Source organism: Streptomyces sp. NPDC054834, assembly GCF_053611185.1.
Genome location: NZ_JBSGZV010000006.1, coordinates 1 through 57,329 on the forward strand (window position 1 = coordinate 1; position 57,329 = coordinate 57,329).

Annotated in this window: 48 protein-coding genes, 3 tRNA genes and 1 pseudogene; 25 read left to right on the plus strand and 27 right to left on the minus strand. The window is 72.0% G+C overall.

From position 1 onward, the window contains the following. Positions 1–44 precede the first annotated feature (44 nt). Positions 45–135, minus strand: a tRNA-Ser gene (locus tag ACWGJM_RS10375). Between the two features lie 182 nt (positions 136–317). Here ACWGJM_RS10375 and ACWGJM_RS10380 point away from each other — a divergent pair. Both ACWGJM_RS10380 and ACWGJM_RS10385 read left to right on the plus strand, forming a co-directional pair. Then, positions 318–875: an SSI family serine proteinase inhibitor gene (locus ACWGJM_RS10380; protein WP_453411248.1), complete on the plus strand. Its 558-nt coding sequence runs from the start codon at positions 318–320 to the stop codon at positions 873–875. A 261-nt stretch (positions 876–1,136) separates the two neighbouring features. Next, on the plus strand, positions 1,137–5,621 hold the full coding sequence (locus tag ACWGJM_RS10385; RefSeq protein ID WP_453411249.1) for a PAS domain-containing protein: 4,485 nt from the start codon (positions 1,137–1,139) through the stop codon (positions 5,619–5,621). 84 nt (positions 5,622–5,705) lie between these two features. On the opposite strand, the gene ACWGJM_RS10390 is transcribed toward ACWGJM_RS10385, so the two are convergent. After that, positions 5,706–6,287 (minus strand): TetR family transcriptional regulator, encoded by a 582-nt coding sequence (locus ACWGJM_RS10390; RefSeq protein ID WP_453411250.1) that lies wholly within the window; start codon positions 6,285–6,287, stop codon positions 5,706–5,708. A gap of 124 nt (positions 6,288–6,411) precedes the next feature. Here ACWGJM_RS10390 and ACWGJM_RS10395 point away from each other — a divergent pair, with 124 nt between their 5' ends. Both ACWGJM_RS10395 and ACWGJM_RS10400 read left to right on the plus strand, forming a co-directional pair. Further along, positions 6,412–7,617 (plus strand): MFS transporter, encoded by a 1,206-nt coding sequence (locus tag ACWGJM_RS10395; RefSeq protein WP_453411251.1) that lies wholly within the window; start codon positions 6,412–6,414, stop codon positions 7,615–7,617. A gap of 133 nt (positions 7,618–7,750) precedes the next feature. Further along, positions 7,751–9,205 (plus strand): VCBS repeat-containing protein, encoded by a 1,455-nt coding sequence (locus tag ACWGJM_RS10400; protein ID WP_453411252.1) that lies wholly within the window; start codon positions 7,751–7,753, stop codon positions 9,203–9,205. A 93-nt stretch (positions 9,206–9,298) separates the two neighbouring features. Here the strand turns inward: ACWGJM_RS10400 and ACWGJM_RS10405 are convergent, their stop codons facing one another. From ACWGJM_RS10405 to ACWGJM_RS10440, 8 genes and pseudogenes are all read right to left on the minus strand, one after another. Beyond that, a complete protein-coding gene (locus ACWGJM_RS10405) occupies positions 9,299–10,975 on the minus strand; it encodes a long-chain fatty acid--CoA ligase (RefSeq protein ID WP_453411253.1) in 1,677 nt (558 codons plus the stop codon). A gap of 88 nt (positions 10,976–11,063) precedes the next feature. Further along, entirely contained in the window at positions 11,064–11,621 is a 558-nt protein-coding gene (locus ACWGJM_RS10410) for a SigE family RNA polymerase sigma factor (RefSeq protein ID WP_453411254.1), read from the minus strand. A 147-nt stretch (positions 11,622–11,768) separates the two neighbouring features. Further along, a complete protein-coding gene (locus ACWGJM_RS10415) occupies positions 11,769–12,935 on the minus strand; it encodes a lipid-transfer protein (RefSeq protein WP_453411255.1) in 1,167 nt (388 codons plus the stop codon). Then, a complete protein-coding gene (locus ACWGJM_RS10420; RefSeq protein WP_453411492.1) occupies positions 12,932–13,327 on the minus strand; it encodes a MaoC family dehydratase in 396 nt (131 codons plus the stop codon). The genes ACWGJM_RS10415 and ACWGJM_RS10420 overlap by 4 nt, the downstream gene beginning before the upstream one ends. 36 nt (positions 13,328–13,363) lie before the next feature. After that, positions 13,364–13,923 (minus strand): annotated as a pseudogene (locus tag ACWGJM_RS10425) (hypothetical protein). A 1-nt stretch (position 13,924) separates the two neighbouring features. Beyond that, positions 13,925–14,935 (minus strand): bifunctional MaoC family dehydratase N-terminal/OB-fold nucleic acid binding domain-containing protein, encoded by a 1,011-nt coding sequence (locus ACWGJM_RS10430; RefSeq protein WP_453411256.1) that lies wholly within the window; start codon positions 14,933–14,935, stop codon positions 13,925–13,927. Then, positions 14,932–15,507, minus strand: a complete 576-nt coding sequence (locus tag ACWGJM_RS10435; RefSeq protein ID WP_453411257.1) for an acyl-CoA dehydrogenase family protein — start codon at positions 15,505–15,507, stop codon at positions 14,932–14,934. The genes ACWGJM_RS10430 and ACWGJM_RS10435 overlap by 4 nt, the downstream gene beginning before the upstream one ends. A 186-nt stretch (positions 15,508–15,693) precedes the next feature. Then, positions 15,694–15,987 carry a hypothetical protein gene (locus ACWGJM_RS10440; protein WP_453411493.1) on the minus strand — a complete coding sequence of 98 codons (294 nt, stop codon included), beginning with the start codon at positions 15,985–15,987 and terminating at the stop codon, positions 15,694–15,696. A 308-nt stretch (positions 15,988–16,295) separates the two neighbouring features. Between ACWGJM_RS10440 and ACWGJM_RS10445 the strand changes: the two genes are divergently transcribed. Next, the gene (locus ACWGJM_RS10445) at positions 16,296–17,204 is read left to right on the plus strand and encodes a bifunctional DNA primase/polymerase (protein WP_453411258.1); all 909 of its coding nucleotides are present in this window, start codon (positions 16,296–16,298) and stop codon (positions 17,202–17,204) included. A gap of 21 nt (positions 17,205–17,225) precedes the next feature. Here ACWGJM_RS10445 and ACWGJM_RS10450 read toward each other — a convergent pair. Continuing rightward, positions 17,226–17,312 (minus strand) — tRNA-Ser (locus ACWGJM_RS10450). Positions 17,313–17,375: 63 nt separating this feature from the next. Further along, positions 17,376–18,869, minus strand: a complete 1,494-nt coding sequence (locus ACWGJM_RS10455) for a S1C family serine protease (RefSeq protein WP_453411259.1) — start codon at positions 18,867–18,869, stop codon at positions 17,376–17,378. Positions 18,870–19,138: 269 nt separating this feature from the next. Between ACWGJM_RS10455 and ACWGJM_RS10460 the strand changes: the two genes are divergently transcribed. From ACWGJM_RS10460 to ACWGJM_RS10470, 3 genes are all read left to right on the plus strand, one after another. Beyond that, positions 19,139–19,975: a glycerophosphodiester phosphodiesterase gene (locus ACWGJM_RS10460; protein WP_453411260.1), complete on the plus strand. Its 837-nt coding sequence runs from the start codon at positions 19,139–19,141 to the stop codon at positions 19,973–19,975. 162 nt (positions 19,976–20,137) lie between these two features. Continuing rightward, the gene (locus ACWGJM_RS10465; RefSeq protein ID WP_453411261.1) at positions 20,138–20,779 is read left to right on the plus strand and encodes an ATP-binding protein; all 642 of its coding nucleotides are present in this window, start codon (positions 20,138–20,140) and stop codon (positions 20,777–20,779) included. A 432-nt stretch (positions 20,780–21,211) separates the two neighbouring features. After that, complete coding sequence (locus ACWGJM_RS10470; protein ID WP_453411262.1) at positions 21,212–22,201, plus strand: DUF5926 family protein; 990 nt, start codon at positions 21,212–21,214, stop codon at positions 22,199–22,201. A gap of 244 nt (positions 22,202–22,445) precedes the next feature. Here ACWGJM_RS10470 and ACWGJM_RS10475 read toward each other — a convergent pair whose 3' ends face one another. Both ACWGJM_RS10475 and ACWGJM_RS10480 read right to left on the minus strand, forming a co-directional pair. Continuing rightward, positions 22,446–23,021 carry a hypothetical protein gene (locus tag ACWGJM_RS10475; protein WP_453411263.1) on the minus strand — a complete coding sequence of 192 codons (576 nt, stop codon included), beginning with the start codon at positions 23,019–23,021 and terminating at the stop codon, positions 22,446–22,448. Positions 23,022–23,077: 56 nt separating this feature from the next. Next, on the minus strand, positions 23,078–23,743 hold the full coding sequence (locus tag ACWGJM_RS10480) for a bifunctional DNA primase/polymerase (RefSeq protein ID WP_453411264.1): 666 nt from the start codon (positions 23,741–23,743) through the stop codon (positions 23,078–23,080). Between the two features lie 495 nt (positions 23,744–24,238). Here ACWGJM_RS10480 and ACWGJM_RS10485 point away from each other — a divergent pair, with 495 nt between their 5' ends. The 3 genes from ACWGJM_RS10485 to pdxR all read left to right on the plus strand — a co-directional run bounded on the left by ACWGJM_RS10485 (position 24,239) and on the right by pdxR (position 28,858). Further along, the gene (locus ACWGJM_RS10485; protein ID WP_453411494.1) at positions 24,239–25,789 is read left to right on the plus strand and encodes a PP2C family protein-serine/threonine phosphatase; all 1,551 of its coding nucleotides are present in this window, start codon (positions 24,239–24,241) and stop codon (positions 25,787–25,789) included. A gap of 123 nt (positions 25,790–25,912) precedes the next feature. Beyond that, on the plus strand, positions 25,913–27,430 hold the full coding sequence (locus ACWGJM_RS10490) for an aminopeptidase P family protein (protein ID WP_453411265.1): 1,518 nt from the start codon (positions 25,913–25,915) through the stop codon (positions 27,428–27,430). Positions 27,431–27,496: 66 nt separating this feature from the next. Beyond that, positions 27,497–28,858 carry a MocR-like pyridoxine biosynthesis transcription factor PdxR gene (pdxR, locus tag ACWGJM_RS10495; protein WP_453411266.1) on the plus strand — a complete coding sequence of 454 codons (1,362 nt, stop codon included), beginning with the start codon at positions 27,497–27,499 and terminating at the stop codon, positions 28,856–28,858. 18 nt (positions 28,859–28,876) lie between these two features. On the opposite strand, the gene ACWGJM_RS10500 is transcribed toward pdxR, so the two are convergent. From ACWGJM_RS10500 to ACWGJM_RS10515, 4 genes are all read right to left on the minus strand, one after another. Beyond that, on the minus strand, positions 28,877–29,440 hold the full coding sequence (locus ACWGJM_RS10500) for a GNAT family N-acetyltransferase (protein ID WP_453411267.1): 564 nt from the start codon (positions 29,438–29,440) through the stop codon (positions 28,877–28,879). A 62-nt stretch (positions 29,441–29,502) separates the two neighbouring features. Continuing rightward, a complete protein-coding gene (locus ACWGJM_RS10505) occupies positions 29,503–30,318 on the minus strand; it encodes a triphosphoribosyl-dephospho-CoA synthase (protein WP_453411268.1) in 816 nt (271 codons plus the stop codon). 9 nt (positions 30,319–30,327) lie between these two features. Beyond that, positions 30,328–31,278 carry an intradiol ring-cleavage dioxygenase gene (locus tag ACWGJM_RS10510; RefSeq protein ID WP_453411269.1) on the minus strand — a complete coding sequence of 317 codons (951 nt, stop codon included), beginning with the start codon at positions 31,276–31,278 and terminating at the stop codon, positions 30,328–30,330. A gap of 173 nt (positions 31,279–31,451) precedes the next feature. After that, the gene (locus ACWGJM_RS10515) at positions 31,452–31,898 is read right to left on the minus strand and encodes an ATP-binding protein (RefSeq protein ID WP_453411270.1); all 447 of its coding nucleotides are present in this window, start codon (positions 31,896–31,898) and stop codon (positions 31,452–31,454) included. Between the two features lie 200 nt (positions 31,899–32,098). On the opposite strand from ACWGJM_RS10515, the gene ACWGJM_RS10520 reads away from it, so the two are divergent. The 9 genes from ACWGJM_RS10520 to ACWGJM_RS10560 all read left to right on the plus strand — a co-directional run bounded on the left by ACWGJM_RS10520 (position 32,099) and on the right by ACWGJM_RS10560 (position 41,961). Further along, positions 32,099–32,986: a hypothetical protein gene (locus tag ACWGJM_RS10520; protein ID WP_453411271.1), complete on the plus strand. Its 888-nt coding sequence runs from the start codon at positions 32,099–32,101 to the stop codon at positions 32,984–32,986. Positions 32,987–33,140: 154 nt separating this feature from the next. Next, complete coding sequence (locus ACWGJM_RS10525; protein ID WP_453411495.1) at positions 33,141–33,878, plus strand: YcnI family copper-binding membrane protein; 738 nt, start codon at positions 33,141–33,143, stop codon at positions 33,876–33,878. 91 nt (positions 33,879–33,969) lie between these two features. Then, positions 33,970–34,623: an SCO family protein gene (locus ACWGJM_RS10530; RefSeq protein WP_453411272.1), complete on the plus strand. Its 654-nt coding sequence runs from the start codon at positions 33,970–33,972 to the stop codon at positions 34,621–34,623. Beyond that, positions 34,620–35,078, plus strand: coding sequence for a copper chaperone PCu(A)C (locus ACWGJM_RS10535; RefSeq protein WP_453411273.1), 459 nt, complete (start codon positions 34,620–34,622; stop codon positions 35,076–35,078). The genes ACWGJM_RS10530 and ACWGJM_RS10535 overlap by 4 nt, the downstream gene beginning before the upstream one ends. 13 nt (positions 35,079–35,091) lie before the next feature. Next, positions 35,092–37,059, plus strand: coding sequence for a copper resistance CopC/CopD family protein (locus tag ACWGJM_RS10540; RefSeq protein WP_453411274.1), 1,968 nt, complete (start codon positions 35,092–35,094; stop codon positions 37,057–37,059). Positions 37,060–37,067: 8 nt separating this feature from the next. Further along, complete coding sequence (efeB, locus tag ACWGJM_RS10545; protein WP_453411275.1) at positions 37,068–38,363, plus strand: iron uptake transporter deferrochelatase/peroxidase subunit; 1,296 nt, start codon at positions 37,068–37,070, stop codon at positions 38,361–38,363. A 79-nt stretch (positions 38,364–38,442) separates the two neighbouring features. Beyond that, the gene (gene pheA / locus ACWGJM_RS10550) at positions 38,443–39,375 is read left to right on the plus strand and encodes a prephenate dehydratase (protein WP_453411276.1); all 933 of its coding nucleotides are present in this window, start codon (positions 38,443–38,445) and stop codon (positions 39,373–39,375) included. A 508-nt stretch (positions 39,376–39,883) separates the two neighbouring features. After that, positions 39,884–41,161: a serine--tRNA ligase gene (gene serS / locus ACWGJM_RS10555; RefSeq protein ID WP_453411277.1), complete on the plus strand. Its 1,278-nt coding sequence runs from the start codon at positions 39,884–39,886 to the stop codon at positions 41,159–41,161. Next, a complete protein-coding gene (locus tag ACWGJM_RS10560) occupies positions 41,158–41,961 on the plus strand; it encodes an HAD family hydrolase (RefSeq protein WP_453411278.1) in 804 nt (267 codons plus the stop codon). Before serS ends, ACWGJM_RS10560 begins: the two co-directional genes overlap by 4 nt. 19 nt (positions 41,962–41,980) lie before the next feature. Here the strand turns inward: ACWGJM_RS10560 and ACWGJM_RS10565 are convergent. From ACWGJM_RS10565 to ACWGJM_RS10590, 6 genes are all read right to left on the minus strand, one after another. Continuing rightward, positions 41,981–42,086, minus strand: a tRNA-OTHER gene (locus ACWGJM_RS10565). Between the two features lie 267 nt (positions 42,087–42,353). Next, positions 42,354–42,572, minus strand: coding sequence for an SGM_3592 family protein (locus ACWGJM_RS10570; RefSeq protein ID WP_453411279.1), 219 nt, complete (start codon positions 42,570–42,572; stop codon positions 42,354–42,356). A gap of 80 nt (positions 42,573–42,652) precedes the next feature. Continuing rightward, positions 42,653–43,372 (minus strand): ABC transporter permease, encoded by a 720-nt coding sequence (locus tag ACWGJM_RS10575; RefSeq protein ID WP_361799023.1) that lies wholly within the window; start codon positions 43,370–43,372, stop codon positions 42,653–42,655. A 10-nt stretch (positions 43,373–43,382) separates the two neighbouring features. Then, on the minus strand, positions 43,383–44,294 hold the full coding sequence (locus ACWGJM_RS10580; protein WP_453411280.1) for an ABC transporter ATP-binding protein: 912 nt from the start codon (positions 44,292–44,294) through the stop codon (positions 43,383–43,385). After that, complete coding sequence (locus tag ACWGJM_RS10585; RefSeq protein ID WP_453411281.1) at positions 44,294–45,199, minus strand: ABC transporter permease; 906 nt, start codon at positions 45,197–45,199, stop codon at positions 44,294–44,296. Before ACWGJM_RS10585 ends, ACWGJM_RS10580 begins: the two co-directional genes overlap by 1 nt. After that, the gene (locus ACWGJM_RS10590) at positions 45,189–46,154 is read right to left on the minus strand and encodes an ABC transporter ATP-binding protein (RefSeq protein WP_453411496.1); all 966 of its coding nucleotides are present in this window, start codon (positions 46,152–46,154) and stop codon (positions 45,189–45,191) included. Before ACWGJM_RS10590 ends, ACWGJM_RS10585 begins: the two co-directional genes overlap by 11 nt. A 214-nt stretch (positions 46,155–46,368) precedes the next feature. Between ACWGJM_RS10590 and ACWGJM_RS10595 the strand changes: the two genes are divergently transcribed. The 5 genes from ACWGJM_RS10595 (at position 46,369) to ACWGJM_RS10615 (ending at position 51,217) form a co-directional block, all read left to right on the plus strand. Beyond that, on the plus strand, positions 46,369–48,126 hold the full coding sequence (locus tag ACWGJM_RS10595) for an SDR family oxidoreductase (protein ID WP_453411282.1): 1,758 nt from the start codon (positions 46,369–46,371) through the stop codon (positions 48,124–48,126). A gap of 158 nt (positions 48,127–48,284) precedes the next feature. Further along, a complete protein-coding gene (locus ACWGJM_RS10600) occupies positions 48,285–48,833 on the plus strand; it encodes an RNA 2'-phosphotransferase (protein WP_453411283.1) in 549 nt (182 codons plus the stop codon). 12 nt (positions 48,834–48,845) lie between these two features. Continuing rightward, positions 48,846–49,304 (plus strand): hypothetical protein, encoded by a 459-nt coding sequence (locus ACWGJM_RS10605; RefSeq protein ID WP_453411284.1) that lies wholly within the window; start codon positions 48,846–48,848, stop codon positions 49,302–49,304. A 42-nt stretch (positions 49,305–49,346) separates the two neighbouring features. Next, positions 49,347–50,258: an LLM class flavin-dependent oxidoreductase gene (locus tag ACWGJM_RS10610; RefSeq protein ID WP_453411285.1), complete on the plus strand. Its 912-nt coding sequence runs from the start codon at positions 49,347–49,349 to the stop codon at positions 50,256–50,258. Between the two features lie 71 nt (positions 50,259–50,329). Next, positions 50,330–51,217, plus strand: coding sequence for an HAD hydrolase family protein (locus tag ACWGJM_RS10615; protein WP_453411286.1), 888 nt, complete (start codon positions 50,330–50,332; stop codon positions 51,215–51,217). 19 nt (positions 51,218–51,236) lie between these two features. On the opposite strand, the gene cydD is transcribed toward ACWGJM_RS10615, so the two are convergent. From cydD to ACWGJM_RS10630, 3 genes are read right to left on the minus strand one after another with little or no spacing between them, the layout of a single operon-like run. Continuing rightward, the gene (cydD, locus tag ACWGJM_RS10620) at positions 51,237–54,743 is read right to left on the minus strand and encodes a thiol reductant ABC exporter subunit CydD (RefSeq protein WP_453411287.1); all 3,507 of its coding nucleotides are present in this window, start codon (positions 54,741–54,743) and stop codon (positions 51,237–51,239) included. A 12-nt stretch (positions 54,744–54,755) separates the two neighbouring features. Next, entirely contained in the window at positions 54,756–55,760 is a 1,005-nt protein-coding gene (gene cydB / locus ACWGJM_RS10625) for a cytochrome d ubiquinol oxidase subunit II (protein ID WP_453411288.1), read from the minus strand. A 27-nt stretch (positions 55,761–55,787) separates the two neighbouring features. After that, positions 55,788–57,296, minus strand: coding sequence for a cytochrome ubiquinol oxidase subunit I (locus ACWGJM_RS10630; RefSeq protein WP_453411289.1), 1,509 nt, complete (start codon positions 57,294–57,296; stop codon positions 55,788–55,790). Between the last annotated feature and the right edge of the window lie 33 nt (positions 57,297–57,329).

The window sequence follows — 57,329 nt, forward strand, 5'->3', positions numbered from 1 at the left end:
CCGAAGCCCCGGTCCGTGTGGACCGGGGCTTCGGTGATCAGGTGCGGAGGCGGAGGGATTTGAACCCTCGATGGGCTTTAAGGCCCAAACCGCATTAGCAGTGCGGCGCCATAGACCGGACTAGGCGACGCCTCCAGCACAACCGCTCACGCGAGCGCGCGAGTGGTGCGTGCAGATGATGACACAGTCGAGCGTGCTGTCACCAATCGGCTCCCACGGTACTAGGCAGGCGGGCCGCAGGGCAAAGCCCTTCCGTGTCGGCGAGCCGGTCGGGGCCGGGAGCGCAACGTCCGGGCGGCCGGAGCGTTGGGCAGGACATGTTGCTGGTCATCTCGCGGGCGGTCGTTGCAGGCGTGGCAGGCGTGGCGGGCCGGGTGCCCGTCGCCGCCGTGGCCGTCACCGCCGCCGCCACCGCCACCGCCCTCTCCGCCGTCGCCGCCGCGCCCGCTCTCGCCGCCGCGCCCGCCGCCGCACGCACCGGCGTCTCGGTGCCCCCGCCCGTACGCCCCGAGGACCGGGCCGCCGCCACCGGCGATCACCTCACCGTCACCGTCCGGCACGCGGGCGGTGGCCGGGACGGCCGGTACCAGCTGTCCTGTCATCCGGGGGCCGGCAGTCACCCGGATGTGGGTGGTGCCTGCCGGACGCTGGACCGGAACACACGGTGGGGGCGGGACACCTTCGCGCCGGTCGCGCCGGGCCAGATGTGCACGATGCTGTACGGGGGCCCGGCCACCGCCCATGTGACGGGGGTCTGGGCCGGGCGACCGGTCGACGCGACGTACGACCGGAGCAACGGGTGCGAGATCGACCGGTGGGACCGGCTCGTTCCCCTTCTGCCCGACCTGCGGGGCCTGCGCGGCCTGCGCGGGTAGCGACCGTCCACAGGCTTTTCGTGGCGGAATCCCCGGTCCCGTAAAGGTCCTGCGAAAGTCTCGCGGCCCAAAGCCCGAGGCAGAGCGGAGGCCGGGGCGTGCGGTCACACGTTCCCCGTCACTTCGTCGTGCGACCTCCCTCTCATCCGGCGTCGCGAGCGCAACCACTGCCCTTAGACTCCCTCGCGTGACACGCTGCGGGCCGGTTGGCAAGATGGCCCGAGCGGTCGGCAAGGTGCGGTAACAGGGAGGAAGCGTTTCGTGAGCAGCAGGCCATCCCGAGGCGCTGCTCGCCTCGCAGCCATACTGGACGCGCTGCCCGACGCGTTGGTGCTGGTCAACGCCAATGGGACCGTCGTCAACGCCAACACCATCGCCCTGGAGGCCTTCGAGACTCCGGGGACGGCTCTGGTGGGGCGGGGGCTGCTCGATCTGCTGCCGGAGTTCGACTCCAAGCTCATCCCCGGCTCCATGCGGCGGCCCGACCACATGGACCCGCAGGGCCGGACCAAGCCCACGCGGATGATCGCCCGGCGGACCGACGGGACCGAGTTCCCGGTCGAGGTCACCAGCGCGAATCTGGAGAACGGGCAGCAGGCCTACGACGGTTACGGATACACCGGCGACGAGCTGCTGATGCTCGTCGTACGCGATCTGTCCGGCACCGTCGACACCGAGGCGGAGCTGGCCCGCTCACAGCGGCAGACCGAGATGATCCTGCGGGCCGCTGCGGAAGGTGTCGTGGGCACGGACACGGACGGGCGGATCGTGCTCGTCAATCCGGCCGCCGCGCAGATACTGGGCTACCGGGCCAGCGAGCTCGGCGGCAAGGAGCTGCACACCCTCGTGCTGCACTCCCGTGCCGACGGTTCGCCCTTCCCGTACGACGAGTCGCCGCTCGCCGACACCCTGCGCTCCGGGCGCAAGCACCGGGTGCGCGGGCAGGTGCTGTGGTCCAAGTCCGGGGACGAGGTGTCGGTCGATCTGACCACCGCGCCCGTGCGCGACGGCGACCAGCTGGTCGGCGCCGTGATGACCTTCACCGACCGGCGGCCCTTCGACGCGCTCGCCGAGGAGAAGGCGGCCCTGGAGCAGGCGCACGCCCAGGAGCTGGAGAGACTCTCCGAGGAGCACGCCTCCGACCTGACCGCTCTGCGTCAGGAGCACGTCACCCGGATCGAGGAGCTGGAAGAGCGGCACGCCGAGGAACTGGCGGCCGGCGAGGAGCGGTACGCCGCGCTCGGCGAGCGGGAGAAGGACCGCTACGAGGCCCTGGCGGGGCGGCACGAGCAGCTGCTCACGCTGCTCGCGCGCTCCCTGCGCGGGCCGCTGGACGAGCTGCGCCGGGAACTGGCCGCGCTCGCCGCGGACGACGCCGGGCAGCTGTGGCCCGAGGCCAACCAGGTGCTGCACCACCTCTCCGCCGGCTACTCCCGCATCACCCAGCTGATCGACAACGTCCTCGGCTACCAGCGGCTCGACGCGGGCACGGAGGACGTCGCCCGTACGAAGGTGATGCTGGACTCGGTCGTCGCCGCCGGCGTCGACGGGGCCGTCGAGCTCATCGGGCCGGGCCGGGTGCAGTTCGCCGTGCACGCGCCGCCCATCGAGGCCGAGGTCGACCCGCAGCGGCTCGCGACCGCGCTCGCGCACCTCGTCGCGGACGTCGCCGGCGTCGACGCGACCGGCAACGCGCCCGTCTCGACGGGCGGTTACATGGACAACACCGTCGTCGTGGCCGCCGCGCAGCGCGGTGAGGTCGTACGGATCGAGGTGCGCGGGCCGTACTCCGGGGGAGACCCGGTGCACGAGCCGATCGTCCGCGGGATCGTACGGGCACACGGTGGTGTGCTTCAGACGCACGAGGTGCCGGGGATGAGCGGCAGTGCGTATGTACTCGAGGTGCCGATCGGCGGCGGGGCGGGGGCCGTCCCGGCACCCGCTCGGGCGCCGGGTGCCGAGGTGGCGCTGGTGGGCGGTTCGGCCGCCGACGAGGAGGCCGTCGTCGAGCACGGCTCCGGTGGCGGGAGGCGGCGGGCCCGGCGGTCCTCCACCGACGCCTTCCTGGAGAGCGAGGATCCGGGCGAGTCCGATGGTGACGGGACGGGGGCGCCCGCGCCGACCGGGCGGCGCCGCAGGCGTGCCCTCGAGGCGTCGGCGCAGCCGGCGGCGGAGGGTGCGGAGGTGTCCAGCGGCACCGGGCGGCGGCGGGGACGGCCCGCCGAGGACGCCGGTGGCGCAGCCGGTGCCGGTGGTGCCGGTGGTGCCGGTGGCGACCAGGGTGTCGCCGAGGGGGCCGTCGTGATGGCGGCCGAGCATGCCGCGGGGGCCGCGGCGTCGAACACGGGACTCGGCGGGACCGTGCCGCCGCAGGGCGTGCCCGCGCCCGGCGGACGACGTGCCCGGCGTGACGACGGGGACCGGCAGGCTCTGCCGCCCGCGCTGCCCGCGGCCGGTGCCCAGCCGGGCCCCGAAGCCGTCCCGGCGGCCGAGGCCGCACAGCCGACCGGGCGCCGTCGCCGTGCGCTGGCCGCCGCGGCCGAGCGTGCAGCCGCGCAGGAGACGGGCGCCCGTACGGTCTTCGCCCTGCCGCCCGCCGAGGCGGACCGCCAGGCCGAGGGGCCGGACGGGCAGGGGCAGGCGCACGCGCAGGCGCAGGGATTGGTACCGGTTCCGGGGCAGGCACAGGCCCTGGGGCAGGCGCATGTCCCGGGGCAGGTACAGGTCCCGGGGCAAGTGCAGGCTCCGGCCGTGGAGCAGGCGGAGGCTGCCGGGCAGGCGCTCGGCGCGGGTGCACCGGTGCCGAGTGCGGGTGCGCCGGTGCCGGGTGCGGGTGCGCCGGTGCCGGGTGCGGGTGCGCCGGTGCCGGGCGACGAAGGCCGGCACGACGCCGTCGCGCACGACCAGTCCGAGGACCACACCCCGCCCCAGCCGCATCCCACCAGCGCGCCGACGGGCCGCCGCCGGCGGGCCGTGGTCCCGCCGCAGCAGTCGGCGGCGGCCACCGGCACGCCCGCGCCGGGTGCCGTCGTACCCGCGCAGGGCGCTCCCGGCCAGGGCACGGCTCCGGCGCCGGGAACCTCGGTGCGGATTGCCCCCAGCCAGCCGGTCGCGGTTCCGGCCGGGCTGGGTCGGACGGTCCCGCCACAGGCCACCCCGGGTGAGCTCCCCGCAGCCGCTCAGGCCACTCCCGCTCAGGCCGCCGCCGTGTCGCTCCCGGCGCAGAACAGCGGGCCGCTGCCCGCCGCCCAGCCGCTGCCCGCGGAGGCCGTTCCCGGCCAGGCCGCCGCAGGTCAGGCACCCGCAGGTCAGCCCGCCGGCCAGGCACCCGAGACCCCGGCCACCCCTGCTCCGGCCCCCGCGGCCCAGCCGGCTCCGGCTCCGACTCCGGCCGCGGACGTCGCCGTACCGCCCAACGGAACGGCCGCCCCCGCCGCCGTGACCCCGAACGGCACCGGCACCCCGGCCCCCGGCACCCCCCTCCCCCCGGAGCACGCCGCCGCGCCGGCCCGGGCCGCCCAGCCGTTGCCGGCCGAGGCGGGTGGCGTGCCCGCCGACGTGCACTCGACGCAGGGCCAGGGCTTCAGCGTGCGGACGCTGGGGCAGGGCGTGCCGTTCAGCAGGCAGGCCGCACAGGTGCAGCAGCCGACGGCCACGCCGCCCCCGCACCAGCCGGGCGGTTCCGGGCGGCGCCGCAAGCTGGGCACGCCGCCCGACCCGGCCGCGCGTCCGGACCAGCGTCCTGAACAGGGTGCCCGTCCGCATCCGGCCGCCGAGCAGACGCCGGTACAGCCGGTCGCACAGCCCGTCGCGCAGGCCATCGCACAGCCGGTGGCGCAGCCTGTCCCCCAGCCTTCTCTGGCCGGGCAGTCGCGGCTCTCCCCGGCCACCGAGGGTGCCGGACGGTCGTACGCCATAGGCGCCCCGGACGAGAACGCCGCCGAGGGGCCCGAGCCGCTGGACGGTCCGGGCGGGGCGATCGAGGTCGCGGACTCCCCGCGTCCGCAGCCGATGGACGACGAGCTGCCGCCGGAGCCGCTGGACAACCCGCGCCGGCTGCTGGTGTGGCCCGCGCCGGACGTCACCACGCAGCAGGCGCTCAGCGACCGCGGCTACCGGCCGGTGATCGTGCACTCGCGCGAGGAGGTCGACGCGCAGATCGCGGCCTTCCCCGCTGCGCTGTTCGTGGATCCGCTGACCGGGCCGATCACCCGTACCGCGCTTCAGTCGCTGCGGCAGGCGGCGGTCGCCGCCGAGGTGCCGGTGCTGGTCACGGCCGGGCTCGGGCAGGCGACACGCGAGGCGGCGTACGGTGCCGATCCCGCGGTCCTGCTGAAGGCGCTCGCGCCGCGCGACAGCGAGCAGCATCCGCCGCGTGTCCTCCTCATCGAGGAGCACGCGGAGATCGCCCTCGCCCTGACCGCGACGCTGGAGCGGCGCGGGATGCAGGTCGCGCGAGCCGCGAGTGACGCGGACGCGGTGACGCTGGCGGGGCAGCTCAGGCCGAACCTGGTCGTGATGGACCTGATGCAGGTGCATCGGCGCCGGGCCGGGATCGTGGACTGGCTGCGCACGAACGGGCAGCTCAACCGCACCCCGCTGGTCGTCTACACCGCCGCCGTCGACCAGGCCGACCTGCCACGGCTGGCCTCGGGGGAGACGGTGCTGTTCCTGGCGGAGCGCTCCACCAGCGGCGAGGTCCAGACCCGGATCGTGGACCTGCTGGCCCGCATCGGCACCAACTGAGGCTGTCCGGTCCTTGAGGCCCGTTCGGCCTTGAGGCCCGTCCGGTCTTGAGACTCGTTCGGGCTTGAGGCCCGTCCGGTCTGCCTAACGGGCCACCAGCCTGCGGGCCGCCTCCTTGATGGAGGCCCGCAGGCGCTCGCGGTCGCTGTCCTCGGGGCCGGCGAGGATGCGGCGCATCTGCGGGACGACGGCCATCCAGTTGGTGAGCGCGGTCAGCAGGATCAGCAGGTCGCCGGCCGGGATGGCGTCGGTGACGACGCCCCGGGCCTGGCCGTCCTCGAGCGTGGCGACCTTGCGGGCGTAGTGCTCCTGGCGGGCGGTCTCGTCGGGCAGCTCGGCGGTGCCGTACTCGATGCCCTCCCAGAAGAGCAGGCGCAGCAGTTCGGGGTGGGCCGCGTGGTAGTCGAGGAGGCGGTCGACCCAGCCCTCGATGTCGTCCGCGTCGACGGGGACGGCGGCGGCGAGGTCGACCATGCAGGTGCCGAGGACCTGTGAGAACAGCTCCGCCTTGTTGCCGAAGTAGGCGTAGATCAGCTGTTTGTTGGCCTTGGCCTCGGACGCGATGCGGTCGATGCGGGCCCCGGCGATGCCGTGCCGGGCGAACTCGGCGACCGCCGCCTGGAAGATCCGCGCCCTGGTGGCCTCGGGGTCCCTCACTGCTGCCATGCACTCAGAGTACCGGCCTTGTAACCAACTATTTGGTTGACAGGGAATTCCGCGGCCGGGCACGCTGTTCCCGCTTCCAACCAACCAGTTAGTTGTAAGTCCGCTCTAAGGAGTACCTCCGGTCATGCCGTCAGCGACCACCAACCAAGAGGCACAGGAGATCCGGGTCCCCGCCCGCGAGCAGGCAGACTCCGGCCGCCTCCTGCTCGTCCTCATCGCCGTCTGCACCGCCGTCACGGCCGCCAACATCTATCTCGCGGCCCCGCTGCTCCCCCTCATCGCCCACGACTTCGGCACGGTCCCCCCGGCCGTGACCTGGATCGCCTCGGTCGCACAGCTCGGCTACGCGGCCGGGCTGCTCTTCTTCGCCCCGCTCGGCGACCGCGTCGACCGGCGCCCGCTGGTCGCCCTCCTGTCGGCGGCCACGACGGCCGCGCTGATGCTCGGCGCGGCGGCCTCCGGCACCGCCGCTCTCGCGGTCGCCGTGTTCGTGGCGTCCGCCGCGACCGTCGTCCCGCAGCTGCTCGTCCCGCTGGTCGCCGAGCGCGCCCCCGCCCACCACCGCGCCCGTCATGTCGCCGCCGTCATCGCCGGTCTGTTCACGGGCATCGTCGCGGCCCGGGTCGTCGGCGGCCTGGCCGGGCAGTCCTTCGGCTGGCGGTGGGTGTTCGCCGGTGCGGGCGCGCTGACCCTCGTACTGGGACTCGCCACCGCCCTCACGCTGCCGAGGGAGCACCGCCGCCGTACCGGTCCGCTGTTCGCCGGCCTGACCGCCCTGCCCGGACTCGTGCGCCGCTCGCCCGACCTGTGGCGGGCGTGCGTCAGGCAGGCCGGGATGTTCGGCGCCTGGAGCGCACTGTGGACCTCGCTCGCCCTGCTGCTGACCGGCCCGGCGTACGGCCTGTCCACCGCGACCGCCGGTCTGTTCGGCCTCTTCGGCCTCACGGCCAGCGCGGTGGCCCCGCTCGCGGGCGGGCTGGTGGACCGCTTCGGCGCCGCGAAGGTCGTACGGTCGGCGTACGCCCTCGCGGCCGTCTCCGTGCCGCTGTTCTGGCTCGGCGGGCGGGTGCTCGCCGCGCTGTTCGTGGCGGCGATCGCCGTCCATGCGGCCCTGGTCGCCTCGCACGTCGCCAACCAGACCCTCGCCCTGACCACCACCTCCGCCCCCGCGACCGCCAACACCGCCTACGTCGTGGCCGGTTTCACGGGCGGCGCGCTCGCCTCCGTCCTCGCGGGGGTCGCCTACGCCCAGTGGGGATGGGGCGGCGTCTGCGCGGTGGCCGCGCTCTGGCTGGTGCTCGGGTGGCTGACGACGACCGTACGACGGTGACGACCGCCTCCTGGACCTCCCTGGTACGACGGTGCCGACCGCCTCCTGAACCCCCTGGTCACTCGTACAACCCAGGCCCCACCCCGTACGTCTCCTGTACACCACCGCAGCACCAACCCAGGGGAACGCCCGCATGTACAGACGCACTCGCCTCGCGCTCGCCGCGACCACCGCCCTGACGCTGACCGGCGGCCTGGTCGCCGCCCAGGCGGCCCTCCCGGCGACCGCCGCCGCCGTGGGCAACGGTGTGCACGGCGACTTCAACGGGGACGGCTACCGGGACGTCGTCATCGGCGTGCCCGGCGGCACGGACACCCAGTGGGAGGCCGGCTGGGTCGGCGTCGTCTACGGCACCTCCGCGGGCATCGACCCGGCCAAGCGGAAGATCCTCACGCAGTCCGGGAGCGTCAACCCCGGTTCGGCCGAGGGCGGCGACGAGTTCGGCGGCGCCCTGACGGTGGCCGACTTCGACGGCGACGGCTACAGCGACCTCGCGGTCGGCGCGCCCGGCGAGTCGTACGGCCCGAACGCCTCCCAGGGCTCCGTCACCCTGTACTGGGGCGGCCCGAGCGGGCTCGGCACGTCCGCCGTGATGGTCAAGGACCCGGTGGCCAAGGACGGCAACCACTTCGGCGGCGCGCTCACCGCGGGCGACTTCGACGGCGACGGGCACCCCGACCTGGCCGCCTACAACGCGCTCACGTCCACGGTCTCCGTCCTGAAGGGCCCGTTCGCCCGCTCCGGCGCCTGGGCTTCGGCGGGCACCGTGACCCTGCCGGAGACCTCGGCCTACGCGGCCGGGTTCCTCTCCTCCGGGAACGTCTCCGGTGACACGGCCGACGACCTCGTCGTGCAGTACCGGGCGCTGCACGGCGGCACGGAGCGCGCCTGGTACTTCGAGGGCTCGGCGAGCGGCGCGGGGCTGGTGCCCAAGTCCACCCTCCCCGCCTCGCACACCTCCGCGATCGGGGACGTCGACGGCGACGGCCACGCCGACATCGTGGTGGGCGACGCCTACGAGACCACCGCCGTCGGCGGTGCGGTGAGCGTCGTGTACGGCGGCACGGACGGCCCGGGGACCGGCCGCGCGACCCAGGTACTGAACCAGAACTCGACCGGGGTGCCGGGTGCGGCGGAGAGCGGGGACCGGTTCGGGGCGTCTCTGTCCGTGGGCGACGTGACCGGCGACGGGTACGCGGACGTGGCCGTCGGCCTGCCCGGGGAGGATGTCGGCAGCCTCACCGACGCGGGCACCGTCGTCCTGCTGCGCGGCTCGGCCACCGGCATCGCCGCCACCGGCGACCAGAGCCTCACCCAGAACACCTCGGGCGTCCCCGGCACGGCGGAGAGCAAGGACAAGTTCGGCTCGTACGTGCTGCTGTCCGACATCGACCGCAACGGCAAGGCCGACCTCACCGCCGCGGCGATCGGCGAGCAGACCGCCGGCGCGACCGGCCGCGGCGGTGCCGTGTGGCGGCTGCGCGGAGCCTCGAGCGGTCTGACCGCCACCGGCTCCAAGAGCTTCGGCCCCTATGAGCTGGGCCGCGCCCGTGACGACCAGACGTTCGGGCAGGTCCTGGGCGACTGAGGCGACTGAGGCTGCTGAGGCGGCTGAGCGGGCGTACGCCGCCGGTGCTGGGATGTCCTCGCATCCCAGCACCGGCATGTGCGCGGGCGCGGGTCAGAGTTGGGTGACGTCCAGCTCGCCCTCCGCGTACTGCCTGCGCAGCACCTTCTTGTCGAATTTGCCCACGCTCGTCTTCGGCACCGACTCGATGACCGTCCAGCGCTCCGGGAGCTGCCACTTGGCGATCTTGGCTTCCTCGGCGAGGAAGGCGCGCAGGGTCTCGAAGTCGGCGGTGGCGCCCTCCCTGAGGACGACGGTGGCCAGCGGGCGCTCGCCCCACTTGTCGTCGGGAACGGCGACGACGGCGGCTTCGGCGACGTCCGGGTGGGACATCAGGGCGTTCTCCAGGTCGACGGAGGAGATCCACTCGCCGCCGGACTTGATGACGTCCTTGGCGCGGTCGGTGAGGGTGAGGAAGCCGTCGGGGGAGATCGTCCCCACGTCTCCCGTCTTCAGCCAGCCGTCCTCGCTGAACTTGTCGGCGGGGCGCAGGGGTTCGGCGTCGGGGCCGTTGTAGTAGGCGCCGGCGATCCACGGGCCGCGCACCTCCAGCTCGCCGGCCGACTCGCCGTCCCAGGGGAGGCGCTCGCCGCCGGGGCCGGTGAGGCGGGCCTCGACCGCGGCCGGGAAGCGGCCCTGGGTGAGCCGGTAGGCGAACTCCTCCTCCGTGCCGACCGCGTGAGCCGGCGGGCGGGCGACCGTGCCCAGGGGGGAGGTCTCCGTCATGCCCCAGGCGTGGCAGACCCGCATGCCGAGCTTGTCGAAGGCCGTCATGAGGGAGGGCGGACAGGCCGCGCCGCCGATGGTGACCTGGGTGAGGGAGGAGACGTCCCGGGGCCTGGCGGTCAGCTCGGCGAGCAGGCCCTGCCAGATGGTGGGGACGGCCGCGGCGTGCGTCGGCTGCTCGCTCTCGATCATCTCGGCCAGCGGGGCGGGCTGGAGGAAGCGGTCCGGCATGAGCAGGTTGACGCCGGTCATGAAGGTGGCGTGCGGCAGGCCCCAGGCGTTGACGTGGAACTGGGGGACCACGACCAGGGAGGTGTCCTGGTCGGTCAGGCCCATCGACTGGGTCATGTTGACCTGCATGGAGTGCAGGTAGATCGAACGGTGGCTGTACACCACACCCTTGGGGTCTCCGGTGGTGCCGGAGGTGTAGCACATGGCGGCGGCCTGGCGTTCGTCCAGCTCCGGCCAGTCGTACGTGGTCGGCTTCCCGGCGATCAGCTCCTCGTACTCGTGCACGGGGATGCCGGCGTCGGCCAGCAGGGAACGGTCACCGGGTCCCGTGACCACGACGTGCTCGACGGTCTCGAGGTGCGGCAGCAGCGGGGCGATCAGCGGCAGCAGGGAACCGTTGGCGATCACGACCCGGTCGGCGGCGTGGTTCACGATCCAGGCCAGCTGCTCGGGGGGCAGGCGCAGGTTGAGCGTGTGCAGCACGGCGCCCATGGAGGGGATCGCGAAGTAGGCCTCGGTGTGTTCCGCGTTGTTCCACATGAGGGTCGCGACCCGGTTGTCGTCCCGCACCCCGAGGTCCTCGCGGAGGGCGTGCGCCAGCTGGGCGGCGCGGGCACCGATCTCGGCGTAGCTGCGGCGGTGCGGCTCGCCCTCACTCGTCCAGGTGGTCACCTGCGACGCACCGTGGATCGTCGACCCGTGGGTCAGGATCTTCGAGATCAGCAGCGGTACGTCCTGCATCGTGCTCAGCACGGCGTCCTCCCAAGGCGACATTGCCTACGCGGCGGTATCTGCCGCTGATTCTGCGCACATACCGCGCGGTATGTCACTAGGGGAAGGAAAACTCGCGGGCTTCGCGGGCCTATCTCACCAGGCCGAGCTCGGGATCCTCGCGCAGCTTTCCGAGCGCCCGCGACACCGCCGACTTCACCGTGCCGACGGACACCCCGAGCACCTCGGCCGTCTGCGCCTCGCTCAGGTCCTCGTAGTACCTGAGGACGACCATCGCCCGCTGCCGGGCGGGCAGCTTGCCGATCGCCCGCCACATCGCGTCGTGCAGCGCCTGCCGCTCGGCCGGGTCGTCGCCGCCGGGCACCGGCTCCGGCTCGGGCAGCTCGTCGCACGCGAACTCGTCGACCTTGCGCTTGCGCCACTGGGACGTGCGCGTGTTCAGCAGCGCCCGGCGGACATAGCCGTCCAGCGCGCGATGGTCCTCGATCCGCTCCCACGCCACGTACGTCTTCGTCAGCGCGGTCTGCAGCAGGTCCTCGGCGTCGCTCGGGTTCGCCGTCAGCGACCGGGCGGTACGCAGCAGCACCGGCTGGCGGTCCCTGACGTACGAAGAGAACGACGGGTACGGCCGGATCTGCCTCGCTGGTGCAGCGACGGCCGACGCACTGGTGCAGACGGGTGTGGTCATGGCTCCACGCTATGAGCGACCCCTGTTCCCGCGGATCGGCCCCAGGTCCCGAAGCGAGGTCCGCCTCAGGTTGTAGGGGTGGGGCGGGCTCCACCTCCTGAAGGTGGACGGACAACCCCGTCGTACTACGGGTTTACCCGTGCGGGCTCATCCGTCCGCGGCGAGGACCAGCCCCGATGTCGGCACCCCCGTGCCCGCCGTCACCAGGACCCGGGCCGCCCCCGGTATCCGGTTGACCGCCGTGCCGCGCAGCTGGCGCACGCCCTCCGCCACCCCGTTCATGCCGTGCAGATACGCCTCTCCCAGCTGGCCGCCGTGCGTGTTCAGCGGCAGCTCCCGCGCGGCCACGAAGTCCGCCGCCTCCCCTCTGCCGCAGAACCCGAACTCCTCGAGCTGCATCAGCACGAAGGGCGTGAAGTGGTCGTAGAGGATCCCCACGTCGATGTCGGCCGGCCCCAGCCCGGAGGTCCGCCACAACTGGCGGGCCACCACGTCCATTTCGGGCAGGCCTGCCAGGTCGTCGCGGTAGAAGCTGGTCATCTGCTCCTGCGCCCGGCCCGCGCCCTGGGCGGCCGCCGCGATCACGGCGGGCGGGTGCGGCAGGTCGCGGGCCCGCTCCACGGACGTCACCACCAGCGCCTGCCCGCCGTCCGTCTCCTGGCAGCAGTCCAGCAGTCTCAGCGGTTCCACGATCCAGCGCGAGGCGGCATGGTCGGCGAGCGTGATCGGGCGGCCGTGGAAGTACGCCGCCGGGTTGGTCGCCGCGTACCGGCGGTCGACGACCGCCACATGCCCGAAGACCTCGGGTGTCAGCCCGTAGCTGTGCAGGTAGCGCTGTGCCGCCATCGCCACCCAGGAGGCCGGGGTGAGCAGCCCGAAGGGCAGTCCCCAGCCGAGCGCCACGCCCTCCGCCGACGGCTCCCGGTGCCGCACTCCCGCACCGAAGCGACGCCCCGACCGCTCGTTGAAGGCCCGGTAGCAGACCACCACCTCGGCCACACCGGTGGCGACGGCGAGCGCCGCCTGCTGGACGGTCGCGCAGGCCGCCCCGCCGCCGTAGTGGATACGGGAGAAGAAGGACAACTCACCCATCCCGCAGGCCTGGGCCACGGTGATCTCCGGGCTGGTGTCCATCGTGAACGTCACCATCCCGTCCACATCGCCCGGCGTCAGTCCCGCGTCGTCCAGCGCGGCCCGCACCGCCTCCACCGCCAGCCTGAGCTCGCTCCGCCCCGAGTCCTTGGAGAACTCCGTCGCCCCGATGCCGACGACGGCCGCCCGCCCGCCGAGGGTGTCCCTGGTCCGCCCGCTCATGCCACACGCTCCGCCGGGACGGTCACCGTCACCGTGCCGGTCACGTGGCGTCCGATGCCGTTCTCCCCGACGACCCGGACCGTGGCGGTGGTGCCTGCCACCTCCTCGACGGTGCCCGACAGCACCATCGTGTCGCCGGGGTAGTTGGGTGCCCCCAGCCGGATGGCCACCTTGCGGAGCACAGCGGCGGGGCCGAAGTGGTCCGTGATGTACCGGCCGACCAGGCCGTTGGTCGTCAGGATGTTCATGAAGACGTCCGGGGAGCCCTTGTGCCGCGCCAGCTCGGGATCGTGGTGCACGTCCTGGTAGTCCCGCGACGCGATCGCACCCGCCACGATCAGCGTGCGCGTGATCGGGATCTCCAGCGGGGGCAGCTGCGCACCGGCCTTCACCTCCGCCATGTCCCACTCCCCATCTTGCTCCCCATCTCACTCCCCACTCGCGATCAACTCCCCCAGCTCCTGAAGCACTTCGCCGCCGCGTCCCAGATACGCGTCCAGCTGCCGCCCCCACAGGGAGTGCCGGTGGACCGGGTGGCCGAGGCCGGCTCCCGCGCCGCCGTGCAGATGCCGGCCCGTGTGCACGACCCTTCCCCACTCTCGGCTTCGCTCGAGCGGGGGATCCCCATCCCCGTCTCGGACGCCCACCAGGCGGCGGTCAGCGCGTGCGTGGCGTACGGCAGTCCGGCGTCCCGCCGCCAGGCCGCCGGGGTGCCGTGGGCGGCGACCGCCAGCAGCCCGTACGCGCAGGTGGCGGCGTACGGCACCTGGGCCGTGGTGCGTCCCTGTTCCTCCAGGAGCAGCACGAGTCCGAGCAGGCCCAGTTCCTCCACGGGGCCGGCCAGTCCCGCGCCGCACAGGGCCTTCCACAGCTCGGAGTCGCTGCCGGTGCCGGTGGCCGCCAGCCGCTCGTGCGTGGCCAGGTCGCCGAAGTTCCGGGCGGCCAGCTCACGGGCTCCGGCCTGCGCCTCGGTGGGCGTGAAGTCCATGTCAGGCCTCGCTCTCCAGGACCCGGAACACCGGCAGGACCTGCGCGCCCTCGTCGGCCTCGTCGGCCTCGTCGTCGTCGGCCTCGTACCGCCGGAACTCGACCCGGACCGGCAGCCCGATGCGCACCTTGTCGTACGGCACCCCGACCACGTTGCTCACGATCCGCACGCCTTCCGCCAGTTCGACGAGGCCGACCGCGTAAGGACCCGCCGCGCCGGTGGCGTGATCGGATTCCGTGAACGCAGGGAAGGGCGGGTGGTGCATCACGACGTAGGAGTAGACCGTTCCCTCGCCACCGGCCTCCACCGTGTCCCAGTCCAGGCAGCCGCAGGCGTTGCAGCCCGGCAGCCAGGGGTGGCGCAGGGTGCCGCAGCCCGTGCAGCGCTGGATGAGCAGCCGGTGCTCGGCGACGCCCTCCCAGAATCCGGCGTTGTCACGGTTGACCACCGGGCGGGGACGGCGGGCCCGGGGCCTCCCAGGGGTCTTCCGCCTGGCCGGGGCGTACTTGAGGATGCGGAAGCAGTGCGTGCCCGCGAGGTCGTCGGCCACGCGTACGTCCGTGCGGGTCGTGACGAAGTACCCCGTGCCGAGCTTCGTCGTCTTCCGCTCCGACACCGACTCGATCACCGTGTCGAAGGTGACGTGGTCCCCGGGCCGCAGGGGCCTCAGATACTCCTGCTCGCAGTCGGTGGCGACCACCGAGGTGCAGCCCGCCTCGTCCAGCAGGCCGAGCAGTTCGTCGTACGCGTCCGTGCGTCCCTCGTGCCCGGAGAGCCCGCCCATGATCCAGGCCTGGAGCATGGTGGCCGGGGCGATGGCGTCCGGCCCGGTGTACGCCGGGTTGGTGTCGCCCAGCGCCTCGCACCAGTGCCGGATCATCGGCTGGTTGACCGGGTCCTTGCCGACACCGGACACAGCGGCCGACCGCCCCTCGTATGCCTTGAGCCGTGCCTCGTATGTCTTGAGCCGCGCCGCCGGCCCGGCGTCCGGCTCCCTGGCCGGCGCGCTCACCGCCGCCCCCTTGTCATCCCGAGCCGCATCATCGCGACGATCTCCCGCTGCACCTCGCTCACCCCGCCCCCGAACGCGTTGATCTGTGCCGCCCTGTTCAGCCGCTCCAGCTCTCCGGCCCCGAACACTCCCGGGGACCCGGAGCGGACGAGTCCCGTCTCGCCCACGATGTGCTGACACATGCGATACGTCGCGACAGCCGATTCCGTTCCCGCGGACTTCACCCCGCTCGCCTCCCCGGGGGCCGGTCGACCGGCCCCCACATCCGCCACCAAACGCCAGCTGAGCAGGCGCGATGCCGCGAGCCGGGCATGCGCCTCAGCCAGCCGAAAACTCACCCACGGCCCGTCAATGCGGCGCCGCCCCGTCACCGGATCGGGGGTATGGGCGGCGGTCAGCGCCGCCGTGAGGAACTCCTCGACCTGCATGCCGATCGCGGCGCGGGTGACCCGCTCGTGGTTGAGCTGGTTCGTGATCAGCGACCAGCCGTCGTTCTCGGCGCCGACGTCCCGGAAGTAGACGCGCAGTTCCGCGCGCAGCCGCGGCTGGCGCTCGGTGGGGGCGAGATGCATGGTTTCTGACTGTCCGTCAGATTCTGTCGGGTGTCAAGGTCGTCATGGGCCATGGCCGCCAAGGCCGCCATCGGTCATGGGGAAACGCCTGCGCGGCGGTACCGAAGCACCGCCGCGCAGACGCGACACATCCCCACTGAGCGCACCCCACAAGGGACTTACGCCCCCCAATGCCCCCCTGGTGACTCACCGCAGACGAGTGAAGCGGATGGCCACGTTGTCGTTCCCCTGCTGGGTCGGGGTGAGTGCTGAGCCGTTGACCTGGGCGGTATTGCTCTGGTTCGAGGCGCCGAAGCCGACCGCGTTCTGCCCGGTGGTCGACAAGTTGCCGTAGTTGTCGAGGCCGACCCCGCTGCCGAAGACGCTCGCCGCGCCCCATGGCAAGTATCCGTACCGCCCGCGTTCTCGCCGCCGTCTCCGCCCTCCCCCCTCGCGACCGCCCCTTTTCGCCGGCGTCACCTCCGCGGACAACGGCGCCATGGCGGGCAACGGATCGAATGCTCGCACGCATCCAGAGTTGCCCACCGAATCCCCGGCGAACCACCCCGGAAGCTGCTTTTCGCACGCAAGCGTGAGGAAAAGTCGATAAACCCTTTTCGCCACCTTTAGCCCCCAAAGGGACGGGTCGGGACAGTACAGAACAAGGCGGCGACCAGGCACCGTAAGCGGAGAATCGTTCCGGCACAGGTCGGGCGCACATCCGGCCGATCACTCCCGCAGAGCGAGCCACACGGCGCGTCACGCCTCACCCTCTTCCTTTTTTCGAACATACGTACGACCATAAATACATGGCCACCACCGACCGGCAGGCCACGACGCTGGCCCTCGCACACGCCCTGTCAGCCGCAGAACGCGGCCTGGCCGTCATCCCCCTGTCCCGGACCAAACTCCCGGCCCTGCGCTCCCCCCACCGCGACGACCCCACCGCCCCCGCCTGCCACGGCGAGTGCGGACACTTCGGCCACGGCGTGTACGACGCCTCCAAGGACCCGGCACGCGTCCGCGAACTGTTCGCCGCCGCACCCTGGGCCACCGGCTACGGCATCGCCTGCGGCCTGCCCCCGCACCACCTCATCGGAGTCGACCTCGACACGAAAACAGGCACGGACTCCTCGGCCGCCCTGCGCGAGCTGGCGCTGCGCCACCTGTTCACGATCCCGGTGACGGTCGTCGTCCTCACCCCCAGCGGCGGCCGCCACCTCTGGCTGACCGGCCCGCCCGGTGTCGTCGTCCCCAACTCGGCGGGACGGCTGGCCCCCGGCATCGACATCCGCGGCGCCGGCGGCTACCTCGTCGGCCCCGGCTCACGCACCGACCACGGTGTCTACTCCACCGCCCCCGGCACCGCCCACCTTGCCCCCGGCGCCTGCCCGCCGGCCCTGCTCCGCCTGCTCGTCCCGCCCCCGCGCGCCCCGCACCCCAACCCGCCGTCCACCGGACACCACGGCCAGGGTCTGATCCAGTTCGTCCTCGCCGCCCACGAGGGCCAGCGCAACACCCGCCTCTTCTGGGCCGCCTGCCGCGCCTACGAGAACGGCATCGGCCCCGCCCTCGTCGCTCCACTGATCGACGCGGCCGTCCACACGGGCCTCTCCGAACGCGAGGCCCGCACGACGATCGCCTCGGCGGCCCGGATGACCACCCCCACGCGCCCCCATGCGGAAGGGGTGCCCCTCAGTGAGAGGCACCCCTTATGACCAGCATGTCCAAGACCTGCGCGGAGGCGGTGGGATTTGAACCCACGGTGACATCGCTGCCACGACGGTTTTCAAGACCGTTCCCTTAGGCCGCTCGGGCACGCCTCCCCGCGCCGCGCGAGATCGGCGGCGCGGGGACAAGAGTAACGGGTTGGCAGGTGCGCGTGGGGGTCAGCTGTCGCCCGCGCGGGAGCCCAGGGTGAGTTCGACCGTGTGCTCCTTGCCGTCGCGCTTGTAGGTGATCGTCACCTTGTCGCCCGGCTTGTGGGTCCAGATCTCGCCGATCAGGGTCGGGCCGGAGTCGATCACGTGGTCGTCGAGCTTGGTGATGACGTCGCCGGGCTTGAGGCCGGCCTCGTCCGCGGGGCCGCCGGACTCGACCGCGGCGGCACCGGCCGCGCCCTGGTCGGTGATCTTCGCGCCGTCCGTGCTCTCCTCCAGGGAGACGGACGCGCCGATCTTGGCGTAGACGGGCTTGCCGGTCTTGATCAGCTGCTGGGCTACGTACTTCGCCTGGTTGATGGGGATGGCGAAGCCCAGGCCGATGGAGCCGGACTGGCCGGAGCCGCCCAGACCGCCGCTGCTGCTGGACTGGATCGCGGAGTTGATGCCGATCACCGCACCGGAGGCATTCAGGAGGGGGCCGCCGGAGTTGCCGGGGTTGATGGAGGCGTCGGTCTGGAGGGCGCTCATGTAGGACGCCTTGCTGGTGGAGCTGCCGTCGCTGGAGGCCACCGGGCGGTTCTTGGCGCTGATGATGCCGGTCGTGACCGTGTTCGAGAGCCCGAAGGGGGCGCCGATCGCGATGGTCTCGTCGCCGACGGCCACCTTGTCGGAGTCGCCGAGGGCGAGCGGGTTGAGGTCGGAGGGGGCGTTCTTGAGCTTGATGACCGCCACGTCGTAGCCCTGGGCGTGGCCCACGACCGCCGCGTCGTACTTCTTGCCGTTCGGGAAGGTGGCGGTGAGTTTGCCGCCGTCCACCGCGTCCGCCACCACGTGGTTGTTGGTGACGATGTGGCCCTGCTTGTCGAAGACGAACCCGGTGCCGGTACCGCCCTCGCCGCTGGTGCTCTCCGCCTCGATGGTGACCGTGCTGGGCAGCGCGCTGGCGGCCACGTTCGCGATGGTGCCGGGCGCGCGCTTGACCTGCGAGGCGCTGCTGGAGGCGGAGACGGTGGTGGAGCCGGTGTCGTCGTTGTTCTTGGCCAGGGTGTAGCCGAGGCCACCGCCCAGGCCGCCCGCGACCAGCGCGGCCACCAGGACCGCCGCTACCAGCCCGCCGCGCCCGCGGCCGGACTTCGGCGCGGGCTGCTGCTGGTACGAGGAGCCCCAGCCGGCGCCCCCGCCGTCACCGCCGTAGCCCGCACCTCCGTAGCCGGCGCCGGCGCCCCCGTCGGCGTACGAGGGCGTCGCGGGGGGCGGGGGCGGCCAGGAGCCGTCGGGTGCGGGCACGGAGGCGTGCCCGTCCTGGGCGAAGGCCTGGGGCGCCTGGGGCGCGCTCTGCTCCGGCGTACCGGAGACGCTCTGGGGAACCGGCGCGAGCGGAGCGGTCGGCGAGCCCCCCTCGGGCGCCGCTGCCTGCGGGGAAGCACCGGGAGTCGCCACCGGCACTGGAGGTGCGGACGGGGCAGGGGGTACCGCGGTGCCCTCGTTCTCGGTGCTCACAGGTCTTCTCCTCGATCCACGGCTGTTGTTCTCGGTCGCACTCGGCCACGCTCGTTCACGCTCGTCGTCGACCCGGCGCGCTGGAGCTGTGCATGTGCTTTTTGTATGTCTTAGCTTTTCCCACGGGCCGTCAGAGCACCATAAGCGGTGACTGTGGGTCCACGGCTATTCCTTATATCGGACATTAGGGACGGAGTAGCCGCATCCCCGGAACATCTCAGGCGGTTCTCAGATACGTGCGTACCCCTTCGCGGTGGCACCATGACGCGGTGACCACCCACGCACGACAGCACCACATCCAGGTCGTCGCCCACCGGGGGGCCTCCGACGACGCCCCGGAGCACACCCTTGCCGCGTACCGGAAGGCGATCGAGGACGGCGCGGACGCCCTCGAATGCGACATCCGCCTGACCGCGGACGGCCATCTGGTCTGCGTCCACGACCGACGCGTCAACCGTACGTCCAACGGACGCGGGGCAGTGTCGGCCCTGGAGCTCGCCGACCTGGCCGCGCTGGACTTCGGCTCGTGGAAGACCCGCGAGAGCTGGCGCGTACGCGACGAGGAGCCCGACTGGGAGCACCGCCCCGAGGACCGCGAGCACACCTCCGTACTGACCCTGGAACGGCTGCTGGAGCTGGTCGCCGACGCGGGGCGCCGGGTGGAGCTCGCCATCGAGACCAAGCACCCCACGCGCTGGGCCGGACAGGTCGAGGAACGGCTGCTGCTGCTCCTGAAGCGGTTCGGCCTGGACGCCCCGGCCTCGGCCGACGAGTCGCAGGTGCGCGTCATGAGCTTCTCGGCGCGTTCGCTGCACCGGGTGCGGGCGGCGTCGCCGACGCTGCCGACGGTGTACCTGATGCAGTTCGTCTCGCCCCGGCTGCGCGACGGGCGGCTGCCCGCCGGTATCCGGATCGCGGGCCCCTCGATCCGGATCGTGCGCAACCATCCGGCGTACATCGAGCGGTTGAAGCGGGCCGGTCACCGGGTGCACGTGTGGACGGTGAACGAGCCCGAGGACGTCGACCTCTGCGTCGAGCTGGGCATCGACGCCATCATCACCAACCGCCCGCGCGCGGTACTGGACCGACTCGGCCGCAGGCCTTGAGCCCGTCGCAGCCTTCAGCCCCTCGCAGGCATTGACCCGGCCGCAGACCTTGACCCGGACACCCGCCTGAAGCATCCTCCTTTTTCGGCCACATCAACGAAATCCAGCCACACCCTCACAGGGAGTGCTCCGGCGCGTTCGATCCGTATTCGACTGCGGTGAATGCGTCATCGGAAGTGGATTGGCCGGTTTCCGGTACAGGCCATGAGGGCATCCACACCGTGGCGTGGGGCGAAGGAGGTCTCGGGGGTGGCGTTGGTGGTGGCACAGGAGGTGCCCACGTCGTCGAGCATGGCCGTACCCCATGGCCCTGCGGGCGTGGGGGAAGCCAGACACCGGATGCGCGCACAGTTGCGCAGGGGTGGGGTGTCGGAATCGGTCATCGACGATGCCGTACTGATCCTTTCCGAACTTTTGAGCAATGCCTGCAAGCACGGTCGTCCCCTGGGTGACGCGGTCGTCGGCGACGGCGACGTGCGGGCCGCGTGGCAGGTTGACCCTCGCGGCCGCCTCACCGTCGAGGTCACGGACGGCGGCGGCCCGACCCGCCCGGCTCCGGCCACCCCTTCGGTGACCGCACACGGCGGCCGCGGGCTGAACATCATCACCGCACTCGCCGACGACTGGGGCGTCCGGGACGACGCCCGGGGTGAGGTCACGGTGTGGGTGGTGGTCCACGAGGACGTACACGATCCGGACGCCTCGCACCGTCGTGACCACTTCGCTACGCGCGTCACCGCGCCCCCGGTCTCGGCGATGGCCACCGAACTGGGCTTCACGGACGTGTTCGACGACATCGACTGACCACGCCGGGACTGGACCCTCAGAGACCGAACTCATAGAGACCGAACCCGTAGGGACCGAACCCGTAGGGACCGAACCCGTAGGGACCGAACCGCCCGCGGCCGAACACGCCGACGGCCGACGGCCCCGGGCAGACCGACCCGCCACGGCCGGCCCGGTAGGGGCGGCCCGGTAGGGGCGGCCGCGGCCCCGGAGCAAGCCGACCGCCTCAGGCGGACACGGCCTACGCCCCAGCCGTTCACCTGCGGCTTCGCCGTCCGGCCCTGATCCATGGCTGCCGATCACCGCGCGACCGGTACCACCCCGGGCTCGCGCCGCTCCGAGGCTGCCGTTGACCACGAGTTCACGTTGTCCACAGCTCCCCGTCGACCGCCGCGTGAGCGACTAGGCTCGCGCCCGTACGAGACGAGCCGTAACCGGGAGACACCCACGATGGCCAAGAAGCGCGCCCAGACGAAGGCCAAGCGGCCGCAGCTCACCGACGGCGCCCGCGCCGCAGGCGCTGATGGACAGGTTCCGGTCGTCGGCGCCCGCGAGCCCTGCCCCTGCGGCAGTGGCCGCCGCTACAAGGCCTGCCACGGCCGGGCCGCCGCGCACGCCGTGACCGAACTGGTCCAGCGGCCCTTCGAGGGGCTGCCGGGCGAGTGCGACTGGGTGGCGCTGCGCGAGCTGGTGCCCGCCGCCACGGTCGAGCTGTCCCTGAAGGACGGCCTGCCCGAGGACGTCCCGTCGGTCACGCTCGCCACGGTGCTGCCGATGGCCTGGCCGGCCCTGCGCCGCGACGACGGCTCGGTCCTGGTCGGCCTCCAGAACGACACGGCGTCCGGCGACATCAGCCGCGACCTCGCCGACACCCTCCAGCGGGCCCTCACCGCCGAACCGGGTACGCCGGTGCAGGGCCGCCGCGCCCCGGCCGACGGTCCGCGACTTCAGGATCTGATCCACCCCGAGGGCGCGTTCGAGCCCGTGGTGCACAGCGGCTTCGAGTTCTGGGTGCCGGACCCGGAGAACGCCACGCCCGACGTGACCGCCTCCCTGGAGCGGGCCAACGCCGCCGCCATCCCGACGGTGAAGCTGACCGGTGTGGACGCCGCGTACTGGTGCGAGACGCCGGAGAAGAACCACCTGCGCTGGGTCATGCCGCACCCCGAGGAGCAGCTTCTGGACGCTCTCGCCCGGCTGCACGCGGCGGGCCGGTCGAACCTCGGGGAGGGCACCCGGCTGGTGGGTTCCTTCCGCGCTCACGGGCTCACCGTGCCGGTCTGGGACCTGCCGAGCGGGGTCGGCGCGGAGGATGTGGAGAAGCCGGCCGCCGAGTTCGCCGAGCGCCTCGCCGCCGCCCTGGCCTCGGACACTCCGCTCAGCGCGGACGAGCGCCGGGCACGCGGCGGGCTCACCAACCGGCAGGTCACGCTCAGCTGAAGCGCAGTCGACGCACGGACTGCGGCTGACCGGCCGGTCAGCCGCGGTCAGGTCGCCCAAGCGGGTGACTCCTGTCACAACTCCCCGGCGTGACAGGTAAATCCGTGTCCGAATAGCCGAGATCGAATTTGCGAACCGCCGATCTCTTGTTACCGTTCCAGTAGCCCGGTTGCTGGTGCATCCCCCGTCGCCAGCAACCGGGTCTTTCCATGTCCGCCTCCGGTGTACGGAACGCTGTCGTCCGTCAACTCCCCGTGGAAACTTCGGAGTTGCTCCCGGAGCGCAGCAGCAGCGGCCCGTCGGCGCCGCGTGCCGCGAACTCCGTGACGGCCGTGTAGGCGCCCGGTACGCCCTGGACGCGCTCCCGGGGTGTCTCGCAGGTCCCGGGCTCGTCGTCGGCGCCCACGGCACAGCGCGTCTGCACCGTGCGCTCGCCGGGCCCCATGAAACTCAGGACGGCGTCGAGCGCCTTGCCGGTGGCGTTGCGGTAGTAGGCGCGCGCCCAGGTCTCCGCGCCCTGCGTCATGACGCAGGTCTGGGCCTCGACGCCGTCGGGCGAGGTGAGTTCGGGACCGCAGCGGGCGGCGGTGGCCATGCCCAGGCCGAGCAGCAGCGGGGTGGGGGTGGGCGCGGTGGAGGGATCCTTGGCGTCGGCGCCCGGAACCGCGGCATCGGCAGCCGGAGCCGCGGCGTCGGCGCGCTCAGACGTGCGTACGGCCGCGCGCCGCGCGTCGCCCACCTGCCCGGCGGACGCCACGGTCAGCGGCAGCGCGACCGCGCACACCACGACGCCCGCGAGGGCGAGCAGACGAACGTTCATGAACAGGGAAGATATGTCCAAGGACGCGCCACAGGCCCCGCGCGCGCCCGACACCCTTACAACTCGGGCGCGCTCACACCCGTACGAGTGAGGGCGTCGACCACGGCGTCCACCACGGCCTCCACGTCGGGCACCCACGGCGCGGCCGAGCCGGGCAGCGGGGCGCGCTCCCAGCGGATGGCTCCCTGACCGGTCTCCGAGGGGGGCAGGGCGAGGTACCCGCCCTCGCCGTGGAAGCGCAGGGAACCGGGGACGAAGTCCTTGGCGTACAGCAGCTCGCCCAACTGCTCCATGGAGTAGGGCTTGACCAGCAGCGACCAGCGGGTGGGCGAGGCGATCACCGGGCCCAGGCGCATGCCGACCCGGTCGAGGGCGTCGAGGGCGCGGGCCGCCGCGGCGGCCGGCAGGCTGACCGCGCAGGGCGCCTTGCCGCCGGTCGCGAGGACGATGGGCGCGCTCGGCCGGTTGGCCCACCACCAGCGCACCATGCGCTCATCCGTGGTGGCCGCGAGCAGGCCCGGGTCGAAGGGGTGCGCGCCGGGTACCGTGCACTCCGGTTCGGGGCAGGTGCAGCGGGACCGCCCCCGCGGGTCCGGGGTCACGCCCGGGAGTACGGGCCACCGCCATCCCGTCGCGAAGGTCAGGGCCGCGTTGATCAGCTCGGGCCTCCCGTCGTCACGCCCGGACAGGAGCCTGCGTCGCCTTCCGAGGATCTCGCGCATGAGCGCTCGTTCCTTTCCGTTGCACCGCTGGCAACACTGTGGACCACATCACATCATGTGTCGATCACTTCACTGTGCGTACCTGTTGGCGCATCACACCCCTGCGCAGAGCAAGGGGAACCCCAGGGGGTCGAGCGTTGGCCGCGTCCGCGTCCATAGTGCGTCCATCAAAAGCACGGCCGCGGCGTGGGGGTGGCGAAGTCTGGCGTTTTGCCGTCGCGCGTATTTCTCTTCGCCTCCGCCACGGGAGGATGGGGCACGGTCGTCGGTGGCTAAGACGCCCGGGTCCGTCGCCAGGTTCCGGGTGGTTCCCAACCACCCCTGGCCTTCTCCGAGTACGTACCCATCACGACCGCTGTGACGCTCCGTGGAGCAAGCCCAGTCGACCGCAATGAACCGTTACCTGAGGCAGTTTCAAGCCAAGTTCGCCGTTATGCAAGACCTCATGAAGGTACCCACAAGTGGCCCATGGACACCAGGAATCCCAGCAGGACAATGCTGGACATCCCCTCACGAGTGCGTGTACATGTGGAGACACTGCTAGCGGCGCAGAAAGACATGGGGGTTTGCGATGCTTTTGAGCAATACGCACAGGTCCGAAGGCCGGACACCATGAACGCCCCTCACCCCCCGAAAGTGGCCGGAATCGATTCAACGCTTCCCACGCCCACCCACACTGCCGCACCCGCACACGCTGCCCCCGGCACCCCGATGATCCCCACCGCCCACCCGGCGAACTCCCCGCACGCCCCGCACGCCCCCGCCCCCGGCGCCGTGCTCCAGGACCGGCTCGCCGGCTGGGTCTCGGACCTCACCACCCTCCACGAACTCACCGAACGCCTGGCCCGCACCGACACCCTCGACTCGGCGCTGACCGAAGTGCTGCGCGCCGGAGCCGCTCTCGTGGGCGCCCGGCGCGGTCTCGTCGCACTGGAACCCGGTGACGGACTCGGCCCCCGCACGACCATCGGCCTGGGACTGGGCCGGGCCGACCTCGGCCACATCGAGACCGTGCCGCGCGGCGCCCTGCCGTACGGCGAACTCCTCGACCCCGCCGGACCGCTCGGCGGGCGCGGCGAGAGCGTCCACCCCGACCTGTTCGCCGAGGACGGCCTCGACCCACGGCACCGCGAGGTGGCCGCCCGCCTCGGCTACGCCGCCAGCTACGCCCTCTCCCTGACCACCGAGACCGCGGGCCGCCTCGGCGCCGCCGGCTGGCTCTACGACGAACCCGCCGAGCCGGACGAGCGCCGCCGCCATCTGGTGGGCCTGTACGTCCGCTACGCCACCGAGCACCTGGCCCGGCTGCTGGAAGTGGAGCGCACGCGCGCGTGCATGGCGACCATCGCCGAGGAACTGCTCCCCTCCCGGCTGCCGCGGGTCGCCGGTGTCCAGCTCGCCGCCCGGCACCGCACCTGTCCGCGCGGCGGCGGCGACTGGTACGACGCGCTGCCGCTGCCCGACGCCGCCCTCGGCCTCGCGGTCGGCTCGGTGACCGGCTCCGGGCCCAGCGCGGTCGCCGCCATGGGACGGCTGCGGGCCAGCCTGCGGGCGTACGCGGTGATGGAGGGCGAGGACCCGGTCGCCGTCCTGTCCGACCTGGAGCTGCTGCTGCGCCTGACCGAGCCCGCCCGTTCGGCCACCGCCCTGTTCGCCTACTGCGAGCCCGCGCTGCGCAAGGTCACCCTGGCGGGCGCCGGGCACAGCCCGCCGCTGTTGATCGGCGAGCGGCGCACGGAGTTCGCGGAGACCTCCGTGTCCGCTCCCCTGGGGATGCTCGCCTGCTGGGAGGCCCCGAGCGCCGAGATCCATGCGGAGGCCGGGGACACCGTCCTGCTGTACACCGACGGGCTGCTGCACCGCACCGGCGACCCCATGGACCGCGCCTTCGCCCGGCTGCACTCGGCCGCCGCGAGCGCGCCCCGGGCCATGCGCCAGGACCCCGGTGCCCTCGCGGACCATGTGCTGCGCACGGTCCTGCCGGACGGACTGGACACGGCGGACAGCGAGGAGGACGTGGTGCTGCTGGCGGCGCGGTTCGACTGATCGGTGAGTTTCGTCTGACCGGTGAGTCAGGAAGGCGGCTCACCCGGTCATGAGTGTTCGCCTCTGTGCCCCTGTCCGGTACGACCGTACGATGGACAGGATCCAGCGCAGTGTCGAGGAGGAGTGACCGTGGCGGACGAGCTCAATCCGGCAGTTTCTGATTCAGCTGCTGACGCAGCGGGCCCGGAAACCGAGTCCGACGAGCCCATCAAGCAGCGCAAGAACGGCCTGTACCCGGGCGTGTCCGACGAGCTCGCCGAGAACATGAAGTCCGGCTGGGCCGACACGGAGCTGCGCGACCTGCGGCCCGTCGAGCAGGCCGGGCACACCGCGCGCCGCCGTGCCGCGCTGTCCGCCCGCTTCCCGGGCGAGCGTCTGGTGATCCCGGCGGGCAACCTGAAGACCCGCTCGAACGACACGGACTACCCCTTCCGCTCGTCGGTCGAGTACACATACCTCACCGGCAACCAGACCGAGGACGGCGTCCTGGTCCTGGAGCCCACGCGCACCCCGGATGGGAAGAGCGGCCACAAGGAGACGATCTACCTCCTGCCGCGCTCCGACCGGGAGAACGGCGAGTTCTGGCTGTCCGGCCAGGGCGAACTGTGGGTCGGCCGCCGCCACTCGCTCACCGAGTCCGAGGCGCTGTACGGCATCCCGGCCGCCGATGTGCGCGAGCTCGCCGGCAAGCTGCGGGAGGCGACCGGCCCGGTCCGCGTGGTGCGCGGCCACGACGCCGGCATCGAGGCCGCCCTCACCGACAAGGTCACCGCCGAGCGCGACGAGGAGCTGCGCGTCTTCCTCTCCGAGGCCCGGCTGGTCAAGGACGACTTCGAGATCGGCGAGCTCCAGAAGGCCGTCGACTCCACCGTGCGCGGCTTCGAGGACGTGGTGAAGGTCCTCGACAAGGCCGAGGCGACCAGCGAGCGCTACATCGAGGGCACGTTCTTCCTCCGCGCGCGCGTGGAGGGCAACGACATCGGCTACGGCTCCATCTGCGCGGCCGGCCCGCACGCCTGCACCCTGCACTGGGTGCGCAACGACGGCCCGGTCCGCTCCGGCGACCTGCTCCTGCTGGACGCGGGTGTGGAGACGCACACGCTGTACACCGCGGACGTCACGCGCACGCTGCCGGTCAACGGCCGCTACAGCGACATCCAGAAGAAGATCTACGACGCCGTGTACGACGCCCAGGAAGCCGGCATCGCGGCCGTGCAGCCGGGCGGGAAGTACCGGGACTTCCACGACGCCGCGCAGCGGGTGCTCGCCGAGCGGCTCGTCGAGTGGGGACTGGTCGAGGGCCCCGTGGAGCGCGTCCTGGAGCTGGGCCTACAGCGCCGCTGGACGCTGCACGGCACCGGTCACATGCTCGGCATGGACGTCCACGACTGCGCCGCCGCGCGCGTGGAGACGTACGTGGACGGCACGCTGGAGCCCGGCATGGTGCTGACGGTCGAGCCGGGCCTGTACTTCCAGGCCGACGACCTGACCGTGCCGGAGGAGTACCGGGGCATCGGTGTCCGCATCGAGGACGACATCCTGGTCACCGAGGACGGCAACCGTAACCTTTCGTCAGGCCTGCCACGCCGGTCCGACGAGGTCGAGGCGTGGATGGCGTCGCTCACCGACAGCAAGGGCTGATACGAGAACGATGGCCGGGTACCTGAGCGGTGCCCGGCCATTCACGTGCCTAGGGGGAGGGTGTTCGTGGACGATTTCTGGTCCGGTATAGGTGTCGATCTGCATCTGGAACCGGACGCGGCGAACGGGCGGCGGGCCGGGCTGGAGCGGGCGTTGCGGGATGCCGTGCGGGAGGGCCGGCTGTCGCCCGGGACGCGGTTGCCGGCGACGCGGCGGCTCGCGGTGGAACTGGGGATCTCGCGGGGGACCGCGAAGGCGGCGTACGACCAGCTGGTGGCCGAGGGATACCTGACGGCGCGGCAGGGGTCGGGCACCCGGGTGGCCTCGCTGCCCTCAGTGGACCCCGACGCGCCGGAGGCGGTCGCACGCGCGCGTGTCCCGCGTTTCGATCTCCGGCCCGGCAGCCCGGACGTCGGGGCGTTCCCGGCGGCGGCCTGGCTGCGGGCGCTGCGCCGGGCCATCGCGACGGCGCCCTCGCTGGCGTACGACTACGGCGATCCGCGCGGGCGGATCGAGCTGCGCACGGCGCTGTCCAACTACCTGGGGCGGGCGCGTGGGGTGATCGCGCCGCCGGACCGGATCGTCATCACCTCCGGGTACGTGCAGGGCCTGGCGCTCCTCACGCGCGTGCTGGGCGGCGACATCGCCATGGAGGACCCGGGACTGCCCTTCCACCGGGACGTGGTGCGGCACAACGGCGGGAGCGTGGTCCCGGTGCGGGTCGACGAGCGGGGGGTGTGCGCGCAGGACCTGGGCGAGGAGTCGGCCGTGATCGTCACGCCCGCACACCAGTACCCGGCCGGCGTGACCCTGCACCCCGAGCGGCGGCGGGCGCTCACCGACTGGGCACGCGCGCGTGGCGGGCTGATCGTCGAGGACGACTACGACGGGGAGTTCCGCTACGACCGTCAGCCCGTCGGCGCCCTCCAGGGCATGGCGCCGGGCCGGGTCGTGTACCTGGGCACCGCCTCCAAGACCCTCGGCCCCGCCCTGCGGCTGGGCTGGATGGTGCTGCCGCCGCACCTGGTGGACCAGGTCGCCGACGCCAAGCTGCACAGCGACCACCACACCGAGACGATAGGCCAGCTGGCGCTCGCCGAGCTCATCGACAGCCATGCGTACGACCGTCATGTGCGGGCGTGCCGGCTGCGCTACCGGCGCCGCCGGGACCAGCTGCTGGACCGGCTGGGCGGGCGCCGGGTGCGCGGCATCGCGGCCGGGCTGCACGCGCTGGTGGAGGTCGCCGACGAGGCGGAGGCGCTGTCCCGCGCGGAGGCGGAGGGCCTGGCCGTGGGCCACCTGGGCGGCCACTGGCACACCCCCGGCGAGGGCCGGCCCCAAGGCCTGGTCATCGGGTACGGCACGCCTCGCGAACGGGCGTATCCGGATGCACTGGAGGTACTGGCGAAGGTGCTGGACGCGGGGTGAGCCGGCCGGGGCGGCAGGTCACGGAGTCGGCTCGTCGTCGTGCAGGATCCGCTGGAACATCCGGTGGTCCCGCCAGGTTCCGTTGATGGCCAGATAGCGCGGAGCCGTACCGATGTGCTCGAAACCGGACTTGGTGAGCACACGCTGGGAGCCGGCGTTGTCCAGGAGGGTGGTGGCCTCGATGCGGTGCAGCCCCACGGTCTCGCGGGCCACGCGGCACACCGCCCGCACGCCGGCGGTCGCCAGCCCGCGCCCCTGGCGGTCGGCGGCGATCCAGTAACCCAGATAGGCGCTGCGCCAGGGGCCGAGGACGATCCCGGACAGCGTGATCGTCCCGGCGATCCGTCCGTCGGCGGATTCCAGGACCCACGGGACGGTCCGCTGTTCGGCGAATTGCCGCAGCTTTTCGCCGAGCACGGCCGCCTGACCGGCGGCGGTGAAGAACTTCTCCGGGCGCCGGGGCTCCCAGGGGGCGAGATACTCGCGGTTCTCCACGTAAGCCGCGGCGAGTGCCGGAGCATCGGCTTCCGTGGCGAGCCGCAATATCACGCCGTCGGTCAATTTCTCGGCCGGAATGTCCATGCGGTCACCCTAGGTGGCCATGGTCGCGGCGTCCGCCGGCCCAGGAAAGCGGATTCCGGAATTCAAGCCACCGGCAGTGAATCCAGGAACAACGCCCCCGCGAGCAGTCCCGCGCTTCCCCTTGGGCTCCACGCGCGCGCGTGCAGGTCGGCGTCCAGGGCGGCCAGCGCCTCGGCCCCCGCGGGCGTCGCCGTACCGCCCGCCTCCAGGATCCCGCGGGCGCCCGCCTGCACGTGGCGCAGGCCCAGTGGGCCCGCCGTGTAGAGCAGTTCGGTGTCCTGGAGGGTGGACATCACGGTGAGCAGGGCGTTCAGCCGGGCCTCGGCCTCGGTGGCGCCGGCCGAGCGGGCGGCGGCGAGCGCGTCCAACGCCCGCCGCACGTGCGGGAATCCGGCCTTCGCCTCGCCACGCGCGCCGGCCGCGCCGTACTTGGCCGACACGGAGGAGCCGCGCGAGGGCCGCAGCGGGGCGCGGCGGTCGGGATGCGCGGCGATCCGCTTGGCGACCGTCAGCACGTCCCGTGCCCCCGGCCTGGGGCCCAGTGCGGCCGCCGAGACCAGCAGGCCCAGCGTCCACAGGGCGCCCCGGTGTCCGCCGCCCGCCAGGCCGACCGAGTGCTCGGTGCACCGGCCTATCGCGCCCAGCTCCGCCCGTAACGCCGGCGTGACGTCGCCGGTGCGGCGGGCGGAGGCGGCCATCGCCGCGAGGCCGGGTGCCAGCGCCTTCGCCGACCAGCGCAGGGCGCTGTGGTCCCGGCGGGTGGTCCGGGCGGCCAGGTCGCGCGGGTCGGGCAGCCCCGGCTTGGGCGCCAGAAGCAGTTGCCTTGTGAGCGCGTCCACTGCGGCCCGCGCCAGCGCGTCGTCCTCGCGGCTGCTCATGGCCGCACCTTACGAGGACGCGGACGCCGAAGGGGAGGCACTGTCACTCGGGGCTCCGCTCGGCGGGGTGCCCGTCGGGGCGCCGCTGGGGGCTCCGCTCGGCGGGGTGCCCCCGCCGCCGCTGCCCGCGCCGGTGTTCTCGGCGTCGGGGTCGATGCCCAGGGTGAGGTAGCCCTTGTAGCCCTTGGACGGGTCCTTCTTGTGCACGGGCTCCAGGGTCAGCAGACCGCTGGAGGCGCCGCCGCCGTCATAGACCATGTCGTCGGCGAGCACGGTGTAGGTCCCGGTGTGCTTGGAGTACGGCTCCAGCGCGAAGATCGCCTCGGCGATGTCGTCGTCGAAGAACAGCTGGCCGGTGAAGTTGACCTTGCCGCCCTCGTAGGTGCCGTCCTCCTTCTCGCCGCCGGTGTGCACCTTGACGTGGATGTGGCAGGTACGCGGCGTGTACCAGCCGGGGAAGATCGTCTCGAACTTGACGACCCCGTTGGCGTTGGCGACCTGGTAGCCGCGCAGGTACGTCTTGTCGTTGGCGCTGTCGCCCTCCTCGCTCTCGGCCGGAGCCGAGCCGCCGGGGTTGGCGGTGGTGTAGCCGGAGTAGTAACCCCAGGCGTCGCAGTGCCAGATCTCCACGGCCGCGCCGGAGACCGGGGTGCAGCCGTCGGTGGCGTCCACGACGGTGAGACGGAGCGTCAGCGGGACGCCGCTCTTGCCCTCGGTGATGTCCTTGCGCACCAAGGCACCGTCGAGGTAGTAGGGCCCTTCCGTGACACTCGACATCAGCTGCATGCAGGTGCCGCTGGTCGAGGTGGCCGAAGCGGACGCGCTCGCCGAGGCCTCGGTGGTCGTGTCGGCGAACGCCGACTGGTAACCGGCGACGGCGAGCCCGCCGGCCGCGACCGTGCCGCCGGTCACCGCGATCGCGCGACGCCGGGTGATGTTGTTCTTGTGCTTTCCCGTCATGGTCGAGGAACGTAGGAACCGGGCTTGTCAGGGACATGGGCCACGACTGGGAAATTCCTGTGAATGCCGAGAAAGCTGAAGCGCCCGGCCGGAGGGCCTGAAAACAGCCGCATTCCTGGACGGCCGGGTCCCTGGACGGCCGGGCCTGGACGGCAGGGCCTGGGCGGCACGGCCTAGACGGCCATGAGAGGCGCGTCGTCCCGCCACTTGAGCATCTTGTCGAAGGCGACCACCGTCCCGGCCCGGCCCGGCTTGGGCCCGATGTGGACGTGGTCGGCGAGTTCCCGGATGAGGCACAGGCCGCGCCCGTGCTCGGCGTCCACGCACGGAAGCCGGATGTCCGCGCCGCGGGCCGGTCCCGGACCGGAGTCGGTCACCTCGATGCGGCACTTCTCGCCGTCGAGGTAGGCCGTCACCCGGTACGCCTCGCAGGAGTCGCCGAGCGCCCCGTCCCCACCGTGCTCGACGGCGTTCGCGCAGGCCTCGCTGAGGGCGACGGACAGGTCGTACGAGACGTCGGGGTCCACGCCCGCCGTCTCCATCGTGCCCAGGAGCAGACGTCGGGCGAGCGGCACGCTCGCGGCCTCGCGCCGCAGATGGAGTGACCACCAGATGCTCATGCTCCAGCCTCCTGGCTGCGGCTCGACATACCGTTACGTATTGCCGCCCGTGGCCATGCGTAAGCACCCCGTTGACGTGACGCCGCCCATACGGGGGATGCGGCCGAGGACGAATCGGTGTATGAGGGACGGCCCGGCGGCGCCCTTCCCACGGGCCTGCCGTAGGGCACGGGCAAGGGCAGTGCGATGATGAGCCCGCCATGACTGCCCCCCACCCGCGCACGACGCGCACCGGAGCGGAACTCCGGATTCTGCGGGCCGCGGTGTTCGCCGCGGTCTGTGTCGTGCTGGCCGCGGCGGGGCACAGCCTGGCCGCCTGCGCCACTGTCCCGCTGTGGACGCTGGGCGCGGGCTTCCTGGGCGCACTCGTACTGGTGGCCCCGCTCGCCGGGCGGGACCGCTCGCTGCCGGGGATCGCGGCGCTGCTCGCCCTGGGGCAGACCGCGCTGCACACACTGTTCGGGCTGGCCGAGCACGCCATGGCCGCGACGGCCTCCGGCGCGATGTCCGCGGCGTCCATGGGCTCCATGGGCTCCATGGGCGCGTCGGCCGGGATGAGCGACCAGGCCCTCGTGGCCCGCGCCGCGCGGCTGCTGTGCGGGAGCAGCGCGGGCTCCCTGACGCCCGCCCACGCGTACCGGCTCCTCGCCGACGCGCACCTGGCCACCGGGACGGACCTGGGCTCCTCGGCGGGCGCGGACATGAGCACCATGCGGCACGCGGCGGACGCCACCGGCTCCTCCGGCTCCCTGCTGCTTTCGCTGCTGCCCTCCCTGCCGATGCTCCTCGGCCACCTCGTCGCGGCCGTCGCCGTCGGCTGGCTGCTGCGCCGCGGCGACCTGGCGGTGCTGCGGCTGCTGGACCTCTCGGTGCACGGAGTCGCCGAGGGGGCGCTCGTACGTTCCCTGCGCGCCGCCCTCGCGCTGGCATGCGCCCTGTGTGCCGGGCTCCCGGGCGCTCCCGACCCGCGCGCGCGTGACCGTCGTACCGCCTCGGACGACTCACCCGCCCCGCACACCACCGCACTCCAGCACACGGTGATCCGGCGCGGCCCGCCGCCCGCCGCCGCACTCGACCTCGCCGCCTGACGCGACACGAGAGCCACTCCACACGACATCCGTGCGGAGAGGGACCGCCGTCGCGCCACGCGCGCGTATCCCTCTTCATCACCGGGACTCATCCGGAACTCACCCGGTCTCACCCGGTCTCACTCAGAGTGGAGTGCTGTCTTTCATGAAGTCCATCAAGGCTTCCCGTCTCGCCGCCGCCACCGCCGTCGCCGGCGTCTCCGTGCTCGCCCTGTCCGCCCCCGCCTTCGCGCACGTCAGCGTGCAGCCGGAGGGCACGGCCGCCAAGGGCGGCTACGCGGTCGTCGACTTCAAGGTGCCCAACGAGCGCGACAAGGCCTCGACCACCAAGCTCGAGGTCAGCCTCCCCGCCGACCACCCGCTGGCCTCGGTGATGCCGCAGCCGATCGACGGCTGGAAGGTGAAGGTCACCAAGTCCAAGCTGGCCAAGCCGATGGAGATGCACGGCGAGAAGATCAGCGAGGCGGTCACCAAGGTGACCTGGACCGCCGACGGCAAGGGCATCGAGCCCGGCTACTTCCAGAAGTTCCCGCTGTCCGTCGGCGCCCTGCCCGACGACACCGACGAACTGGTCTTCAAGGCGATCCAGACCTACTCCAACAAGGAGACGGTCCGCTGGATCGAGGTCCAGCAGGACGGCCAGGAGGAGCCCGAGAACCCCGCCCCGGTGCTCGAACTGGCCGCCGCCTCCGAGGACGGGCACTCCCACGGCTCGAGCACCGCCGAGGGCGCCTCCGACAAGACCGACGCGAAGACCGCGACCGCGGCCGACTCCGGCGACTCCGGCGGCAGTGACACCACCGCGCGCGTGCTCGGCGTCGTCGGCATCGTCGTCGGCGCCGCGGGCGTGGCCTACGGCGTACTCGCCGGGCGGCGCCGGACCACCGCCTGACCCCCTCCCCTCCGCACCGCGCACAGGGGCCCGTGCCACTCTTGCGTACGGCCCCGGTGCGCGCCGGAGCTCTCACCTCTGGGACATTTCCATGCGCAACAAGACGTTCGCGGCGGCCGCCCTGCTCGCCGCGGCCACCCTGACCCTCTCCGCCTGCGGCAGCGGCGACGACGACAAGTCGCCCATCTCCGTGGTCTCCGAGGAGTCCGGCTCCGACAAGGCCGCCACCGTTCTCGACCAGCCGTTCGAGAAGCCGGACCTCGTCCTCACCGACACCCACGGCAAGAAGTACGACCTCCGCAAGGAGACCAAGGGCAGGCCGACGCTCGTCTACTTCGGCTACACCCACTGCCCCGACGTCTGCCCGCTGACCATGAACAACATCGCGGTCGCCAAGAAGTCGCTGCCCAAGGCCCAACAGGCCGAGCTGCGCGTGGTGTTCGTCACCACCGACCCCGACCGCGACACCCCCACCGAGCTCGGCAAGTGGCTGAAGGGCATCGACCCCCAGTTCATAGGCCTGACCGGCGACTTCTCCACCATCCAGGCCGGCGCCCGCTCCCTCGGCATCTCCATCGAGCCGACGAAGAAGGACAAGAACGGCAAGGTCGTCTCCGTCCACGGCACCCAGGTCATCGCCTTCTCCCCGAAGAACGACGGCGGATACCTCCTCTACGGCGAGTCCGCCACGGTCGACGACTACACCAAGGACCTCCCCAAGATCATCAAGGGAGCCAAGCCGTGAGGCGTTCCGCCCTGCTCGTCACGGCGGCAGCGGCGGCCGGCACCCTGGCGCTCGCCGGCTGCGGCGGGTCCGACCACGCCGAGGCGGACCTGTCGGTCCGCTCCTCGTACATGCCCCAGCCGGTCTCGGCCGACATGGCGGCCGGTTTCCTGACGATCGTCAACAAGGGCGGCACGAAGGACGAGCTGACCTCGGTCACCAGCGACGCCGCCGGCGACGTCACCATGCACGACACCGTCGGCGGCGCGATGGAGCAGGTCACCTCGTTCCCCGTCCCCGCCCATGGTCAACTCGTCTTCAAAAGCGGCGGCAACCATCTGATGTTCGAGAAGCTGAAGAACCGGCCGACACAGGGCCAGACGATCACCCTGAAGCTCAGCTTCGCGAAGTCCGGGCCCCTCACCGTCGAGATGCCGGTGAAGTCCGCCACGTACAACCCGTCGACCGGACACTGAGGGAGGGACCATCTTGACGCGGACCATCACCCCCCGCCTGCGCACCCTGGTGCTGCTGTTCCTGGCCGTAACCGGCGCGTTGCTGGCCGGTGCGGGGCCTGCCTCCGCGCACGCCGCGCTGACCGGCAGCGACCCCGCACAAGGGGTGGTGGTCAAGAAGGCGCCCACCCAGGTGTCGCTGACCTTCTCCGAGCAGGTGTCGATGAACGACGACTCGCTGCACGTCCTCGACCCCAAGGGCAAGAAGGTCGACGTCGGCAAGCCGTCCAACATCAGCGGGACCACCTACGCCGTGCAGCTCAAGAGCGGCCTGGCCGACGGCACCTACACCGTCGCCTACCAGGTCGTCTCGGCGGACAGCCACCCGGTGTCCGGCGCCTACACCTTCTCCGTCGGGGCCCCGTCCCAGACCACCGTCTCCGTCTCCGGGCAGACCGCGGGCGGCGGCGTCGTGGGCTGGCTGTACGGGTTCGGGCGGTACATGTCGTACGCCGGCTACATCGTGCTGGTCGGCGGCGCGGCCTTCGTGCTCGCCTGCTGGCAGCGCGGCTCCGGGGTACGGGCCATGCAGCGGCTCGTCGTCGGCGGCTGGCTCACGATCACCGCGGCCACGCTCTGGCTGCTGCTCCTGCGCGGCTCCTACACCAGCTCCGGCAAGGTCGGCGCCATCTTCGACCTGGACCTGCTCGGCCAGGTGCTCCAGACCAAGACCGGCGCCGCGCTGGTCTCCCGGCTGCTGCTGCTCGCCGCGGCGGCACTGTTCATCGCCGTCCTCTTCGGCGCCTATGACAAGCGGGAGAACGAGGAGAAGCGGGACCTGACCTTCGGGCTCGCGATCGGTGGGGCCGTGGTGGCCGCCGGGCTCGCGGCGAGCTGGGCGATGGCCGAGCACGCCTCGACCGGGCTCCAGCCGGGCATCGCCATGCCGGTCGACGTGCTGCACCTGCTGGCGGTCGCCACCTGGCTGGGCGGGCTCACCGCCCTCCTGGTCGCCCTCTACCGGGCGCCCGCCGAGACCCCGGTCGAGACCGCGGCCGTGCGCCGCTTCTCCCGCCTCGCCTTCGGCTCCGTCGCCGCGCTGGTCGCGACCGGTGTCTACCAGTCCTGGCGCCAGCTCGGCTCCTGGTCGGCATTCACCGACACCCGGTACGGGCAGCTGCTGCTGGTCAAGATCGGGCTCGTGGCACTGCTGGTCGGCATCGCGGCGGTCTCACGGCGGTGGACGGCACGGCTCGCCGACCCGGCGCCCGTGTCGAAGGCGGGGAAGCAGGCCAAGGCCGCGAAGGCGCAGGCGAAGGCCGAGGAGGAGGCTGAGGAGGCGAGTGAGACCAAGGTCAAGGCCGAGGTCAAGGCCGAGGTCAAGGAGCGCGTGACCGCGCCCGCCGCGGCCGGAGACGGCAAGCGTGCCGCCCAGCTCGCCCGGCAGCGCGCCGCCGAGGACACCGCCCGGGAGAAGCGGATGCGGGACGCCGACCCCAACCGCTTCGGTCTGCGCCGCTCGGTCCTCGCCGAGGCGGGCGTCGCCGTGGTCCTGCTCACGGTCACCACGGTGCTCACGCAGACCGAACCGGGCCGCACGGAGCAGGAGGCCAAGGCGGCCGCATCCTCGTCCTCCTCGTCCTCCTCTTCGTCCTCCTCCGGTGCGCTCACCCTGGACATGCCGTTCGACACCGGCGGCCAGGACGGCAAGGGCGTCGTACGGCTCGACCTCGACCCCGCGCGCGTGGGCGGCAACGAAATGCACGTCTACGTCCAGCGGCCCAACGGCCGCGCCTTCGACATCCCCGAGGTGAAGGTCGCCTTCACCCTCACCGCCAAGAAGATCGGGCCGCTGCCCGTGACCCCCGACCACATCACGACCGGCCACTGGGCCGCGACCGGGGTGCAGATTCCCCTGGCCGGCGAATGGAAGATCGCCGTGACCGTGCGCACCTCCGACGTCGACCAGGTGACCGTCTCCAAGAACGCGCAGATCGGCTGAACCGCACCATGGCTGACCAGTCCATCCCGAAGGCTCGTCCTTCCGACACCGCTGTGGCCGAGGTCCACGACAGCGGCTCCGCACGGGACGGCCTCTCACGGCGCAAGCTCCTCGGCACGGCCGGCGCCACCGGCCTCGTGCTCGGCACGGCAGGCGGGGCCGTGGGATACGCCGCCGCCCCCGCCGGAGCCACGCCGCTGACCACGGTGGGCGCCGACCGAGCGATGTTTCACGGGAAACATCAGCCCGGCATCACCGAAGGCCTCCAGGCCCGCGGCCACCTGGTCGCCTTCGACCTCGCGGCGGGCGCGGGCCGCAAGGAAGCGGCAGCGCTGCTGCGCCGGTGGTCGGCCACGGCCGAGCGGCTGATGGCGGGCGAGGCGGCCGCACACAACGACACCGACGTGGCGCGGGACGCCGGGCCGTCGTCCCTGACGATCACCTTCGGCTTCGGGCACAGCTTCTTCGGCCGGACCGGGCTGGATAAGCAGCGCCCGGTCTCCCTCGACCCCCTCCCCGACTTCTCCTCGGACCACCTCGACAAGGCCCGCAGCAACGGCGACCTCTGGGTACAGATCGGCGCCGACGACGCGCTCGTCGCCTTCCACGCCCTGCGCGCCATCCAGAAGGACGCCGGCAGCGCGGCCCGCGTCCGCTGGCAGATGAACGGCTTCAACCGCACCCCGGGCGCCACCGCCCACCCCATGACCGCCCGCAACCTGATGGGCCAGCTCGACGGCACCCGCAACCCCAAGCCCGCCGACGCCGACTTCGACAAGCGGATCTTCGTCCCGGCCTCCGGCTCGAGCGACCCCGCCTGGATGGCCAACGGCTCCTACGCCGTCGTACGCCGGATCCGCATGCTCCTCGACGACTGGGAGAAGCTGTCGACCACGGCCCAGGAGGCGGTCATCGGACGTCGCAAGTCCAACGGGGCGCCGCTGTCGGGCGGCACCGAGACGACCGCGATGGACCTGGAGAAGGCGGACGCCAAGGGCGACTACGTCGTGCCGCTCAACGCCCACGCCCGCATCACCCGGCCCGACCAGAACGGGGGCGCGGCCATGCTCCGGCGCCCGTTCTCCTACCACGACGGCATCGACGCCGACGGGACGCCCGACGCGGGCCTGCTGTTCGTCTGCTGGCAGGCGGACCCGCTGCGCGGCTTCGTACCGGTGCAGCGCAAGCTCGACCGGGGCGACGCCCTGTCCAGGTACATCCGGCACGAGGCCAGCGGGCTGTTCGCGGTGCCCGGGGGCGCCGCCCGGGGAGAATACGTGGGGCAACGGCTGCTGGAGGGGTGAAGTCACCCCGGTTCACTCCCGACGGGGGCAGTCGTGAGACACCGGGGCCGGGTTCGCGCGCGGCCATTAGGGTGAGGACATGCCAGCGAGCTATGCCTATCTCGGCCCTGAGGGCACCTTCACCGAAGTCGCCCTGCGCACGCTTCCGGAGGCGGCCACCCGGGAGCTGATCCCGTACGTATCGGTGCAGTCGGCGCTGGACGCCGTGCGCGCCGGAGAGGCCGAGGCCGCCTTCGTACCGATCGAGAACTCCGTCGAGGGCGGCATCACCACCACCCTGGACGAGCTGGTCGCGGGCGCGCCGCTGATGATCTACCGCGAGGTGCTGCTGTCCATCACCTTCGCGCTGCTGGTCCGGCCGGGCACGAAGCTGTCCGAGATCAAGACCGTCACCGCCCATCCGGCCGCCCAGCCCCAGGTCCGCAACTGGCTCAAGGCCAACCTCCCGGACGTCGTCTGGGAGTCCGCCGCCTCCAACGCGGACGGCGCCCGGCTGGTCCAGGAGGGCCGGTACGACGCCGCCTTCGCCGGTGAGTTCGCGGCCGCCCGGTACGGCCTGACCGCCCTGGAGACCGGAATCCACGACGCGGAGAACGCGCAGACGAGGTTCGTGCTGGTGGGCCGTCCGGCGCGGCCCGCGGCCCCGACCGGCGCGGACAAGACGTCGGTCGTGCTCTGGCAGCGCGACGACCACCCCGGTGGGCTGCGCGACCTGCTCGGAGAGTTCGCCACCCGGGGCATCAATCTCATGCTGCTCCAGTCCCGCCCCACGGGCGCCGGCATCGGCAACTACTGCTTCTGCATCGACGCCGAGGGCCATATCTCCGACCGGCGGGTGGCCGAGGCGCTGATGGGGCTGAAGCGGATCTGTCTCCAGGTACGGTTCCTCGGCTCGTACCCGCGTGCGGACATCGCACCGGAAGGAGTACGGCCCACGCTGCCCGGGACGTCCGACGAGGAGTTCGTGGCGGCGGCGGACTGGGTCGCGCGATGCCAGGACGGGCGCTTCTAGCGTTATCCACAGGAGTTATCCACAGGTCCTCATGTGGACCTGGGGACAAGTCGACAGGGTAGGGCGACTTCGTCGACAAATCGCCCTACCGGTGGCAACGAGGGGCACCACCAGGCACATCACCCTTCGTCCACCCGTTTCCTTTGGTTCATCTTTTGGGGCGACCCTTTTCCACCGAAAGTGGGTGTCGGGGCAGTTTGAACCGGGAATTCTTCCCTCCGTTCGACACTTCCGGAGTGATCAATTCCGTAATCCACAGACCTTCCGCACAGCCTGTGGATAACTCATCGAGGGGCGTGGATCGCTGTGGACAACCGGGACTCCAAGTCCCGCTCACCACAAGGGAATCGAGTCAATGTGCCGCCTCTCACATACCTCGTCCCAGGGAGTGAGACGGCACTTATTGACACGGTGCGCAATTCACCCATAACGGTATGTAAGCCGTAGTTCACCGCAGTTCGGAAAACCGAGTCGTGAGCCGGAACGCGGCACCGGTAGCCTTGACCGCGTGATTGACCTTCGCCTGCTCCGTGAGGACCCCGACCGTGTGCGCGCGTCCCAGCGCGCCCGTGGAGAGGACGTCGCGCTCGTCGACTCCCTCCTGTCTGCCGACGAGCGGCGCAGGTCGTCCGGCGTCCGCTTCGACGAGCTGCGCGCCGAGCAGAAGCAGCTCGGCAAGCTCATCCCCAAGGCCACCGTCGACGAGAAGGCCGAGCTCCTCAAGCGCGCCGAGCAGCTGAAGGCCGACGTCAAGGCCGCCGACGCCGAGCGCGACGCGGCCGACGCCGAGACCCAGCAGCTCCTGCTCCAGCTCGGCAACCTCGTCCACCCCGACGTGCCCGTCGGCGGCGAGGAGGACTTCGCCACGCTGGAGACGCACGGCACGATCCGCGACTTCACGGCCGAGGGCTTCGACCCCAAGGACCACCTGGAACTCGGCCAGCTCCTCGGCGCGATCGACGTGGAGCGCGGTGCGAAGGTCTCCGGATCGCGCTTCTACTTCCTGACCGGCGTCGGCGCCCTGCTGGAGCTGGCGCTGGTGAACGCGGCGATCGCCCAGGCGACGGCCGCGGGCTTCACCCCGATGCTGACCCCCGCGCTGGTCCGTCCGCAGTCCATGGCGGGCACCGGCTTCCTCGGCCAGGCGGCCCAGGACGTCTACCACCTCGACAAGGACGACCTGTACCTGGTCGGCACGTCCGAGGTGCCGCTGGCCGCGTACCACATGGACGAGATCATCGACGGGGACCGGCTGCCGCTGCGCTACGCGGGCTTCTCGCCGTGCTTCCGCCGCGAGGCCGGCTCGCACGGCAAGGACACCAAGGGCATCTTCCGCGTCCACCAGTTCGACAAGGTCGAGATGTTCTCCTACGTCACTCCCGAGGACTCGCAGGCCGAGCACCAGCGCCTGCTGGACTGGGAGAAGCAGTGGCTGACCTCGCTCGAGCTGCCGTTCCGCGTCATCGACGTCGCCACCGGTGACCTCGGCGCCTCGGCCGCGCGCAAGTTCGACTGCGAGGCGTGGATCCCGACCCAGGGCAAGTACCGCGAGCTGACCTCGACCTCGGACTGCACCGAGTTCCAGTCCCGGCGCCTCCAGATCCGCGTCCGCGAGGGCAAGCAGGTCCGGCCGCTGGCGACGCTCAACGGCACGCTGTGCGCCGTACCGCGCACGATCGTCGCGATCCTGGAGAACCACCAGCAGGCCGACGGCTCCGTGCGGGTGCCCGAGGTGCTGCGCCCGTACCTGGGCGGCCGGGAGGTCCTGGAGCCGGTCGCCAAGTGAGCGAGAGCTTCCCCTACCGGCTCATCGCCACCGACCTCGACGGGACGCTCCTGCGCTCCGACGAGTCGGTCTCCGAGCGCACTCGTGAGGCGCTCGCCGCGGCCACCGCGGCGGGCGCCGCGCACATCGTCGTCACGGGCCGCGCGGTCCCCTGGACCCGGCACATCCTCGACGACCTCGGCTACGACGGCCTCGCCGTCTGCGGGCAGGGCGCGCAGGTCTACCACGCCGGCGAGCACCGCCTGCTGACCTCCGTGACCCTGGACCGGCAGCTGGCGGGCTTGGCGCTGGCCAAGATAGAGGCCGAGGTGGGTCCGCTCTACCTGGCGGCGAGCCGCGACGGACTGGACGGCGACGTGCTGGTGGGCCCGGGTTACGCGGTCACCGGCACGCTGCCCTCGGTTCCGTTCACGGACGCGTCGGACCTCTGGAGCGCCCCGCTGAACAAGATCTACATCCAGCATCCCGACCTGTCGGACGACGAGCTGGCCGAGGCGGCCCAGCGGGCCGCGGGCGGCTTCGTCTCCGTCGCGATGGCGGGTGCGGGCATCGTGGAGCTGCTGCCGCTGGGCCTGTCCAAGGCCACGGGCCTGTCGCTGGCGGCCCGCCGCCTGGGCCTGAAGGCCGCCGACACGCTGGCCTTCGGCGACATGCCCAACGACATCCCGATGTTCGCCTGGGCGTCCCGGGGCGTGGCCATGGCCAACGCCCACGAGGAACTCAAGGCGGTCGCGGACGAGGTGACCTCCTCCAATGAGGAGGACGGCATCGCGGTGGTGCTGGAACGTTTGCTCGGCTGAGCTTTCAGCCGCGCCTGTGCGGAGGATGCACGGATCGAACGTGCGCGGGCTTTTCAGGCCCGACCTTGACTTGCCTCTGATGGAACACAGCGCAAGCCAGTGCCTTACCACTCGGCCAATCCTCCGGGTGGGCGGTCCACGCGAGAGCGACATCGCGTGCTCGAAGCGACCGCCCCGGGCAGCACCCCGTGCGGGGCGGGCTCCACGGTGGGGTAACTACACCGGAGCCTGCCGCGGGCTGCCCTGTCGGGAGCCGGACGTACTGTCGTGCATGGACATCGCCCGGCTCCTCTCCCAGAATGTGGCGCCGGGACACTCCCGGCGGATGGGGCACAACCACTGTGCCCCGCCGCCGAGTTGGACGCCACTGAATTAACCGCGGCCTCGGGCCGCTACCGGCGCCGCCACCTGCGACGACGCGCCGTGCTGAAGAACCACCCCGCCGGCGGCTCGTCAGATCGCCAGGGCTGCGGCTCCGGTGACCCGGCGCGCCAGCGGGCGGCGAGCATCCGGGCGCGGGCGGACGGCTCGGAGGTCTCGGCGGCCCGTATGAAGTCCTCGTCCAGGACGACCTCGTCCCAGACGCCGCTCTCCGGTGTCTCCTCCGCCATCCCCGTCCTCCTAGCCGTTCATCCGCTTTGTCCAGTGTGCGCGGACGGAGGTGAAGTCCCCGTCAAGACGCCGTCCGCGCCTACTCCTCGCCCGCCAGCGTCAGCGACCGCAGCTTCTGTCCCGCGTACCAGGTGGCCAGCACGGTGACCGCCACCAGCAGCACCGAAGCCGTGGCCAGCGAGACGTCCGAGGTGACCAGGTCCCCGCCGGCGACCTTGTGGGCGACGGCCAGCGACCACTGCTGGACGCTCAGCGTGCGCGCGCCGGGCACCAGGGAGCCGAACAGGGCCTCCCAGACGAGGGCGTAGACGAGCCCGAACACCACGGCGTGCCGGGACACCGTGCCGAGCAGCAGGAAGAGCGCCGCGTAAGCGATCGAGGCGACCAGCGCGGCCACCGTGTAGGCGACGGCGATCTGCTGGCCGTTGCCGTTCAGGATCAGCCCCGCGATCATCGTCGGCACCGCGGAGAACACCATGGTCACCGCGATCGCCACGATCAGCTTGGTGAGGATGATCGTCGGCCGCTTCAGCGGCTTGGACAGCAGGTACACCACCGAGCCGTCGTCGATCTCCGGTCCGATCGCGCCCGTGCCGGCGATGACACCGATGATCGGCACCATCGTGGCGAGCGCGAAGCCGCCGAGGACGTCGGAGGCCGTCTGGTCGTCGGCTCCGGTCAGAGCGCGTACGGCCACGGAGATCACGATCAGCAGCAGGGGCAGGGCGCCCAGGATGAGGGCCCGGCGACGGCCGAGCAGGGCCCGGTAGGTGAGCCGGGCGACTGTGGGGTCGTACATCATGGGCCTCCTACGCCGCGACCAGATACGAGAACACGGACTCGAGGGACTCGTCGGACGGCGAGACCGTGAGCAGCCGGATGCCGTGGTCGCGGGCGACCCTCGGCAGCAGGGTGGTGAAGCGGCCGAAGTCGACGGCCTGGATGCGCAGTGCGCCCTCGGTGAGGTCGACCTCGATGCCGGAGGTCGACGGGTCGGCGATCAGCGCGGCCGCGAGGGCGCGGTCGTCGCTGGAGCGCACCAGGTAGCGGTGGGGGCGGTCGGTCATCAGGCGGCGGATCTTGCGGAAGTCGCCGCTGGCCGCGTGCCGTCCGGCGACGACGACCTCGATGTGCCAGGCGAGTTGCTCGACCTCCTCCAGGATGTGGGAGGAGAACAGCACCGTGCGGCCCTCGTCGCCCATGCGGCGCAGCAGGTCCATCAGCTGCATGCGCTGGCGCGGGTCCATGCCGTTGAAGGGCTCGTCCAGCAGGAGCAGGGACGGGTCGTGGACCAGCGCGGACGCCATCTTCACGCGCTGTCGCATGCCCTTGGAGTAGGTGGAGATCTTCCGGTCCTGCGCGTACTCCATCTCGACCGTGGCCAGGGCGCGTTGGGCGGCCTTGTCCCCCAGCCCGTGCAGCTCGGCGTTGGCGACGACGAACTCGCGTCCGGTGAGGAAGTCGTACATCGCCTCCCGTTCGGGGACGATGCCGATGTGCTTGTAGATCTCCTCGTTGCGCCACACCGGCTGCCCGTCGAGGGTGACGGTGCCGGTGGAGGGGGCGAGGAAGCCGCCCATCATGTTGATCAGGGTGGACTTCCCGGCGCCGTTGGGGCCGAGCAGACCGGTGACGCCCGGGCCGATGGTCATGGTGATGTCGTTGACGGCGACCACGTTGCCGAACCAGCGGGAGACGTGGTCGATGGAGAGCACAGTCATCAGAGGCCCACCTTCTTGTAGCGGCGCATCAGGAGGCCGTAGGCGGCGGCGATCAGGCCCAGGGCGACGAGGACGTACACGACGCCCTGTCCGCTGGACGGGCCGACCCCGCCGGGGGAGGCCGAGGTGCCGCCCAGGAAGGCGGACTGCACCCCGTCGATCAGGGTGATGGGCGAGAAGAGGCCGATCCACGGGACGGCGCCGGTGCTGCCCTGGGCGTCGGCGATGGCCTGGAGGGTGGAGACCGCGCCGTAGGAGATGGTCATCACGGCGATCACGGCGGCGATGCCGAAGCCGCGGCGCGGCGTGACGGCCGCGATGACCAGGCCGATGCCGGCGAAGAGCAGCGAGAGCAGGGCCACGGAGACCAGTCCCTGGGCGAATTCCTCGGTCTGGTGGGCGAAGCCCATCTTGGCGAGCAGCGAGCCCACGTACATCACGAGCAACGGGGCGCCGGTGAGGATGAACATCGCCGAGGCGAGCGCCGCGAACTTCGCCTGTACGTAGTCGGCGGTCTCGATGGGCCGCGAGAAGTACAGCGGAACGGTCTTGAAGCGCAGGTCGCGCGAGACGGACTGGGGTGCCTGCGAGGCGACGTACAGGCTGATCACGGCCTGCATGACGATCGCGTAGCGGGTGTAGGACAAGGGCAGCTCGTGCGCCTTGGTGGCGACGGCGACGGCGACCATGATGGCCGCGGGCACGCACATCACCGCGAACAGCAGCATCGGCAGCACCTTGGACTTCGCCGAGCGGCCGAGGCCGTAGGCGCCGCGCAGGGACTGCGAGTACAGGGAGCGGCGGGCGTAGGCGCGGCCGAGGCGGGGGCCGTCGTAGCTGCGGTAGCCGATGTTGTGGATGCGGGTCTGGTCGCCCGGCGCTGCCAGGGGATACTCAACCGCCATGACCGACGGCCTCCTTCCGCTGCTCGTCGCTGCTGGTGAACACCTCGGAGATGTGGTGCCGCCGCTGTTCCATGCGCACCAGGCCGAGGCCCAGGTCGGCGACGACGTCGCGCACGAGGTCGTACGTCTCCTCGCCCGAGGCGGTCAGCAGCAGGATGTGTCCGGCGCCGGGAAGTCCGGCGCCCTCGGCGTGGGTGTCCATCCCGCGCGCGTGGAGCGCCTCGCGGACCGCGCGGGTGCCGTCGGGGTGGTCGTCGGTGTCGGTGACCTCGATCGCGAGGGTGGTCGTGCTCTGGGTGAAGTCGGTGGTGGAGCTGGAGCGCAGCAGCTTGCCGCCGTCGATGACGACGACGTGGTCGCAGGTGCGCTCCAGTTCGCCCAGGAGGTGGGAGGTGACCAGGACCGAGATGCCGAAGTCGGTGTGGATACGGCGGATCAGGCCGAGCATCTCGTCACGGCCGACCGGGTCGAGGCCGTTGGTCGGCTCGTCGAGGAAGACCAGCTGCGGGTCGTGCACCAGGGCCTGGGCCAGCTTCACGCGCTGCTTCATACCGGTGGAGTAGCCGCCGATGGGGCGGTAGCGCTCCTCGTACAGGCCCACGTGGCGCAGTGTGTCGGCGGTGCGCTCGCGGGCGGCGGCAGGCGGCAGGCCGGACATGCGGGCCATGTGCACGACGAACTCGGTGGCCGAGACGTCGGGCGGCAGGCAGTCGTGCTCCGGCATGTAGCCGACGCGCTCGCGGATGACGGCGCCCTTGGTGGCGACGTCGAGGCCGAGCACCTCGGCGCGGCCCTCCGTGGCGGGGGACAGACCCAGCAGGATCTTGATCAGTGTGGACTTGCCGGCTCCGTTGGCACCCACGAGCCCCGTCACACCGGGTCCCACGTCCACGGAGAGCCGGTCAAGCGCGGTCACCCGGGGGAACCGCTTGCTCAGGCTTTCGGTCGCGATCACAGTCACGTCTTAGAAGGTAGTGACGGGGGCCACGCCGGACGTCAGACCGGAGAGCAGTCTTGGCGTCAGCCTCCAGTCGTACGGGGCCCTAGGGGTAACCCTGAAGTCGCACGACCGTCCGGGCTGTTGACGCTCGGTCTAACAACTGGAACAGTCGCGTGAAGCGGGCCGCGGGCACGCGGCGCGGCCGGAGCCGACGGTGGGCGGAGGCGAAGTGACGACGCTGGAGGGCGCGCGGGAGCGCCGGGTACACACGGGCGGGGTCGAGCTGTGCGTGGTGGAGCTCGGGGACCCGGACCGGCCGACGGTCGTCCTGGTGCACGGCTATCCGGACAGCAAGGAAGTCTGGTCCGAGGTCGCGGTCCGCCTCGCCGCCCGCTTCCACGTCGTGTTGTACGACGTCCGGGGCCACGGCCGCTCCACGGCACCGCGACCGCTGCGCGGCGGCTTCACCCTGGCCAAGCTCACGGACGACTTCCTGGCGGTGGTCGACGCGGTCAGCCCGGACCGGCCGGTGCACCTCGTCGGGCACGACTGGGGCTCGGTGCAGTCCTGGGAGTTCGTCACCGTGGAGCGCGCCAAGGGCCGGATCGCGTCCTTCACCTCGATGTCCGGGCCGTCCCTGGACCACTTCGGGCACTGGCTCAACGCGCGCGTGAAGCGCCCGACGCCCCGCCGCGTGGGCCAGCTCCTCGGCCAGGGCGCCAGGTCCTGGTACGTGTACCTGCTGCACACCCCCGCCCTGCCCGAACTGGCCTGGCGCAGCCCGCTGGCCAAGCACTGGCCGAAGATCCTGCGGCGGGTGGAGAAGCTGCCCGGCGACGACTACCCCACCGAGTCCCTGCCCACAGACGCGGCGCACGGCACCTGGCTGTACCGGGACAACGTACGGTTCCGGCTGCGCAGGCCCCGCCCGGACGCGTACGCGCACGCGCCCGTGCAGCTCATCACGCCCCTGGAGGACATGTTCCTGTCGGAGCGGCTGTACGACGACCTGGAGCAGTGGGTTCCGCGGCTGACCCGCCGCACGCTGCCGGCCGGGCACTGGATTCCCCGCACCCGGCCCGACCAGCTGGCCGCCTGGATCGGGGAGTTCGTCACGGGCGTCGAGGACGGCCGCCCCACGCCGAGGCCGACCGGCCGCCACGCCGACCGATTCGCCGGTCAGCTGGTCCTGGTGACCGGCGCGGGCAGTGGCATCGGGCGGGCCACGGCGCTCGCGTTCGCGGAGGCCGGCGCGCGCGTGCTGGCCGTCGACCGGGACGCGGAGTCCGCCGCCCGTACCGCGGAGCTGTCCCGGCTGCACGGCGCCCCGGGAGCCTGGGCGGAACCGGTCGACGTCTCCGACGAGCAGGCCATGGAGAAGCTGGCCGAGCGGGTCGCCGCCGCGCACGGCGTGGTCGACGTGCTGGTCAACAACGCGGGCATCGGCCTGTCCGGCTCCTTCTTCGCCACGACACCGGACGACTGGCGCACGGTCCTGGACGTCAACCTGTGGGGCGTCATCCACGGCTGCCGGCTCTTCGGCGCGCGGATGGCCGAGCGCGGACAGGGCGGCCACATCGTCAACATCGCCTCGGCGGCGGCGTACCAGCCCTCCCGGGCGCTGCCCGCCTACAGCACCTCCAAGGCGGCGGTGCTCATGCTGAGCGAGTGCCTGCGGGCGGAGCTGGCCGGCCAGGGCATCGGCGTGACGGCGGTCTGCCCCGGCCTCGTCAACACGAACATCACGTCGACGGCCGTCTTCGCGGGCGTGGACGCCGAGGAGCAGAAGCGGCGCCGGAAGCGGACCGCCCGCCTGTACGGCCTGCGCAACTTCCCGCCGGAGAAGGTCGCCCACGCCGTCCTGGACGCGGTGGCCCGCAACAAGCCCCTGGTCCCGGTGACCCCGGAGGCCCGTGGCGCGCACCTGCTGTCCCGCTTCCTGCCCGGGGCGCTGCGGGCGCTCGCCCGGGTGGAACCGCGCTTGTGATCCCGGTGAGCTCCCCTTCTCGGTGAACTCCCCCGGAACGGAGGCGAGTTGTCCACAGAGCCGCCAACTGGCTTGTGGATAACCATACTTGCTTGTGGACCAAACCTCACCGGCAAAACAAAATGCGTGATTCCCGTCTCTCCCGCCATGCTGAGGGGATGGACGAAAGACGCACCGTGAAGGTGTCGAAGTACCTCTCGAAGCACCTGCGCCACCAGCCCGAGCGGATCGGCCTCACGCTCGACGAGGGCGGCTGGATCGAGATCGGCACGCTGATCGCCGCGGCCACCGCGCACGGGTTCCGGTTCACGCGCGAGGAACTCGACCATGTGGTGGCCGTGAACGACAAGAAGCGGTTCGCGGTCGAGGGCACCCGGATCCGCGCCAGCCAGGGCCACAGCATCGACGTCGACCTCGGGCTGCCCCCGGCGACGCCGCCGGCGTACCTCTACCACGGCACCGTGGCCCGCAACCTGGACGCGATCCGCGCCGAGGGCCTGCGGCCCATGAACCGGCACGACGTGCACCTGTCGGCCGACCGCGAGACGGCCGAGCGGGTCGGTGCCCGCCGCGGCCGGCCCGTCGTCCTTCCCGTCGACGCGGCCGCCATGCACCGCATCGGCCACGTCTTCCACGTCAGCGCGAACGGGGTGTGGCTGACGAAGGCCGTGCCGCCTCAGTACCTGCGGTTTCCCAGAACGCACTGACCCCTGTCCGGCATGATCGGTCGTATGGACCGCCTCCCGACGACGGAAGCCGCCGTCACCGCCTGCCAAGCGATCGCCGACGAGTACGCGCGTGAGATTGAGGTCACTCACGACATCGGCGCCGACCAGACCTCTCGCCGCACCGCGGCGGGTGTCGGTGTCACGACCGACCCCGACGGCTCATTCCCGCACGAGGCCTTCGTCGAGTTCGCCGGTGCGCCCGAGGTGACCGTGCGGCTGTATCCCGAGGACGACGCACTGATCACCGTCGAGGGCGTCGAGTGCCCCGACATCCCACGCGACGACGTGCCCGCCTTCCTCCGCTCCGTCCTCGGCGACCTGGCGTACGTCAAGGCACGCCGCTTCCCGCCGGCCTACTTCCTGCTGGTCCCGCTCTCCGGAGACCGTACGCACAAGGAGTACATGCCGGCGATCAGTCTCAGTCCGTGGCTGAGCAGCCGCGTGCGGTGACCGTTTCACGTGAAACGAGGTCCGCCCCCTAGGCTCAAGTTCATGAGTCTGCGTCTGAGCACCGTGATCCTTCCGTACCGTCGCTGGAGCGAGGGCGGCCGTTCGGCCTGGGTGCGGGCCGAGCAGCTGGGCTTCCACACGGGGTACACCTACGACCACCTGTCCTGGCGCAGCTTCCGCGACGGCCCCTGGTTCGGCGCGATACCGACGCTGACCGCCGCCGCGTCCGTCACCGACCGACTCCGGCTGGGCACGCTGGTGACCTCGCCGAACTTCCGGCACCCGGTGACGCTGGCCAAGGAGCTGATCTCCCTCGACGACATCTCCGGCGGCCGGGTCACCCTCGGCATCGGCGCGGGCGGCACCGGCTTCGACGCCACGGCGCTCGGGCAGGACCCCTGGACCCCGCGCGAGCGGGCCGACCGGCTCGCCGAGTTCGTCCCGCTGCTGGACCGGCTACTGACCGAGGACGGCCCGGCCGGGGTGTCGTACGAGGGCGACTTCTACTCGGCACACGAGGCCCGCAACATACCCGGCTGCGTCCAGCGCCCCCGGCTGCCCTTCGCGGTGGCCGCCACCGGCCCGCGCGGCCTGAGGCTCGCCGCGCGGCACGGCCAGGCGTGGGTGACCACCGGCGACCCCAAGCTGTACGAGAACGGCACGCCTGAGCAGTCGGTCGAGGCCCTGCGCGGGCAGGTCGGCAAGCTGGCCGACGCCTGCGCCGCGATCGGCCGGGACACGGCCGGCCTCGAGAAGATCCTGCTCACCGGCTTCACCCCGGACCGCGGCCGCCCCCTTCAGTCCCTGGACGCCTTCGTGGACTTCGCGGGCCGGCATCAGGAGCTGGGCTTCACCGAGATCGTGATCCACTGGCCCATCCCCGACTCCGTCTTCGCCGCCGACGAGAAGGTCTTCGAGCAGATCGCCATGGAGGCCCCGGCACAGCTGCGCTGACCTCGGCCGAGTGCGGTCCGTGAACCGACTGTGACTCATCTGTGCGAAGTCCCGCACGGCCGTGCGGGCATATGCGCGAGAATGGCGCGGTGACCTCAGCGACTCGACAGCCAGAGACCCCGGCCCGCACCGTCCCGCCGCGGCTGATCGCCACCGATCTCGACGGCACCCTGCTGCGCGACGACAAGTCGGTCTCCCCCCGAACGGTCGCCGCGCTGGCCGCCGCCGAGGCGGCGGGGATCGAGGTCTTCTTCGTCACCGGCCGCCCCGCCCGCTGGATGGACGTCGTCAGTGAGCACGTCCACGGCCACGGCCTGGCGATCTGCGGCAACGGCGCCGCCGTGGTCGACCTGCACGGCGGCCCCGGCACCCACCGGTTCGTGAAGGTGCGCGAGCTGGCCAGGCCCAACGCGCTCGACGCCGTACGCCTGCTGCGCGACGCGGCCCCCGGCACGGTGTACGCGATCGAGCAGACGTACGGCTTCCACCAGGAGCCGGACTACCCGAAGCTCCACATGGAGATACCGGACGACCTCGCGCCCGCCGAGGACCTGCTGGCTCCCGGTGGCGCGGCCCCCGACGAGCCCGTCCTGAAGATCCTGGCCTACCACCCCACGCTGGACCCCGACGCGTTCCTCACCGTCGCCCGCCTCGCCATCGGCGACCGGGCCACCGTCACCCGCTCCAGCCCCAGCGCCCTGCTGGAGATCAGCGGCCCCGGCGTCTCCAAGGCCAGCACGCTCGCCCTGTGCTGCGCCGAGCGCGGGATCTCGCACGAGGAGGTCGTCGCCTTCGGGGACATGCCCAACGACGTGGAGATGCTGACCTGGGCGGGCCGGTCCTACGCCATGGGCAACGCCCACCCGGCCGTCGTGGCCGCCGCCTCGGGACGGACGGTGGCCAACAACGAGGACGGGGTCGCCGTCATCATCGAACGGCTGCTGGCGGAACGGCTGTGACGAGCCGAGGCACCGGGCGTCAGCGGGCGCCGGCCGGCGCTTCCGCCGCCGCCTCCCGCTGAGCCATCCCGCGCAGCGGACCGTCCACGGCGGCCAGCTCGGCGTACGGCCCCCGCTGCACCACCCGCCCCTCGTCCAGCACGACCACTTCGTCCACGGCCTCCAGCCCGGCCAGCCGGTGCGTGATGAGCAGTGTCGTCCGGCCCTCGGTGGCGGCCAGCAGATCGGCGGTCAGCGCGTCGGCCGTCGGCAGGTCCAGGTGCTCGGCGGGCTCGTCGAGCACCAGCACCGGGAAGTCGGCCAGCAGCGCACGGGCCAGCGCCAGCCGCTGCCGCTGACCGCCCGACAGCCGCGCCCCGTGCTCGCCGACCAGCGTGTCGAGCCCGTGGGGCAGCCCGTCCACCCAGTCGAGCAGCCGGGCCCGCGCGAGCGCGTCCCGCAGCTCCGCCTCGGTGGCATCCCTCTTCGCCAGCAGCAGGTTCTCGCGCACGGAGCTGTCGAAGAGGTGCGCGTCCTGCGCGCACAGCCCGACCAGCCGCCGTACGTCGTCGCCGTCGAGCGTGCGGGCGTCGACACCCGCCAGCGTCCAGGAGCCCGCCCACGGATCGAGGAACCGCAGCAGCACCTGGGCGAGGGTCGTCTTGCCGGACCCGGACGGTCCGACGACGGCCACGCGCCGCCCCTCGGCGAGCGTCAGATCCAGCCCGGTGAGCGCGTCCCGGTCCGCTCCCGGGTAGCGGGCGGTCAGTCCCTCGAGGACGACCGGGAACGGCGACGCGGGCGCCTGCCGGGGCCGTTCCGGTTCCCGTACGGGCTCGGGCGCGTCCAGCACCTCGTACACGCGCTCCGCGCTCCGGCGCACCCGCTGCCGGTACCGCACGGCGAGCGGCATGCCCAGTACGGCCTCGAAGGCGGCCAGCGGAGTCAGGACGACCACGGCCATCGCCACACCGCTCAGCCGCCCCCCGGCGACCGCCTGCGCGCCCAGCAGAGCGGTGGCGGCGACGGTCAGGCCGGAGCACAGCGCGGTGAGCCCGTCGCCGAGCGCGGTGGCGGTGGCGGCGCGCCGTGCGATCCGGGTGAGGGTGCCGTCGGCTCGCCGTGCCTCTTCCGTACGGGCGGGCAGAGCACCGGCGACTGTCAGCTCGGCGGTGCCGGTCAGCAGGTCGGTCACCCGGGTCGCGAGCACTCCCCGGGCGGGTGCCAGCCGCCGCTCCGCGCGCCGGGCCACGGCACCGGTCAGCAGCGGCACCCCGGCCCCTGCGGCCAGCAGCCCCGCCGCGAGCGCCGCCCCGGCCTCGGGGAGCAGCCACGCGGTGAAGCCGACGGAGGCGGTGGAGACGGCCGCCGCGACACCGGCGGGCAGCAGCCAGCGCAGCCAGTAGTCCTGCAACGCGTCCACGTCGGCGACCAGCCGGGTCAGCAGGTCGCCCCGCCGGGTCCGCCGCAGCCCGGCGGGGGCCAGCCGCTCCAGCCGCCGGTACACGGCCACCCGGGTGTCGGCCAGCATCCGCAGCACGGCGTCGTGCGACACCAGCCGCTCCGCGTACCGGAACACCGCCCGCCCGATCCCGAAGGCCCGCGTCGCCGTCACGGCCACCATCAGGTACAGCACGGGCGGCTGCTGCGAGGCCCGGGAGATCAGCCACCCGGAGGTCGCCATCAGCCCCACGGCACTGCCGAGCGCCAGCGACCCGAGCAGGAGCGCCAGCGCGAGCCGTGCGCGGCGGGGGCCGGCGAGGGCACGGACGCGGCCGAGGATGTCCCCCGAGGACACAGCGAGGTCCGTCTCGGGCTCGTTCTCCGCGAGGGTGCCGTTCGGCGCCTCCCCTGTCCTCGTGGCCGTGGCCGTCCGCGACCGGGGGTCCAGCGGCGCGGGGGCCTCGGCCTCCGCCAGCCGCACCACCCGGTCCGCCACCTCCAGCAGCGCCGGCCGGTGCACCACCAGCAGCACGGTCCGCCCCACGGCCAGCCGCCGGACCGCCGCCACCACGTCGGCCTCGGTCGCGCCGTCCAGCGCGGCCGTCGGCTCGTCCAGCAGCAGCACGGGCCGGTCGGCGAGGAAGGCCCGGGCCAGCGCGAGCCGCTGGCGCTGGCCGGCGGACAGCCCGGCCCCGTCCTCGCCGAGCACCGTCGCGGCACCCTCGGGCAGCGCGTCCACGAACTCCAGCGCCCCCGCGTCCCGCAGCGCCCGGCGTACCGCGTCGTCGTCCGCGCCGGGGCGGGCCAGCCGTACGTTCTCCGCGATCGTCCCGGCGTACAGGTGCGGCCGCTGCGGCACCCACGCGACCCGCGACCGCCACCGCACGGGGTCGAGGCCGGCGAGATCGGCTCCCCCGATCCGCACCCGGCCCGCATCGGGCCGCACGAACCCCAGCAGCACGTTCAGCAGCGTCGACTTGCCAGCGCCGCTGGGCCCGACCAGCGCCACGGTCTCCCCGGGTTCGACCGTGAAGGTCACATCCGTCACCGCGTCCCCGGAACGCCCCGGATAGCGGACGGTCACCCCCTCGAAGGCCATCTCGACGGCCGACGCACCCGACGGCACCGCACCGCTCCCAGCCGCCGGAACGGGCGTCTCCAGCACGGCGAAGATGTCCTCCGCCGCCGCGAGCCCCTCTGCCGCCGCGTGGTACTGCGCACCGACCTGGCGCAGCGGCAGGTAGGCCTCCGGCGCCAGCACCAGAATGACCAGACCGATGTACAGGTCCATGTCGCCGTGGACCAGGCGCATGCCGATCGTCACGGCGACCAGCGCGACGGACAGCGTGGCGAGGAGTTCCAGCGCGAAGGAGGAGATGAAGGCGATCCGCAGGGTCCGCATGGTCGCCTGCCGGTACTCGCCGGTGATGCGCCGGATGGACTCGGCCTGCGCCTTGGCCCGCCCGAACACCTTCAGTGTGGGCAGCCCGGCCACGACGTCCAGGAAGTGCCCCGAGAGCCGGGACAGCAGCCGCCACTGGCCGTCCATGCGGGACTGGGTGGCCCAGCCGATCAGCACCATGAAGAGCGGGATGAGCGGCAGCGTGCCGACGATGATGGCCGCCGACACCCAGTCCTCGGTGACGATCCGCGCCAGCACCGCGACCGGTACGACCACCGCGAGCCCCAACTGCGGCAGACAGCGCGAGAAGTAGTCGTCCAGCGCATCGACGCCCCGGGTGGCCAGCGTGACCAGCGAGCCGGTCCGCTGCCCGCTCAGCCAGCCGGGACCGAGCGCCGCCGCCCGCTCGAGGAGCCGCCCGCGCAGTTCCGACTTCACCGCCGCACTGGCCCGGTGCGCGGCCAGTTCGGTGAGCCAGGAGACCAGCGCGCGGCCGACCGCCACGGCCGCCAACAGCAGCAGGGGAGTGCTCAGTTCAGCGGCCGGCCGACCGTGCTGGAAGGCACCGACCACCACCTCGGCGATGAGCATGGCCTGGGCGATGACCAGTCCCGCCCCGACGGCGCCCAGGCCGACGACCGCTACCAGGAACAGCCGGGTGGCGCGGGCGTACCGGAGGAGACGCGGATCGATCGGTTTCACGTGAAACACACCTCAGTGCGCTGCTTCGGCGATGTGCTGGGTCCCGATCCGCTTCCGGAACACCCAGTACGTCCATCCCTGGTACAGCAGCACGAGCGGGGTGGCGATCGCCGCGCACCAGGTCATGATCTTCAGGGTGTACGGGCTGGACGAGGCGTTGGTGACCGTGAGGCTCCAGTGCTCGTTGAGCGTGGACGGCATGACGTTCGGGAAGAGCGACAGGAAGAGCATCGCGACCGCGGCCACGATGGTGACCCCGGACAGGGCGAACGACCATCCCTCGCGCCCGGCCTGGTTCGCGACGAGTGCCGCGACCAGTGCCACGACCGCCACGATCAGAGCGACCAGGCTCTTGCCGTCACCGCTGTCGGTCTGCGTCCACAGCAGGAAGGCCAGCGCCAGCACGGCGGCGACGAGGCCGACCCGGAGAGCGGTCGTCCGTGCCCGCGTCCGGATGTCCCCGACGGTCTTGAGAGCCGTGAACACCGCGCCGTGGAAGGTGAACAGCGTCAGGGTGACCAGTCCGCCGAGCAGCGCGTACGGGTTCAGCAGGTCCACCAGGTTCCCGGTGTACTCGAAGTGCTGGTCGATCTTCACGCCCCGCACGATGTTGCCGAAGGCCACGCCCCACAGGAAGGCCGGGATCAGAGAGGTCCAGAAGATCGCCGTCTCCCAGTTGCGCTGCCAGTTCTCCTCGGGCCGCTTCGCGCGGTACTCGAAGGCGACGCCCCGGACGATCAGGCAGACCAGGATGACCAGCAGCGGCAGGTAGAAGCCGGAGAACAGGGTGGCGTACCACTCGGGGAAGGCGGCGAAGGTCGCGCCACCCGCCGTGAGCAACCACACCTCGTTGCCGTCCCAGACGGGACCGATGGTGTTGATCAGCACCCGCCGCTCGGGCCGGTCACGGGCGAGCAGCTTGGTGAGGATGCCGACCCCGAAGTCGAAACCCTCGAGGAAGAAGTAGCCGGTCCACAGGACGGCTATCAGGACGAACCAGACGTCGTGAAGTTCCATGACAGTGCAGCTCCCTTGACCCGAGGCCTAGTACGAGAAGGCCATCGGCTTGTCGGCGTCACGGGTGTCGCCGCCGATCTTCGTGGGCGGGTTGAGGTCGGCCTCGGTGAGCTCGGGCGGTCCGGCCGTGACGTACTTCACGAGCAGCTTGACCTCGACGACGGCGAGGACGGCGTACAGCGTGGTGAAGACGATCATCGAGGTGAGGACCTCGCCCTGGGAGACACCGGGGGAGACCGCCTGGCGGGTCTGGAGGACGCCGTAGACGACCCACGGCTGGCGGCCCATCTCGGTGAAGATCCAGCCCCAGGAGTTGGCGATCAGCGGGAAGGCCAGCGTCCAGACCGCGATGCGCCAGTACCAGGTGGTGAGCTTGGGGCCGAGCGCCTTGTTCGGGAGCAGGACCAGATGCGGCACCTCGTCGTCGCCCACCCGCAGGTGCTGCGGCAGCAGGAACTTCTTGCGGGTCAGCCACAGCCCGGCCAGGCCGATGGCGAAGGACGTCATGCCGAAGCCGATCATCCAGCGGAAGCCCCAGAAGGCGACGGGGATGTTGGGCCGGTAGTCACCGGGCCCGAACTTCTGCTTCTCCGCCTTGTTGACGTCGTTGATGCCGGGCACGTACGAGGTGAAGTCGTCGTTGGCGAGGAAGGACAGCAGGCCCGGTATCTCGATGGCCACGGTGTTGTGGCCCTTGTCGACATCGCCGTAGGCGAAGATCGAGAACGGCGCCGGCTTCTGGCCGTCCCACAGCGCCTCGGCGGCCGCCATCTTCATCGGCTGCTGCTTGAACATCACCTTGCCGAGCACGTCACCGCTGACCGCGGTGAGCAGACCCGCGATGACGACCGTGACCAGGCCCAGCCGCAGTGAGGTCTTCATCTCGCGGATGTGCTTCTTGCGGGTGAGGTGGTAGGCGGCGATGCCGACCATGAAGGCGCCGCCGGTCAGGAAGGCCGCGGAGAGGGTGTGGAAGGCCTGGCTGAGCGCGGTGTTCTGGGTCAGCACCGCCCAGAAGTCGGTGAGTTCCGCGCGGCCCTTCGCCTTGTTGATCCGGTAGCCGACGGGGTGCTGCATCCACGAGTTGGCCGCGAGGATGAAGTACGCCGACAGGATCGTGCCGAGCGAGACCATCCAGATACAGGCCAGATGGATCTTCTTGGGCAGCTTGTCCCAGCCGAAGATCCACAGGCCGATGAAGGTGGACTCGAAGAAGAACGCGATCAGGGCCTCGAAGGCGAGCGGGGCGCCGAAGATGTCGCCGACGAAGCGCGAGTAGTCGGACCAGTTCATGCCGAACTGGAACTCCTGCACGATGCCGGTGACGACCCCCATCGCGATGTTGATCAGGAAGAGCTTGCCCCAGAACTTCGTGGCCTTGAGGTACTTCTCCTTCTCCGTGCGCACCCACGCCGTCTGCAGCCCGGCCGTGAGGGCGGCCAGGGAGATCGTCAGGGGGACGAACAGGAAGTGGTAGACGGTGGTGATGCCGAACTGCCAGCGCGCCAGCGTCTCCGGCGCCAAAGCCAACTCCACGTCGCCGGCCTCCTTACTCGACAGGCTTGTGAA

Bases quoted from the DNA above. Each gene is read 5' to 3' on its own strand.
- ACWGJM_RS10380 (WP_453411248.1), top strand. From the start codon at position 318: ATGTTGCTGGTCATCTCGCGGGCGGTCGTTGCAGGCGTGGCAGGCGTG.
- ACWGJM_RS10390 (WP_453411250.1), bottom strand. From the start codon at position 6,287: ATGGCAGCAGTGAGGGACCCCGAGGCCACCAGGGCGCGGATCTTCCAG.
- ACWGJM_RS10395 (WP_453411251.1), top strand. From the start codon at position 6,412: ATGCCGTCAGCGACCACCAACCAAGAGGCACAGGAGATCCGGGTCCCC.
- ACWGJM_RS10400 (WP_453411252.1), top strand. From the start codon at position 7,751: ATGTACAGACGCACTCGCCTCGCGCTCGCCGCGACCACCGCCCTGACG.
- ACWGJM_RS10405 (WP_453411253.1), bottom strand. From the start codon at position 10,975: ATGTCGCCTTGGGAGGACGCCGTGCTGAGCACGATGCAGGACGTACCG.
- ACWGJM_RS10410 (WP_453411254.1), bottom strand. From the start codon at position 11,621: ATGACCACACCCGTCTGCACCAGTGCGTCGGCCGTCGCTGCACCAGCG.
- ACWGJM_RS10415 (WP_453411255.1), bottom strand. From the start codon at position 12,935: ATGAGCGGGCGGACCAGGGACACCCTCGGCGGGCGGGCGGCCGTCGTC.
- ACWGJM_RS10435 (WP_453411257.1), bottom strand. From the start codon at position 15,507: ATGCATCTCGCCCCCACCGAGCGCCAGCCGCGGCTGCGCGCGGAACTG.
- ACWGJM_RS10440 (WP_453411493.1), bottom strand. From the start codon at position 15,987: ATGGCGCCGTTGTCCGCGGAGGTGACGCCGGCGAAAAGGGGCGGTCGC.
- ACWGJM_RS10445 (WP_453411258.1), top strand. From the start codon at position 16,296: ATGGCCACCACCGACCGGCAGGCCACGACGCTGGCCCTCGCACACGCC.
- ACWGJM_RS10465 (WP_453411261.1), top strand. From the start codon at position 20,138: ATGCGTCATCGGAAGTGGATTGGCCGGTTTCCGGTACAGGCCATGAGG.
- ACWGJM_RS10470 (WP_453411262.1), top strand. From the start codon at position 21,212: ATGGCCAAGAAGCGCGCCCAGACGAAGGCCAAGCGGCCGCAGCTCACC.
- ACWGJM_RS10475 (WP_453411263.1), bottom strand. From the start codon at position 23,021: ATGAACGTTCGTCTGCTCGCCCTCGCGGGCGTCGTGGTGTGCGCGGTC.
- ACWGJM_RS10480 (WP_453411264.1), bottom strand. From the start codon at position 23,743: ATGCGCGAGATCCTCGGAAGGCGACGCAGGCTCCTGTCCGGGCGTGAC.
- ACWGJM_RS10485 (WP_453411494.1), top strand. From the start codon at position 24,239: ATGCTGGACATCCCCTCACGAGTGCGTGTACATGTGGAGACACTGCTA.
- ACWGJM_RS10500 (WP_453411267.1), bottom strand. From the start codon at position 29,440: ATGGACATTCCGGCCGAGAAATTGACCGACGGCGTGATATTGCGGCTC.
- ACWGJM_RS10505 (WP_453411268.1), bottom strand. From the start codon at position 30,318: ATGAGCAGCCGCGAGGACGACGCGCTGGCGCGGGCCGCAGTGGACGCG.
- ACWGJM_RS10510 (WP_453411269.1), bottom strand. From the start codon at position 31,278: ATGACGGGAAAGCACAAGAACAACATCACCCGGCGTCGCGCGATCGCG.
- ACWGJM_RS10515 (WP_453411270.1), bottom strand. From the start codon at position 31,898: ATGAGCATCTGGTGGTCACTCCATCTGCGGCGCGAGGCCGCGAGCGTG.
- ACWGJM_RS10520 (WP_453411271.1), top strand. From the start codon at position 32,099: ATGACTGCCCCCCACCCGCGCACGACGCGCACCGGAGCGGAACTCCGG.
- ACWGJM_RS10530 (WP_453411272.1), top strand. From the start codon at position 33,970: ATGCGCAACAAGACGTTCGCGGCGGCCGCCCTGCTCGCCGCGGCCACC.
- efeB (WP_453411275.1), top strand. From the start codon at position 37,068: ATGGCTGACCAGTCCATCCCGAAGGCTCGTCCTTCCGACACCGCTGTG.
- pheA (WP_453411276.1), top strand. From the start codon at position 38,443: ATGCCAGCGAGCTATGCCTATCTCGGCCCTGAGGGCACCTTCACCGAA.
- ACWGJM_RS10570 (WP_453411279.1), bottom strand. From the start codon at position 42,572: ATGGCGGAGGAGACACCGGAGAGCGGCGTCTGGGACGAGGTCGTCCTG.
- ACWGJM_RS10575 (WP_361799023.1), bottom strand. From the start codon at position 43,372: ATGTACGACCCCACAGTCGCCCGGCTCACCTACCGGGCCCTGCTCGGC.
- ACWGJM_RS10580 (WP_453411280.1), bottom strand. From the start codon at position 44,294: ATGACTGTGCTCTCCATCGACCACGTCTCCCGCTGGTTCGGCAACGTG.
- ACWGJM_RS10585 (WP_453411281.1), bottom strand. From the start codon at position 45,199: ATGGCGGTTGAGTATCCCCTGGCAGCGCCGGGCGACCAGACCCGCATC.
- ACWGJM_RS10600 (WP_453411283.1), top strand. From the start codon at position 48,285: ATGGACGAAAGACGCACCGTGAAGGTGTCGAAGTACCTCTCGAAGCAC.
- ACWGJM_RS10605 (WP_453411284.1), top strand. From the start codon at position 48,846: ATGATCGGTCGTATGGACCGCCTCCCGACGACGGAAGCCGCCGTCACC.
- ACWGJM_RS10610 (WP_453411285.1), top strand. From the start codon at position 49,347: ATGAGTCTGCGTCTGAGCACCGTGATCCTTCCGTACCGTCGCTGGAGC.
- ACWGJM_RS10615 (WP_453411286.1), top strand. From the start codon at position 50,330: ATGCGCGAGAATGGCGCGGTGACCTCAGCGACTCGACAGCCAGAGACC.
- cydB (WP_453411288.1), bottom strand. From the start codon at position 55,760: ATGGAACTTCACGACGTCTGGTTCGTCCTGATAGCCGTCCTGTGGACC.